At 41.0% G+C, this 57671-nt stretch carries 41 protein-coding genes and 4 tRNA genes; 30 read left to right on the top strand and 15 right to left on the bottom strand.

What is annotated here, in order from left to right; genetic code table 11:
• A complete protein-coding gene (locus B4Z47_RS13790; protein WP_286727417.1) occupies positions 1–1272 on the bottom strand; it encodes a hypothetical protein in 1272 nt (423 codons plus the stop codon).
• A 186-nt stretch (positions 1273–1458) separates the two neighbouring features.
• Here B4Z47_RS13790 and B4Z47_RS13785 point away from each other — a divergent pair, with 186 nt between their 5' ends.
• From B4Z47_RS13785 to B4Z47_RS13775, 3 genes are all read left to right on the top strand, one after another.
• Positions 1459–1875 carry a hypothetical protein gene (locus B4Z47_RS13785; RefSeq protein WP_070561335.1) on the top strand — a complete coding sequence of 139 codons (417 nt, stop codon included), beginning with the start codon at positions 1459–1461 and terminating at the stop codon, positions 1873–1875.
• 26 nt (positions 1876–1901) lie between these two features.
• On the top strand, positions 1902–2282 hold the full coding sequence (locus B4Z47_RS13780; protein WP_070561333.1) for a hypothetical protein: 381 nt from the start codon (positions 1902–1904) through the stop codon (positions 2280–2282).
• Between the two features lie 218 nt (positions 2283–2500).
• Positions 2501–3721 carry a hypothetical protein gene (locus B4Z47_RS13775; protein WP_070561331.1) on the top strand — a complete coding sequence of 407 codons (1221 nt, stop codon included), beginning with the start codon at positions 2501–2503 and terminating at the stop codon, positions 3719–3721.
• 183 nt (positions 3722–3904) lie between these two features.
• On the opposite strand, the gene lipB is transcribed toward B4Z47_RS13775, so the two are convergent.
• The 9 genes from lipB to B4Z47_RS24575 form a co-directional block, all read right to left on the bottom strand.
• Entirely contained in the window at positions 3905–4600 is a 696-nt protein-coding gene (lipB, locus tag B4Z47_RS13770; RefSeq protein ID WP_070561330.1) for a lipoyl(octanoyl) transferase LipB, read from the bottom strand.
• A 60-nt stretch (positions 4601–4660) separates the two neighbouring features.
• On the bottom strand, positions 4661–5851 hold the full coding sequence (hflX, locus tag B4Z47_RS13765) for a GTPase HflX (protein ID WP_046672676.1): 1191 nt from the start codon (positions 5849–5851) through the stop codon (positions 4661–4663).
• Between the two features lie 510 nt (positions 5852–6361).
• Positions 6362–8467 (bottom strand): ATP-dependent DNA helicase RecG, encoded by a 2106-nt coding sequence (recG, locus tag B4Z47_RS13760; RefSeq protein WP_070561328.1) that lies wholly within the window; start codon positions 8465–8467, stop codon positions 6362–6364.
• A gap of 65 nt (positions 8468–8532) precedes the next feature.
• Entirely contained in the window at positions 8533–8958 is a 426-nt protein-coding gene (locus B4Z47_RS13755; protein WP_070561326.1) for a hypothetical protein, read from the bottom strand.
• Between the two features lie 272 nt (positions 8959–9230).
• Positions 9231–10901, bottom strand: coding sequence for a RagB/SusD family nutrient uptake outer membrane protein (locus B4Z47_RS13750; RefSeq protein ID WP_159333463.1), 1671 nt, complete (start codon positions 10899–10901; stop codon positions 9231–9233).
• Between the two features lie 96 nt (positions 10902–10997).
• A complete protein-coding gene (locus B4Z47_RS13745; protein ID WP_201640026.1) occupies positions 10998–14057 on the bottom strand; it encodes a SusC/RagA family TonB-linked outer membrane protein in 3060 nt (1019 codons plus the stop codon).
• Positions 14058–14490: 433 nt separating this feature from the next.
• Positions 14491–15423 carry an EamA family transporter gene (locus B4Z47_RS13740; RefSeq protein WP_070561320.1) on the bottom strand — a complete coding sequence of 311 codons (933 nt, stop codon included), beginning with the start codon at positions 15421–15423 and terminating at the stop codon, positions 14491–14493.
• Positions 15424–15426: 3 nt separating this feature from the next.
• Positions 15427–15813 carry a RidA family protein gene (locus B4Z47_RS13735; protein ID WP_070561318.1) on the bottom strand — a complete coding sequence of 129 codons (387 nt, stop codon included), beginning with the start codon at positions 15811–15813 and terminating at the stop codon, positions 15427–15429.
• Positions 15814–15825: 12 nt separating this feature from the next.
• A complete protein-coding gene (locus B4Z47_RS24575) occupies positions 15826–15957 on the bottom strand; it encodes a DUF6728 family protein (protein WP_313372293.1) in 132 nt (43 codons plus the stop codon).
• Positions 15958–16105: 148 nt separating this feature from the next.
• On the opposite strand from B4Z47_RS24575, the gene nagA reads away from it, so the two are divergent.
• From nagA to B4Z47_RS13720, 3 genes are all read left to right on the top strand, one after another.
• Positions 16106–17212 carry an N-acetylglucosamine-6-phosphate deacetylase gene (nagA, locus tag B4Z47_RS13730; protein ID WP_070561317.1) on the top strand — a complete coding sequence of 369 codons (1107 nt, stop codon included), beginning with the start codon at positions 16106–16108 and terminating at the stop codon, positions 17210–17212.
• Positions 17213–17307: 95 nt separating this feature from the next.
• Positions 17308–18933 (top strand): glycoside hydrolase family 10 protein, encoded by a 1626-nt coding sequence (locus B4Z47_RS13725; protein ID WP_286727416.1) that lies wholly within the window; start codon positions 17308–17310, stop codon positions 18931–18933.
• A gap of 184 nt (positions 18934–19117) precedes the next feature.
• The gene (locus B4Z47_RS13720) at positions 19118–19672 is read left to right on the top strand and encodes an acyl-CoA thioesterase (protein WP_070561313.1); all 555 of its coding nucleotides are present in this window, start codon (positions 19118–19120) and stop codon (positions 19670–19672) included.
• A gap of 18 nt (positions 19673–19690) precedes the next feature.
• On the opposite strand, the gene B4Z47_RS13715 is transcribed toward B4Z47_RS13720, so the two are convergent.
• On the bottom strand, positions 19691–20323 hold the full coding sequence (locus B4Z47_RS13715) for a DUF6266 family protein (protein WP_286727415.1): 633 nt from the start codon (positions 20321–20323) through the stop codon (positions 19691–19693).
• Positions 20324–20920: 597 nt separating this feature from the next.
• On the opposite strand from B4Z47_RS13715, the gene B4Z47_RS13710 reads away from it, so the two are divergent.
• The 17 genes from B4Z47_RS13710 (at position 20921) to B4Z47_RS13630 (ending at position 44387) form a co-directional block, all read left to right on the top strand.
• Positions 20921–24094 (top strand): SusC/RagA family TonB-linked outer membrane protein, encoded by a 3174-nt coding sequence (locus tag B4Z47_RS13710; protein WP_070561310.1) that lies wholly within the window; start codon positions 20921–20923, stop codon positions 24092–24094.
• Between the two features lie 10 nt (positions 24095–24104).
• Complete coding sequence (locus tag B4Z47_RS13705) at positions 24105–25994, top strand: SusD/RagB family nutrient-binding outer membrane lipoprotein (protein ID WP_070561308.1); 1890 nt, start codon at positions 24105–24107, stop codon at positions 25992–25994.
• Positions 25995–26112: 118 nt separating this feature from the next.
• A complete protein-coding gene (locus tag B4Z47_RS13700) occupies positions 26113–26763 on the top strand; it encodes an N-acetylmuramoyl-L-alanine amidase (RefSeq protein WP_115046431.1) in 651 nt (216 codons plus the stop codon).
• Between the two features lie 444 nt (positions 26764–27207).
• Positions 27208–28452, top strand: a complete 1245-nt coding sequence (locus B4Z47_RS13695; RefSeq protein WP_236590821.1) for an exo-beta-N-acetylmuramidase NamZ family protein — start codon at positions 27208–27210, stop codon at positions 28450–28452.
• A 51-nt stretch (positions 28453–28503) separates the two neighbouring features.
• Positions 28504–31995, top strand: a complete 3492-nt coding sequence (locus tag B4Z47_RS13690) for a SusC/RagA family TonB-linked outer membrane protein (RefSeq protein ID WP_286727414.1) — start codon at positions 28504–28506, stop codon at positions 31993–31995.
• 13 nt (positions 31996–32008) lie between these two features.
• Entirely contained in the window at positions 32009–33850 is a 1842-nt protein-coding gene (locus B4Z47_RS13685) for a RagB/SusD family nutrient uptake outer membrane protein (protein ID WP_070561302.1), read from the top strand.
• Positions 33851–33993: 143 nt separating this feature from the next.
• On the top strand, positions 33994–35853 hold the full coding sequence (locus B4Z47_RS13680) for a PQQ-binding-like beta-propeller repeat protein (protein WP_286727413.1): 1860 nt from the start codon (positions 33994–33996) through the stop codon (positions 35851–35853).
• Positions 35854–35895: 42 nt separating this feature from the next.
• Positions 35896–37722 (top strand): glycoside hydrolase family 9 protein, encoded by a 1827-nt coding sequence (locus B4Z47_RS13675; protein ID WP_286727412.1) that lies wholly within the window; start codon positions 35896–35898, stop codon positions 37720–37722.
• Positions 37723–37772: 50 nt separating this feature from the next.
• Entirely contained in the window at positions 37773–38417 is a 645-nt protein-coding gene (locus B4Z47_RS13670; protein WP_236590819.1) for a polysaccharide deacetylase family protein, read from the top strand.
• A 22-nt stretch (positions 38418–38439) separates the two neighbouring features.
• Complete coding sequence (gene murQ, locus B4Z47_RS13665) at positions 38440–39252, top strand: N-acetylmuramic acid 6-phosphate etherase (protein WP_046672659.1); 813 nt, start codon at positions 38440–38442, stop codon at positions 39250–39252.
• Between the two features lie 37 nt (positions 39253–39289).
• Positions 39290–40780, top strand: a complete 1491-nt coding sequence (locus B4Z47_RS13660) for a sodium:solute symporter (protein ID WP_115046435.1) — start codon at positions 39290–39292, stop codon at positions 40778–40780.
• Positions 40781–40899: 119 nt separating this feature from the next.
• The gene (locus tag B4Z47_RS13655; protein ID WP_115046437.1) at positions 40900–41715 is read left to right on the top strand and encodes a purine-nucleoside phosphorylase; all 816 of its coding nucleotides are present in this window, start codon (positions 40900–40902) and stop codon (positions 41713–41715) included.
• A gap of 113 nt (positions 41716–41828) precedes the next feature.
• Entirely contained in the window at positions 41829–43898 is a 2070-nt protein-coding gene (locus tag B4Z47_RS13650; protein ID WP_112375043.1) for a putative porin, read from the top strand.
• A gap of 130 nt (positions 43899–44028) precedes the next feature.
• A tRNA-Val gene (locus tag B4Z47_RS13645) sits at positions 44029–44106 on the top strand.
• Between the two features lie 9 nt (positions 44107–44115).
• Positions 44116–44193, top strand: a tRNA-Val gene (locus B4Z47_RS13640).
• Between the two features lie 9 nt (positions 44194–44202).
• Positions 44203–44277, top strand: a tRNA-Val gene (locus B4Z47_RS13635).
• 35 nt (positions 44278–44312) lie between these two features.
• Positions 44313–44387, top strand: a tRNA-Val gene (locus B4Z47_RS13630).
• Positions 44388–44504: 117 nt separating this feature from the next.
• Here B4Z47_RS13630 and B4Z47_RS13625 read toward each other — a convergent pair.
• Positions 44505–45686 carry an acyloxyacyl hydrolase gene (locus B4Z47_RS13625; RefSeq protein ID WP_083295768.1) on the bottom strand — a complete coding sequence of 394 codons (1182 nt, stop codon included), beginning with the start codon at positions 45684–45686 and terminating at the stop codon, positions 44505–44507.
• A gap of 260 nt (positions 45687–45946) precedes the next feature.
• Here B4Z47_RS13625 and B4Z47_RS13620 point away from each other — a divergent pair, with 260 nt between their 5' ends.
• The gene (locus B4Z47_RS13620) at positions 45947–48892 is read left to right on the top strand and encodes a M16 family metallopeptidase (protein ID WP_115046438.1); all 2946 of its coding nucleotides are present in this window, start codon (positions 45947–45949) and stop codon (positions 48890–48892) included.
• 205 nt (positions 48893–49097) lie between these two features.
• Here the strand turns inward: B4Z47_RS13620 and B4Z47_RS13615 are convergent, their stop codons facing one another.
• Complete coding sequence (locus tag B4Z47_RS13615) at positions 49098–49619, bottom strand: NADPH-dependent FMN reductase (protein ID WP_112375441.1); 522 nt, start codon at positions 49617–49619, stop codon at positions 49098–49100.
• 227 nt (positions 49620–49846) lie between these two features.
• Here B4Z47_RS13615 and B4Z47_RS13610 point away from each other — a divergent pair, with 227 nt between their 5' ends.
• The 5 genes from B4Z47_RS13610 (at position 49847) to lepB (ending at position 54838) form a co-directional block, all read left to right on the top strand.
• Complete coding sequence (locus B4Z47_RS13610) at positions 49847–50644, top strand: ParA family protein (RefSeq protein ID WP_070561294.1); 798 nt, start codon at positions 49847–49849, stop codon at positions 50642–50644.
• Between the two features lies 1 nt (position 50645).
• Entirely contained in the window at positions 50646–51581 is a 936-nt protein-coding gene (locus tag B4Z47_RS13605) for a ParB/RepB/Spo0J family partition protein (RefSeq protein WP_112375041.1), read from the top strand.
• Position 51582: 1 nt separating this feature from the next.
• On the top strand, positions 51583–52305 hold the full coding sequence (locus B4Z47_RS13600) for a DUF5683 domain-containing protein (protein ID WP_112375040.1): 723 nt from the start codon (positions 51583–51585) through the stop codon (positions 52303–52305).
• A 204-nt stretch (positions 52306–52509) separates the two neighbouring features.
• Positions 52510–53253, top strand: coding sequence for a 4-hydroxy-tetrahydrodipicolinate reductase (dapB, locus tag B4Z47_RS13595; protein WP_070561291.1), 744 nt, complete (start codon positions 52510–52512; stop codon positions 53251–53253).
• Positions 53254–53269: 16 nt separating this feature from the next.
• The gene (lepB, locus tag B4Z47_RS13590) at positions 53270–54838 is read left to right on the top strand and encodes a signal peptidase I (RefSeq protein WP_115046440.1); all 1569 of its coding nucleotides are present in this window, start codon (positions 53270–53272) and stop codon (positions 54836–54838) included.
• Between the two features lie 228 nt (positions 54839–55066).
• Here lepB and B4Z47_RS13585 read toward each other — a convergent pair whose 3' ends face one another.
• Positions 55067–55783 (bottom strand): pyridoxine 5'-phosphate synthase, encoded by a 717-nt coding sequence (locus tag B4Z47_RS13585; RefSeq protein ID WP_046672649.1) that lies wholly within the window; start codon positions 55781–55783, stop codon positions 55067–55069.
• 60 nt (positions 55784–55843) lie between these two features.
• Between B4Z47_RS13585 and cdaA the strand changes: the two genes are divergently transcribed.
• Complete coding sequence (cdaA, locus tag B4Z47_RS13580) at positions 55844–56638, top strand: diadenylate cyclase CdaA (protein WP_046672648.1); 795 nt, start codon at positions 55844–55846, stop codon at positions 56636–56638.
• Between the two features lie 89 nt (positions 56639–56727).
• Here cdaA and B4Z47_RS13575 read toward each other — a convergent pair whose 3' ends face one another.
• Complete coding sequence (locus B4Z47_RS13575; protein WP_070561502.1) at positions 56728–57573, bottom strand: DUF2911 domain-containing protein; 846 nt, start codon at positions 57571–57573, stop codon at positions 56728–56730.
• Positions 57574–57671: the final 98 nt, after the last annotated feature.

Genomic DNA, 57671 nt, shown 5'->3' with positions numbered 1-57671 from the left:
TTATATTTTTGTTTCTATTGGAGCTATTTGTTCTTGATTGGGGAATTCTATCTCTTCAGAAAAAGCTGTTAAATAGGCCAGTTCTAATATTTTGATCATAGTCTGGTAAATTCGTGTACTGTAGTCTGAATAGGCACCGGTATATCGGTTTTTGGCGAGGCCATAGTTGATCCATTCATACAAGATTTCATTCCATTCTTGCTGATCGTATGTTTTAACTGTTGCCAATAGTGCTGACAAAGGATTGTCTAATTCTTCATTCGATACATAATAAAGTATAATCTCCTCTTTTGCATGCCTAATCAAAATTGATTGGCATTCGGGCAATATCGAAAATGAATTGTCCATACAGACTGGAAGAATAGGGGATTCCTCAGATTTATTGGATAACATTTCTAATAAGGAGTAAAGACAGGCGTAGTTAAAGAGTAGATGTGCCCCCGAAAATTTACTGTTTTCATGATCAGCAGACCAGAATTTTTTTTCGTCGATGACCGTTTTGTACCAATATCGGATATCTTCTCGCCAGCCATTTAGATCGTCTCTATCAAAGAAATCTTTTAATGCTGAGACGGAGTAAGATTGGGAAGCAAGCCAGTCGGGCAATATAATGCGTTTTTTTGGATGAAGTATTTCGTCTTCTGTTTCGTCCAAAGATTGCTGGGTTTGGCGCTGCGCATCTGTAATGTCTTCTTGATTTTCTATAACATTGTTTGGAAGTATTTGATCTTCATAGATCTTTCCGAGAGCAGCAGCTAGGCGCAGTAGGAATTCTTTTATAGCAAGAATTTCATGGCCGTTGTCGCCTAAAAAGCCATTATCTCTGTCTCCTAAACTTATCCATAAATCATCAAGAATGTTGTACCATTGTTGTAAAGACTCATAAGAAAAAAAACGGCTAATGCTGTCTGCTGCAGTATCAATATTGCTTGCCGATGAGTCTATTGCTAATAGCTGATTCCAGTAGTCTGAAACGCCTTTGTTGAACTTCAGCGGTTGTTCTATTGTTTTTAGTTTACATTTCCTAAAAATAACATAGGCCAATTCCACCTGTTCAATTAATTTTCTAGTGAGATATCCGGTAGAGGAACGTGGTGGGTTCATCTTTGCGTTTGAAGCCGCGTTAATTAGCGTATTTAGGTCCGCTAACCAGTCACGTATGGATGTTTCGCTTTCAAAGAACCCAATGAGATATTTCATCGGATCGTCGATATGTTCTTGGGTTAAATAGCGAAAATGTTTCGCTTTTAGTTTCTTTTGCGTATTTTTCATCAGATTATATGTTTTAAAGTTGATGAAACTGCTGCTTGGGCTCATAATGATCTGTGCACTGATCTATAGCCCTGTTGGTTTCATTTGTTAGTTTTTGGTGAATGATGTGTTTATAATTATCAATAGTTAAACTAATTTAAACACTAATTTTCAATTAATCAAATTTTATATTGATAATTATTGATTATGAGTTCTTTTTTAACGAGAATTAAAGTTATTGCAGATCGAGAAGGACTGAGCGTGACAGCCTTTGAAACTGCCGTTGGAGCTAGTAGAGGCGTATTTACACGTGCCTTAACCAACAATACAGATGTACAGGCGAAATGGTTAGTTAGTATTGTTGAAAAATATCCTGCATATTCTTCCGAATGGTTGTTAAAAGGCGAAGGTGAGATGCTAAAGCCCGTTCTTGCTCAGGAAGAAGAAAAGGAGGGTTATGTGACAAATGAAATTGAGGGCGTTACTAATGCCGTTGTCAACTCCTTAAGACAGGTTATATCGTCACAAAATATCACAATTAAATCTCAGGAGAAGACAATTATTTCGTTGGAGCGATTATTGTCGATTCAAGAGCAAGAAATAAAATCGTTAAGAAATAAATAAACAGCCAACATTTAAAAAAGCTATAAGTGAATGTAAAGGAACGTGTGCTGCTGATCGCTGAAACCAAAGGCATCAGTAAGACCGAATTTTTCAAAGATGTGCAACTTTCCTATGCAAACTTTAAGGGAGGGCAGAAAAATACTGCACTCAGTTCAGATGCTATGGTGGCTATACTGTCCAAACATCCTGACATTAGCCCAGCCTGGTTGCTCATGGGTGAAGGGACTATGATGCGAAAGGATGAGAAGGGGGCACTCAGTGCTCTACCTGCCGAAACAGCTCATGTCACTGCCGAAGGTCTTGGTATTTATAAACAGCTGGTTAATGCCTTAGAGCAAACGGTCAAGGCACAGGAAAAAACAATCCTCTCATTGGAAGGTCAGGTAAGTTTATTACAGCGCAAATAGCCACATTGCGTAGTTTAGAAACCAAACAATCTCCTGCCCAAAAAAATACCTGATTCCGGTGATTTCATTGGCCTCCTTTTTGTATTAATTTCGTTATTGCAACTGTGCGTGTTTGACCGGTAGCCAGGAAAAGTTTCTGTTGCATTTATTGATGTCTCGTTCCCTGCTGTTGATCGCAATGGAGCGACCACTGGTCATGTATTCAAAGAATTAATTTTATGCCAAAAAAAGGATTACTCATACTCTGCTTTTTTGTTAGTTGGTTTGTGCATCACGCAGTAGGACAGCCAGCGGGTCAACGGCCACTTTATACCTCAACATGGGGGCACCTTTTCAGTGAAGCAGGAAATAATAAAGACCTCTTGGGAGTTTTTCCAACAGAGGCACCTGTGTATCTGTTGGATTCCACCAACACGCAGTACAAAGTGCAGGTGAATAATGGGGATATCGGTTTTATAGACCGTCAGCCTCTGAAAAGTGCCATGGATGGAAAAAGGTCTGCCGGAGAACCACAACAATATTTCTATCGCGGAACCGAAGGCGCTCAATGCCCACATTTCTATGTACAGGTCTCGCAATTGCGCGTGCGTAAGGCACCCAATACCACAAGTACCGCTGTGCGTAGGGCGGGGCTCAATGAAATGGTATGTATCGATTATGTGCCGCTCTACACAGATGGATGGGTCTACATCGGAGACCACTTCCATGAAAATCCGGAGTACATTCAGATGAAATTTTTGGGTGCTGAGTTAAGCTATGACAAGGTCCTTAAAGAATATTTGGCTGTCAAAGGGAAGGACCAGGAGGAAGAACTGATACAGGCAGGCCGTCTACGTGAAATCGGCTGGACGAAGTATTCCAAGTTAAAACAGGCGCTTACCTATTGGAAGGAATCTTACGACAAAGCGGGAAAAGTGGACCCCAAGGTTGATATCGATTTTGAACTGTTAATGGCCGATAAATTTCAACATGAGTTCCAGTCCGAAGTGTACGCAAAGAAACTGAAGGCCTTAAACTTCCATTTCGAATGGAAAGGAGTGTCTTTATTTGATGGTAAAATCACAGATGGACAAATGAAGCAACTGGCGCTGCAGCGGGTTACCGAAATCCCCGATATGCCCGAATGTGGCTGGGAGCCGCGGTATTATTATAAAACACCGAATATGATCGTTGCCTTTGAAGAAAATTATAAAGGCAAAGTGGTCGGAACCTTGTATAAGCTATTTTTTAGTGCGGGTGAAGCTATTGTGTTGGGGGACCAGCGGATGGATGCCAATTATGCGGAAAGAGACTTTGTAAACCACTTTGGTGAACTGCTTTCGGCAGACTGGATTTCAACGCCACATACTTTCTATATTCAAAATGGCGATGCAGGATTATTTATTTTCAGATTTGTTGATGGGAAACTCGCCAGCTATGAGTGTATGTATTATTGTTGATATTCGGAAATAGCGTCGGGGTCACGTAAAGACCTCCAAGTGTCTGAAAATGTCCCTCGTTTGTGTCTTTAGTAGGGGTTTTATTAACCATGAGGAACAGGGATGCTCAAAAAAGTAAGGCCCTTTGAAAGGAGATTAAAATTCCGCTTTCAAAGGGCCTTTGTATGTTATTGAAAACTTAAATTACACTATTTGCATTTCAAAGAGTTGGGCAATATGGCCTTTAAGTTTCCCTTTCACGTCTTCCATATCAACTTCTTTGCCAAGCTCCCGTTTTAAAGACGTTACATCCTTATCGTCGATGCCGCAAGGAATGATGTTGCCGAAATAATCAAGATCTGTATTGACATTGAATGCGAAGCCATGCATGGTCACCCAGCGTGAAGCACGCACGCCCATTGCACAGATCTTGCGTGCAGTTGGTTTATCCGGTTCTATCCATACTCCCGTAAACCCGGGATATCTCCCTGCTTCGATACCATAATCCGCACAGGTCAATATGATAGCTTCTTCCAGTGTACGCAGATACAGATGGATATCCGTAAAGAAGTTGTCGAGATCCAGTATCGGATAACCGACAATCTGTCCAGGACCATGATAGGTAATGTCGCCACCACGGTTGATCTTGTAGAATTTGGCCTCTTTCTCTTCCAGTCCTTTCTCATCTAGGAGCAGGTATTCCTCGTGCCCGCTTTTCCCTAAGGTGTAAACATGGGGATGTGCTGTAAAGATCAAGTAATTTGGGGTATTTGCTGCTGTTGCATTGACTCTATTGTCATGTTTGATGTCCAATACGCCCTTAAAGATGGATTCTTGTCTGTCCCAGGCTTCCTGATAATCGACAAGGCCCCAATCTTGAAACTGCACCTCTTTGTTCATTTCGTATTTTATTAAGCTGTGAACAGGTATAAGGCCCGTTCACAGCATTGTTTGTCAAAATTAATACAATAAGTTATTGTAAGGGTAGCGTTCATTGTGCATTTTCACAATAATATCGTAAAGTTTTTGTTTGAACTCTTCGATATTCGTTTTATTCGTTGCTGATAGAAAGATTGCTGGATCAGAATTTTTTGCCATCCAGGAATTACGAAAATCATCCAACGTGACCTCGATTTCCTCACCATCGTGTCCTTCTTCGACGGCCGGTTTATAAAGGTCAATTTTGTTGAACACTGTAATCACCGGTTTGTCAAGTGCTTTAAGATCCTTCAATGTTTCGTTTACCGCCTGGATATGATCTTCAAAATTCGGATGCGAGATGTCGACCACATGGATCAGGACATCGGCTTCCCGAACTTCATCCAATGTGGATTTGAAACATTCCACCAAATGGTGCGGTAGTTTGCGGATAAAACCAACGGTATCTGAAAGCAAAAAAGGAAGGTTGTCGATCACAACTTTACGTACCGTCGTATCCAATGTTGCGAAAAGTTTATTCTCGATCAGTACATCAGACTTGGAGATCATATTCATGATCGTTGATTTTCCGACATTGGTGTAACCTACCAAAGCTACACGGATCATCTCGCCACGGTTTTTTCGTTGTGTCTCGTTTTGCTTGTCGATTGCTTTTAGGCGTTCTTTGAACAGGGAAATCTTGTCCAGGATGATCCGTCTATCGGTCTCGATCTGTGACTCACCCGGACCACGCATACCAATACCCCCGCGCTGACGTTCCAAGTGGGTCCACATACGGGTCAGACGCGGTAATAGATATTGCAGCTGTGCCAATTCGACCTGTGTCTTTGCCTGTGCAGTTTTGGCATGTCGGGCAAAGATGTCCAGGATAAGGTTGGAGCGGTCCAATATCTTGCGTTTCAATTCTTTCTCAATATTACGCAGCTGCGAAGGTGAAAGCTCATCGTCGAAAACAACGATGTCAATTTCCTCCGCTTCAACGTATGCTTTTATTTCTTCCAGCTTTCCACTGCCGACAAATGTAGCGCGATCTGGGAAGCCCAGTTTCTGTGTAAACATGCCTTTGGTCTCGCCACCGGCAGTCTGTACCAAAAATTCAAGTTCCTCCAAATATTCCTTTGCTTTTGTCTCCGTCACACTTGGCGTGATCACACTCACCAAGACGGCTGTTTCGGGTTTTATTGCTGTATCGTGTATTTTAATTCTGGCCATTTTGTACTATTAAGTCTTTCAAGTGAAGTAGGGAGGTCATTAAGCTTTGCAATGTATGCTATTGCCTACCTCTTGTTATACGTTCACTTTTTAAATTATTTTCAATGAGCTTGTAAGCCCGGTTTTTGTTTGAAAAGGTAAATTTAAGAATTTATGCGTTTGTACACCACACAAGACTGATGCCGATTATGACATAATTCTCCATTAACCAATAAATTTCCTGTGATTTGCTTACCAGGGCAACTCAAAATATGTAAGCGTTCGGTCGCCATCTTTTGCCTAGTAAAAGAAGGGATATTTTTCTATATCATGTTCATAATGATGCAAAAGTAAATAAATTTGGTTTTATATACAAAAAAGATAAATTGTCTTCAAGAACTAATAAAAACAATTCGTATCCTATTTATGTTGACGAGTGGCCTTTAGATCCCAATGCGCTCTATTTATTCACTTAAACACGTTATCGATTTATTTGTTGGCCCCGCTTTTTATTTCGAAAATGACATGCGATTAAGAAATCTTGTCCCAGGCAATGCCATCTGATTTTCTGGCGAGGAAGCTTCGCAGCAACTGATTCTTTTCGCTTTGTAGCGTTGGGTCTTCTTTGAAGATAGCAATGACCGTGTTGCGGCATTCTGTAAGCAATGCCTGATCTGTCGCCAGATTCGCCATCTTGAGGTCAAGTACACCCGATTGTTGCGTGCCGGAGATGTCGCCCGGGCCACGTAACTGTAGATCGACTTCTGCAATTTCAAATCCGTCATTGGTACGCACCATGGTATCCAGCCTTAATCGTCCTTCTTTGCTCAGCTTATTGCCCGACATCAGAATACAGAAAGACTGTTCAGCACCACGGCCTACACGGCCACGTAATTGATGCAGCTGGGATAGTCCAAATCGTTCGGAATTTTCAATGACCATCACCGATGCATTGGGAACATTAACGCCCACCTCGATAACGGTAGTGGCAACCATAATCTGTGTTTCGTGTTTGACAAAGCGCTGCATCTCAAAGTCCTTGTCCTTTACAGGCATCTTGCCATGAACAATACTGATCTTGTATTGTGGTAATGGAAATTCACGTTGTAAGTTCTCCAAACCTGCTTCAAGGTAGATCAGGTCCAGTTTTTCGCTTTCCTTGATGAGGGGATATACCACATAGACCTGTCTTCCCTTGGCGATCTCCTCACGCATAAAACCAAACATCCGTAAACGGGAGCTTTCAAAAAAGTGAACAGTCTTAATCGGTTTACGCCCAGCAGGTAATTCGTCAATTACAGAGATGTCCAAGTCGCCATACATGGTCATGGCCAATGTGCGTGGAATTGGTGTCGCTGTCATGACCAACATATGCGGTGGAATGACATTCTTGCGCCAGAGTTTGGCCCGTTGTTCCACGCCAAAGCGGTGTTGTTCGTCAATAACAACGAAGCCCAGGTTCTTGAACTGTACCTTATCCTCGATCAGGGCGTGGGTGCCAATTAAAATATCTAAGCTGCCATCTTCCAGTGCCTGGTGGATCAAACGGCGTTCCTTTGTGCTTGTGGATCCTGTAAGTAGCTTGATATTGACGATGTCATCGCCCACGAGCTGCTTTAGTCCATGATAATGCTGTGTCGCCAGGATTTCTGTAGGAGCCATCATACAGGCCTGAAATCCATTGTCGACAGCAAGCAGCATGCTCATGAGGGCAACAACTGTTTTCCCGGAACCTACATCGCCCTGTACTAGGCGGTTCATCTGCGCACCTGTATTGGTATCCATGCGGATTTCCTTCACAACGCGCTTTTGCGCTCCTGTCAAAGGAAATGGAAGGCGCTCGTTAAAGAACGTGTTGAATTTTTCACCGACTTTATTGAACCGCTGGCCTCTGAATTTCTGTGTGTTGAGCTGCTTGTTGTTGAGCAGCTTCAGCTGAATAAAAAATAGCTCTTCAAATTTGATGCGTTTGATGGCCTGGTTCAGCTCCTTTTGATCGCTTGGAAAGTGAATGGATGCAAAAGCCTGTTGCCTGGAAATAAGGCGATGTTTAGTGAGCACATCCTCGGGAAGCGATTCGTCAATACTGCGGAATACGGTTTCCAAAGCAGTCTCTTGTAAGCGTTGGATTCCCTTGGTATCCAGATTGAACTTTTTGAGTTTTTCTGTCGATGAATAAACCGGCTGTAAACTCATATTGCCGATCTGTTTTACCTGCGGGTTATACAGATCCATTTCGGGATGGGTAATGGATAGCTGGCCATTGAATTCGCTCGGCTTGCCATAAATAATATAGGCGGATCCGACTTTCAATGATTTTTGAAGCCAGGGGATGGACTGAAACCAGACCAGTTCCATGGAGCCGGTCTCATCTTTGAATGAGCCAACAAGACGTTTCGTTCTCTTTTCGCCTACGAGCTGTAAAGAAACCAGACGGCCCAGCACCTGTGCAGCCATCATATCGGGATGAAGTTTCCGGATTTTATGAAACTCCGTACGGTCGATATAACGGAAAGGATACTGTGTCAATAGATCACCAATCGTAAATACCTGTAGCTCTTTTTTGAGTACATCTGCTTTTTGTGGACCTACACCTTTGAGGTATTCTATCGGGGTAATTAAACGTAATTCAGCCATTCTTCTTGATGGCTAAATTACGAAAAATTTATGCGTTTATGGAGCTGTTTCTTAGGCTCGAGTAACTATTTTGAAGCGGATTCTTCATATTTAATGTCCGCTTTTCCTTCTTTACAGATCACGCCCAATGGTTTGCGATAAGATATACAATTTATTTTGGGCGCCATCATTGGTTGGTATATTTCCATTAGTCGGTTGTTGTCATTGATCATGTTTTGCAAGGTTGTTTTGTCTACCGATTTATGATAGGGGAGGTAACTTGTTCCACATACTGTCCGTATTTCTATCATTTCCCATTCTGTGGCATCAGAACATGCTTTAGGGCTCGCAAAGGCAATGATTTTACTGTATTTTTCATCGGATAGGGATTCGAGTTCCTTTTCTGTTTTGTCCTTGTAGGGATTTTCTAAATGTGATTCTGATTTACAAACAACAAATAGCATGCAACATGCCAGGAGGGTGATAAAACCCAGGATTGAGAGATTTTTCATAATATTCTTCTTGGTTTTTTTAATCAAACGGGTAATTCTTTATCTCTGCTACAGGAACTTTCTATTAAGTTTTTGTTAAGAGAAATTTGATTTTGAAATCTTTTGTGGATGATTTCTGTTGTATTGTAGGTTTAAAACAACATTATTTAGTTGACTTTGTAATATAGTTACAACAATCTGGAAATTTTGATTAACTTTCAAGACATCATAAAAAAGGGGCAATCCAGTTATGGATTGCCCCTTTTTGAGATTTATCTCGGCTAATCTCTTGATTAGAAATTACCCTTATTTACATCCCACCAAAGTCTGGTACCGCCGTTGTCAGGTCCGCCCAACAAGGAGATTGCAGATTGTACTTCAGGTGCATTTGTATTGTATTCATTTTGTGGGAACGGTAAACGACGGATCTGTATTTTAGTATCGATCAGTCCACCGCTATTGTTGACCACAACAGGGAATAGACGCGGATATCCTGTACGGCGGAATTCACTCCAGGCCTCTTGTCCTTCAGGGAAGATCGCCAACCATTTTTGCGTAATGATACGTTCCAATTTTTCTTCGTTGGTAGCGCCCTCATTCCATTTGATGGTCAGTGCGCTAGGTGAAGCTGCGTTATTCTTCGCGTTGAAAGGATCCTCGTAAGCCGCTGCCTTACTTGTATTATCATTGAGATAAGTGCTTAACCCAGCTGATACACCCCATTGTGTAAAGGACGTTTCCACTCCTTTTTCATAAAGTGATTGCGCTGTTCCCCCAGCATTGTTCCAACCTCTCAATGCTGCTTCGGCACGGAGGAAGTAAACCTCAGCAGCAGTCATTAATATCGGTGCTGTAGTCGCTACGAAAGTTGGCGTTGTACCTTCAGTATTCAATGCGGATAGCTTTTGGTATTTATCCTTTTCGATGCCGTCTGCTCCTGCACGGATTCCGATATATTTTCCCGCGAAAGCTGTTGTTGTTGCGTCTTTAATAACGGGAGACATATACTTAGAGATACGAGGGTCGTTCAATCCGGTCATATAAGACGAAAGTGTCGCATTGATACGCGTGTCAGCCCAGTTTTTGGAAATAAACCAAAGTGGGTTGCTGTAGGTTCCGTCTGCTGGTACAGTGATCTTGAAGTTTTCGCTATTACTTTCCAATACACCGCCATTTGCTGGATCCAATGCTTTTTCAGCTTGTGTTTTTGCTAAAGTTGCATCGATTTTAACCAAACGCATCGCTAAACGAAGACGTAACGAATTGGCGATTTTTAGCCAATTTTTAAATCTGACCTGATTATCGGTATTCGGAAATACCAAATCGATCTGGTCTATTTTAGCAGCCATTGGGCTATCCGCTTTGAATGATTTTAATGCTGTTACAGCCTCATCGAGCTCTTTGAAGAAAGCAGCATATACATCGGATTGTTTGTCGTATGGAACAGTATTGGAGGTGCCTACTTTACTATAGGGGATAGGACCATAGATATCTGTCACTCGGCTGGCAGCTTCTACTTTGATCACCAAAGCCGAACCCCATAATGCAGGGTAAGTCTCTGCAAGTCCATTGCTTTTTAGCTTTTCAATAGATTTGATAACATTCAAATAGAGTACTTTAAATGGTTCTCCATTCCATCCATTTACCATGGCGTAATTCAGGTTGTTCTGCCCGCTATTAAACGGAGTAGGAGACATGAAGAAACCTGAAAATACATCCGCATTTAGATTCTGTTGTACCTGATAGGAATTGGGATCGCCCGCGCCCGAGAAATTGTAAATAGACATCTGTGCATTTCGCAAGAAAATGACAAGATCTTGGCCATCACCTTTTAAATCCTCATCCGTAACGCCAATGTTATTTTTGTTATAGTCCTCAAAATTCTTGGTACAACTACTTAAGGTGCCGCCAAGCATTAAAAAAGCGAGTGAGAACTTGGATATGTTTTTTATGTTAAATTTCATCTTTTAATCGTTTGTATTTTAAGACTATATAAAATATCCTCGTCATTTTTACCGATATATGTGTTTTTTAACGAGGGATATTTCATTGTTGGTCGTTTAGAAAGTCGCATTTAGTGTAAGACCATAATTACGTGTTGCCGGCATCATAAAGATATCCACCCCACTTAAGGAATTACCTGTAGACATCGTTACTTCAGGATCGAATGGAGCCTTTTTCGAAATATAGAATAGGTTTCTTCCTACAGCATTTACGCGAAGTTTTTTGAAGAAACTGTCTTTAATATTGAAGTCATAACCGAAAGTCAATTCACGCAACCGCACAACCGTTCCGTCGTAAATATATTGGCTGCTAACCGGACCCATACCAGCCGTGGAAGTGTACCATTTTTCGGCGTCCACTGTTGTTACGGCTTTACCGCTTGGTGTAACCCCATTGATGCTAACACCGCCATTGGCACGGGCGTCGCCACTCGCTTTCGAGACACCGTAACCGTCAAGCAACGCTTGCGTCACGGACATCACTTCGTAGTCAAATTTACCATCGATCAGGAAGCTTAAGTTGAAATTTTTATAATTGAAACTGTTGTTCCAGCCCATTTGCCAAATTGGGTTTGAATTCCCGAGTTTGGTATAGGTGTTGTTTTTCTGCGGAATACCGTCCTCGGAAATAAGAATCCTTCCTTGGTCGTCACGTATAAAATCTTGCCCATAGATGTCTCCGAAAGAACCACCAACTTGCAATTTAGATGCAAAATTATTACGTCCCTCACCTGTTAGGGTAAATTCAGAAATACCGTCTGCAAGTTTTACAATTTTGTTTTTATTATACGTAAAGTTGAGGCTGGTTGTCCATTTAAAATTGTCATTTCTGATCGCATCCAATGATACCAATGCTTCTACCCCTTGATTTTGAATGTCGCCGGCATTAACTGCATACATGTTGTTGAGGGATGCATTTCCAGCTGCAATTTTGAAAAACTGATTGGTAGTGTTTGTTTTGTAATAAGTAACATCCACATTCAAACGGTTATTCCACATGCGCCATTCCGTACCGATCTCCAAGGAAGCCGTTTTTTCTGGTTTTAATTCCTTCAAAAAGGCAATATCATTCACGGTTAGTACCGCATATGGGTCTACCCGGTTGGTAAGCAAGGTAGTGTAAGGAGGAAGATCATTTCCGACTTTTGCGTATGAACCCCGAATTTTGGCCATATTCACAAATTCAGGTAGATTAAGCTTGTCGTTCAAGACGATGCCCAAACCGACCGATGGATAAGCGTATGGGTTTTGTGGTGTATAGGCCAATGTGCTCGACCAATCCCAACGTGAAGTCAGATCCAAATAAATCCAGTTGTCATAGGCTAAGTTAGCCGATGCAAATACCGATTGCAATTGTCTTCGGTTTGCAGACAATGTCGAAGTGACCGGAGTTGTCGTATTTTGGATAAAGAACTGATTGGGAACTTTGAGTCCATCTTTGCCGCTGGTAAAATCTGTACCTTCTGTTTTCCAGTCGGTGATACTCGTTCCAACCAATCCTGTAATTTGTAATTTATCGCCAATATTAAAGTTCATGTTGGCCGTTAAATCACCGTATTGTTGGGTGATCGTGGTATTGGTATAGCTATAAGCTCCATTTTCACGCGCTAAAATGTGCTGTGTGCCGGCATAAGCTTTCCGGTCCCATACTTCGCTGGTACGGTCTACACTACCGCGGGCCTGCACGCTGATCCAAGGTGCAATTTTGTATTTCGCACTACCATTCAAGAGCAAACGATTACGTGTTGAACGTGTTGAATTACGGTTCATAATCCACCAAGGATTTTGTTGGGTGGTTTCGTCGTCCGAAAGTGTAAACCAGTTTTGATCATAAAGATTACGGCCTGTGTTGAACGTTTCGAAATTTTTATAATCCGCAATATTTAAGCTGCGAGGTAATAGGTAGGTTCCCACTAATGGATTATAATAGAAACCTGAAGTAGGTGCATTATCTAATTTTTGCGTAATGTAATTGGCACTTCCTTCAACGGTCAGCTTATTATCAAAGAATGAAGCACTTTCCTTGAGATTGAAGTTGTGACGCATCAGGTCATTTTCTGGAAGAATACCTTTTGCAAGGGTATTGGCATAAGAAAAATACGTTTGGTTTTTCTCGTTACCACCTGACAAAGTCAATGAATTGGTGAAGTTGCTACCCGTACGGAAAAATTCACCTAAGTTATCATAGTCGGCACCATTGGTTTTGTCGCCCCAGCTAAATACACTGGTGTTACTGTTTTTGCCACCTGAACCTTGACCATATTGGCTTTGGAATTTCGGTGTCGATACAGCCTGTTCGATCTGTGCACTTGAGGAGAAGTTGATCGTTGTGCGGCCTTGTTTACCTGATTTCGTTGTTACCAAGATAACGCCGTTGGCCGCTTGGCTACCATATAATGCCGCCGCGGATGCTCCTTTTAATACGGAGATATTTTCGATGTCTTCTGGGTTGATCAATGAAATAGGGTCGCCACCATCACGTTGTCCGCCGAAAACGTTGTCTGGCTGGCTTGCTAATGTCTGATTGTTGATCGGAACACCATCGACAACATAAAGTACTTGATTGTTCCCAGAAGCCGATTTGTTACCACGCAAAATAACTTTTGCTGAACCACCTGGTCCAGAAGAGCTGGAAGCAATGTTAACACCTGCAACTTTACCGTTTAAATTATTCGCCAAGTTGGTGCTTTTAACTTTGTTTAATTCGTCACCACTGACCTGTTGTGTAGAGTATGTTAATGATTTTTGTGCACGGCTAATACCCAAAGCAGTAACGACCACGCTTTCCAGTTGCTGTGTCTGTTCGTCCAGACTTACCGTCACTGTCGTTTCGCCAGGACCAAGAGTTACCGTTTTGTTTTCATAGCCGACCGTACTGATGTTTAATATGCGGTTTTTGTCATCGACATTGATCTGGAATGCACCTTTAACGTCCGTAGAACTTGCGTTGGAAGTGCCCAATACTTTGATCGTGGCACCTGGAATAGGAGCTTTGGTTTTAGCGTCTACAACCGTTCCCTTAATCTGGTTGGTTTGCGCGTGCAATAAAGATGCTGAAAAAAGCATTGTTGGAACAATACCTAACACCCTTAATGTAGAGTATAATTTGTCATTCATATAGTATATGTGTTATATTCAGTTTTTTATATACATATTTTCATAACGGTGAAATTTCTAATGAAATGGGCTAATTCCATTTAGCATTTTTGGTTAGAAGAGGGGGATATTGAATAATCGGGGGGCGAAATAAGTGATTATTTATAATAGTATAAGCTATTCAATACCTAGTTATAGGAAGAAAGAGCGGTGTGATTTCCCTTAATAAAAATCTAATTTACTATAGTTGAGCAAAAATCAAAAATTTTATGAAACAAAAATGATACATGTCGGAAGGTTTTTTGGTGTAATTTGCTTGTAGTCACTGAAATGTGCGGTTTGTCATTTTTTTGAACAGCGATAGTGATTTTGTCTTTCACGATAAGAAAGATGTGCCCTATGTGATTTCAGACCATGTACTTGACTAAAAAGCTATTGCCGGATATGCGTTGATCTATCGTTTAGCATGTACCCTTGATATGGAAAAAGCCTCTTTGATGTTTTTGATATTAAATAAGATAATTGCGAGGAGTATAATTCCATATGCAACATACTTAATTGGTGAAACAGGTTCTTGAAAATAAGTTACTGCTAAAGTAAATGCGATCAGTGGGTTAATATAGAGGAGAACACCGGTTGTTGTCGATGAAATACCAATGAGTGCATACATGCTCAGGAAAAGGGGGATGATCGTGAATAAAGACGCGATAAGAAATATTGTGCCCCAAAACAGAGGTTCAGCAGGGATTGCATGATGATTATAGATCAGTTTAGGGATTACAAACAAGGCACATATACTGAGCTGGACGACCAATTGGTGGAGTTTGTCAAACCCGGTGGAAACCCATTGCACAATTAGATAGAAAGCGTAACAGGTGGCAATGGTAGCCGCCCAGAGGACATCGTTTAACGAGCCATTAGCCAGCAGGCAGACGCTGCCGAAAGCAATAAAAAGCGCTATTTTTTGCCAAAGGGTCAATTGTTCCCTGAGTATGATATAGGCTCCAGCTGCGGTGATGAGTGGGCAGGTCAGGTAAGCCAATGCGGCAGACTGGATGCTGATATGGTTGACGGCATAGATATAGGTAAACCAATTTCCAAAGATTAATCCCGAGGCCAGCAGGGTAAGGCAGATCTGACGAAGCTTGCCCGTCCGAGGTAGGAGCCGGAACTTATGGATATCAGCAGTCATGGTTTTTCTGCGGAAAAGCAAAAGATAAATCCAGAGTACCAGGAGCGCAGTGATTATTCTAAAATACAGAATATCTTCGGCAGGATAATCCCTTATCCACCGTACGGGGATAGACATAAATCCCCAGATGAAAGGGGCCAAAAAAGCCGCGAAAAGATATTTTCCGCGGCTTGCTGTTTCGTTGCTGTTTTCCACGGACTAATCTTTCCAGGCAATGACCGAAATCTCGACATTTACATTCTTGGGAAGGGTTTTTACCGCAACACACTCACGTGCTGGTTGCGCTTCTTTAAAATATTCTGCATAGACTTCATTGACTAAGACAAAATTACCCATATCGCTCAGAAAAATGGAGGCCTTGACAACATCCTCAAAAGTATAGCCAGCATTTGTCAGAATAGCTTCTATATTTTTCAGTACCTGATGTGTTTCGTCTTTTACACCTGATGAAATTAACTCCATTGATTCTGGGATCAGAGGAATTTGTCCAGAGACGTATAATGTATTACCGGCTTTGATTGCCTGGTTATAGGGGCCAATTGCTGCAGGAGCGTTGTCGGTATTTAAGATTTCTTTTTTTGACATGGATTACAGTGTTTAGGAGGTAAAACATATTTTGTAGATCAGGCCCAATAAAAAGACAATAATGGCCGTTGCATTAATGATATGCATCGCTTTTATGCTTCCATTTGTCGGGCGATCTGCGTTACGCTTTCTAAAAAAGTACATGGAACTAAGTTACAACAGTAAATTAGAAAGTTAAAATGAAAAGATTAAAAACTTTGAAAGGTTTTCTGTTGAGCTGTGAAACAAAATCTTGTACAAATGGCTGAGATTTTTTGAATATTAGTAAATTGGTGAACGAAATTGAAATTTTATGAATAAGGTAGCATTAATTGGGGGTAAAATATATTCAGGTGACGCGATTTTTGAGCAAAAGGCATTACTGACCAGCGAAGGTAAGATTGATGGGATCGTCCATGATCATGAAATACCTTCAGATTATGAGAGTTATCCAGTGAATGGAGCCAATATCTGCGCTGGGCTGATCGATCTTCAATTGTATGGTGACGGCTCGGACCTTTATTCGGCAGAGCGAAGTGTAGCCTCTCTGGAGCGTATCACCGAAGGTTTGGTCCGTAAAGGGACAACCTCCTTTATGATGACTTTAGCGACCAATACTATCTCTGTATTTAAGGATGCCATTCGGGTAGCAGAAGGTTTCCAGCACGATGCATTTTTAGGTCTGCACCTGGAAGGTCCTTTCCTGAATCCGAAAAAAAGAGGGGCTCATCCGGCGGATTTAATTGTTAGGCCCACGAAGGAAAAAATTGACGATCTTTTGGCAGGGAATCAGGTTGTCAAGATGATGACGATAGCACCCGAATGTATAGCGGACGATGTGCTACAGCACTTACAGGGCTACAATTTGCTGCTCAGTGCTGGGCATAGTGATGCAACTTTCGAAGAGGGTACCCGTGGTTACGATCTGGGAATCCCCACGAGTACGCACCTGTTTAATGCAATGTCGCCTTTACACCATCGCGAGGTAGGACTTGTTGGCGCAATTTTTAATCATCCGACAGCGCAGGCGAGTATTATTGTCGATGGGCATCATGTAAGCTTTGAAGCCGTGAAAATTGCAAAACGTCAGATGGGAGACCGCCTGTTTATGATTACAGATGCTGTGGCCGCTTGTGATAAAGATATTTATCATCATGTTTTGAACGACGGTTATTATGCGCTGCCTGACGGTACCATTTCAGGGGCCGCAATCTCGTTGCTTGAGGGGGTAAAAAATGCTGTTCAAAAGGTTGGCATACCACTCGATGAAGCGATCCGAATGGCTACGCTGTATCCGGCAAACCTTTTAAAGAGAGTGGATATTGGAAACCTTAATAAGGGAAGCATGGCGAATGTCATAGTCTTTAACGACGACTTTAAGTTGGAGCAGGTAATCTTCAAAGGTGAGTTAAAGTTCTGATCCTATTTCCGACAAGATCGGTCGTTTGACCCAGATTGACTAATATTATATGTATCTTCGTTAGTTATTTTGAAAAAACACTATTCTATAGATTGATGAAACGTTCCCTATTATTTTTAGCGACGGCTCTTTTTGTTTTGTCTTCTTGTTCATCCAAGAAAAATAAAAAGCAGGAGCCTGTCAATACCACAACTACAAATGTCGAAATTGTAAAAAAAGATCCGCCCTCGATACCCAAGCGAGAACGGGTAAAGAATACAGTTGAAACGAAAGCGCAGCCTGTTGCTGAAAAAAAGAAGGAAATTGTCGTCGATCTTCCCAAGTTACCACGTGAATTTCGGGCGGCCTGGGTTGCTTCTGTTGCCAATATCAATTGGCCTAGCAAGAACAATCTGAGTACAGCTGAACAGCAACAGGAAGCAATTGGTATTTTGGATTTTTTGAAAAACAATAATTTTAATGCGGTGATTTTCCAGGTGCGTCCCTCGGCGGATGCATTTTATAAAAGTGATCTTGAGCCTTGGTCGTACTTTTTGACCGGTACAGAAGGGCAAGCTCCTTCTCCTTACTACGATCCACTCGATTTTTGGGTCGAACAGGCGCATAAAAGAGGAATCGAGCTGCATGTTTGGTTGAACCCTTATCGTGCGCATCATACCGCTGGCGGTGCTGTTACATCAGCTTCCATGGCGCGCAAAATGCCCGAATCGGTTGTCAAATTGAAACAAGGGTATTATTGGTTTGATCCATCCAAACAATCGACACAGGATCATGCCGCACGTGTGGTTATGGATATTGTCAAACGTTACGATATCGATGGCGTACATTTTGATGATTATTTCTACCCTTATGCTGAATATAATGGCGGACAGGATTTTCCAGACTCGGATAGTTACAATGAATACAAACGCAATGGAGGGGATCTATCACGCGGAGACTTCCGTAGAAATAGCGTAAATACCTTTATCGAACGTATTTATAAGGATATTAAGAAAGAGAAGAATTTTGTAAAATTCGGTATTAGTCCATTTGGTATCTGGAAACCGGGTTATCCGTCAGGTATCCAAGGCTCCAGCCAGTATGATATGCTTTATGCGGATGCTAAATTATGGTTGAATAAAGGCTGGATTGATTATTTTGCCCCACAGCTATATTGGCCTATACAGCCAGCTAAACAGAGTTATACGGCGCTGTTAAAATGGTGGGAAAGTGAAAACACCTTGGGACGCCACCTTTGGCCGGGCATCAATACGGTAGGCAGACGTGGTCCGGAGTATGTTCAGGAAATTGTCAATCAAGTTGAGGCAGCAAGGACACTATTGCCGGATAACCGGGAAGGTGTTATCCACTGGAGCCTGGCTGGGTTGACTAAAAATCCGGCTATGACACAAGCTTTGGTTAATGGCCCTTATCAGGTTAAAGCATTGGTGCCTACTAGCCCATGGTTGAGTGCTAATCCCTTATTGAAACCGACTTTGCTGGTCACTCCACAAGGCGGTCATGTCTTTGCGAAATGGCAACATCAGCAAATTGATCAGGTCGCAAAATGGGTATTGTATCTCAATTACGGTGGTGTATGGCAATATGAGATTTTGGAGCCTGGAGTCACAAGTAAGGATATTCCAACGACATTGAACAACAAAAAATTGGAGTATGTTGCCGTTAAAGCTGTTGACCGTTTGAGTAACGAGGGGCCTTATGCTTCTGAAAAGATAAAATAGTTGGCGATTGCCTAGGCACCGCAAGAGAAAGGGATATCTGTATGTTGGATATCCCTTTTTTTAAGAATGTATTTGTCTTTATTGGTTGGAAAGAATTTTTAAGCAGCCTTTATAACTATTGTTGTTTGCTATTTCATGAAGGATTTGTTTTGAATTGTAATCTATCCAAGGTAAATTTATAGGTATGGAAGAAATCTATAAAACGGTAAGCGAATCGGTGATTCGGATGTCACAGCTGATGTTGCCATCCAATGCAAATTTTGGAGGCAAAATACACGGAGGTTATATTTTATCTTTGATGGATCAGATTGCATTTGCTGTAGCATCCAAATTCTCTGCACATTATTGTGTGACTGCTTCAGTAGGTAAGGTGGATTTTTTGAAACCTGTTGAGGTGGGGGAGTTAGTTACATTAATTGCTTCTGTGAATTATGTAGGCAACTCTTCCATGGAAGTCGGTATTCGGGTAGAAGCCATGAATATTCAGACGGGCGAAACCAAGCATTGCAATTCCTCCTATTTTACGATGGTGGCCAAAGATGAAACTGGCAGGCCTACCCGTGTGCCCCGCCTGATTTTGGAGACCGAAAAAGATGTGTTTCGTTTCTACCGCTGTGTGGTGAAGATGGAAGTTGACAAAGAAAGAGATCGTGCTATTCATGATCTGGAGACAGATTCTGCTGAACAGCAGGCTTATATCACGCAGCATTTTGATGTAAAGATCAATCTGGCTCCGTAACGGAGTGAAAGCTGTTTGCTACCATTCGAAAGTTCCCAGATATTTGCTATCTGTGCATTCGTCACTTCCGTCTGTTTTATGGAAGAACACATAGATGTGGTAGCTGCCGATGTGCTGTTGTCGTTGAAGTTTCACTGTCTGCGTTCGTTGGGAAAGTGTATTCATGCTTTCATTGGCAAATGCAACTTCTTCTGGGCAATAGAGAAGCAGTCTACAGCTGCCTGCGTTAAGATTTAGATTGTCATAATCCCAGGAGAGCGTGAATGTTTCTGTCTCTTTATCTACCTCAAATGTACAGGACGTAATCGGGTTAGGGGCTCCTTTACTAACGCGGAAGTTTTCATAATTGATGGCATAGCCAGTTGCAGTTTTTTCTATAGCATTGTTGAGGTTGTAGGACATGGCGTTGCTATAAGCCTTTTTATTAGGGTTATAGTTTTTAAATCCAACCCGTAATAAGGCTTTCATTGGGGAGATGAATTTTTGGATGAGGGAAAAACGCGAACGTGACTGGATTTGATCCGCAGAAGGTTTTTTTCTGCTTTTCCTAGGTAAGCCCCTTGCATAGGTTGTATTTCCATCGGTAACGAAAACCACAGATCCTGCTTTACCCGAGAGTGCACCATTTGCACCGTTTTTAATGACTGCCATACTATAAGTTAACTGGGATAAATTATGTATTTAAATTACAAAATAAATAATAATTTGTCAACACCAAATCCAATATTCTGTCGGACTTTTCACATTACTAAGTCGGTACTTATTCGGTATTTCTTCGCTTTCAACCGAAGAAGCACCGAACAAGTACCGAAGAAGCACCGAATAAGAACCGAGGGATCTTAGGAAATAATCTCTATCAAATAATGTAAACACCGGGCGTTTTTTTGCATAAAAGTGCTGTTGTCTGTTTGCTGTTGCCTGCTATTGGTAGTTTTATTGCGTTTGTATTAGAATTTGATGTAAAATGTGGTGAAATTGTCTAGCTAAATGCTTTTATAGGGTGTTTTTATGTGCGTTTTGTGCCGTTCTGTTGATGTTTAATGATTTTTTTTGATGTCGAATTATGCGTTTTTGCTTTAAAAGTGCATGAGTTTTAGTTTTTTTAGGAGGTTTGTGCATTTTTTTGTAAGATTTTGCTTGCGGTATGTTGCATCTGTTGAAAAATAGTTATACATTTAACGTGAATTAACTTAAGCTTAAAGTGGAGGATTCACTTTAAGTCAATTATACAAACCAAACATACCTAACATGAAAAGAAAGTTACTATTAATTCTTTCAGGTGTGATGCTTTCATCGAGTCTTTGGGCACAAACGAAAACTATTTCGGGAAAAGTGACCAATGCATCCGATGGAACTTCAATGTCTAACGTTACCGTTGCAATCAAAGGAAAATCTATTTCTACGCAAACTAATTCAGATGGTACGTTCACTATTAGCGCAGAGCCAGGAGATATCCTTGTCTTCCGTGCATTGGGTTCTTCAGAGAGCCAGAAGTTGGTGGGGAATGGAAATGTAATCAATGTGGCGCTTGTGAGACGCGAAGAAACTCTGGATGAAGTTGTGGTCACTGCGATGGGGATCAAAAAGGAGAAAAAAGCGCTGGGTTATTCTGTTCAGGAAATTGGCAGTAACGAATTGATGAAGAATAAGTCTACCAATATGATTAATTCTTTGGCGGGAAAGATTGCTGGGGTAAATGTGACGCAGACAAGTGGAGGTGCAGGTGCGGGGGCAAGTATAATTTTACGCGGCGGGACCTCTTTGCAGCGAGACAACCAGCCGCTTTTCGTTGTAGATGGGGTTATTTATGACAATTCAACTAATGTCAATGGCGATAGTGGCTTTGATGGTGCTCAGTCAACAAATTCCGTTTATAGTAATCGTGTAATGGATATAAATCCTGAGGATATCGAAAATGTTTCTGTATTAAAAGGGCCCGCAGCAGCAGCACTTTATGGGTCTAGAGCAGCAGCGGGGGTAATTTTGATTACGACCAAAAAAGGTAAAGAAGGAACTGCTTCTGTTAGTATCAGTTCGCGGTTCATTTCTAATTGGGCAAATCGTTTGCCTGAGCAACAGAACAGATACAAACGTGGTGAATATCAAATCGATGGTAAGTTGTTGGATGGAGATGCAACCACTACAATGGGGTCCTGGGGAGCACGAGCTGGCCAAGATGAACCCATGTATAATAACATAAAGGATTTTTTTAAATCTTCTAGTACTTGGGATAATTCGGCAAGTATTTCGGGGGGATCAAAAAATGGGAGCTTTTACTTTTCTGCTTCTGATTTCAGGCAAAACGGGATTATTCCAAATTCTAAATTTGATAAGTCTACTTTTCGCTTTAATGGAGAGCAGCGTTATGGAATTTTAAAAGTAGCGGGTAACGTGTCCTATTCCATTGCGGATCAATTGAGTTCTTTGACTTCTGGAGGCTTATATGGTGCCAGTGGTGAAGGTGCTGTCCAGGGGGCTTATATATGGCCGCGTAATTTAGATATGAAACATTGGCTAAATGATGATGGCTCTAAATATCGACTTTTCGATTTTCAGCTTGTTCAAAATGATTTCGATAATCCTTATTGGATCTTAAATAAAATGCCAAGAACAGATAAAACGAAACGTTTTACAGGAAGTTTTAATGCCAATCTAGATATTACCAAATGGTGGAGTATCAATTATACAGTAGGTATTGATCGGTATACCACCAATACAAATAGGTTGACGACTGCAGGTTCGGGTGTTGATATTCTTTATAAAAATGGTATGTTGTCAGAAAACGACCGTACTTATGAGTACGTTAGTTCAAACTTCATGACCAATTTTAAAAAGAAAATAAACGATTTTGATTTTAACTTAATGCTCGGTACGATGCTGGAAAATACCGGAGTTGAGTATAATGGTAGAAAAGCATGGAACTTTATTATTCCGGGCTTCTACGTGCCGACCAATGCTAAAAATACAGATATAGCCATTGCTCAGTCCAAAGTTAAGAAAAGATTGATCGGTGGATTTGGTGAATTTAGAGCTGGGTATAAAGACATTGCTTATGTAACGGTCACAGGAAGAAATGACTGGACTTCCACATTGCCGGTAGAAAATCGCTCTTATTTTTACCCGTCCGTTTCAGGTAGCTTGATTTTCACTGAGCTGTTGCCTAAAAATGATAATCTTACTTTTGGTAAGTTGCGGGCATCTTGGGCCAGAGTCGGAAAGGATGCCGATCCTTATGTGACCAACACCTATGTGGCGGGTGCAGAGTATACATTATATAATCAAGGTCAAGGGGTTGGAGTACGTAACGATTGGTTGAGAGGTAACACACAATTGGTTCCGGAAATTACTGAGGCGCAGGAGTATGGTGCTGATTTGAAGTTCTTTAAAAATAGATTAGGGCTTGAGTTTACATACTATAAAAATAGTAGCATTAACCAATTGCTTCAACCAAGGACCAGTCAGACTACTGGCTATATTTTAATGTGGACGAATGCTGGTAAGATTACAAATCGGGGATTGGAGCTTTCTATAACAGGCTCTCCAATTAAACGTGAGAATTTTAAATGGGATATCACGTTGAATACTTCACGTAATAAAGGTAAAGTTGAAGATTTGTTACCTGGTATGGATATTTTATATGTGACTGATGTCCAGGTTGGAAATGCAAAAGCTGCTTCTTTTAACCAAGGTAATTTTATGGCAATTTCAGGCTCTCAGTGGTTGAGAAATTCAGAGGGGCATTTGGTACTAAATGCGGAATCGGGCATGCCGACATCTGATGGTTTGGTTACACATGAAATCGGAAATAGAGAACCTAAATTATTTGGTGGATTAAATAATAATTTTCAATATAAAAACTGGAATCTTTCCTTTCTTTTAGATTATAGAATAGGTGGTGATATTTATAATGGTACTGATTATTATATGACCAATATGGGTATGAGTGCCCGATCTCAAGACCGTGAGAAATTGACAATCACAGGGGTCGTGAAAACAGGGGAAAATCCAGATAAAACACCTATTTATTCGGATCTGAAAACGTTTGAATACGAGGCTGGTAAGATGTATAAAATTGGGAATAAGGATGTGAGTGGTGAAAATATTATCAATAATTATTATTGGCAGGGAGCATATAACCTTGAGTCTGCCAATTATATGACGAAAACGAACTGGTTGAGATTGCGCTCCGTTACATTGTCATATTCGTTGCCAAATGAAACTTTAAAACGTCTGAAAGGGATAAAAGGAGTGACAGCAACACTTACAGGTACGAACTTGTGGTTATGGACCAATTATAAAGGAATGGATCCGGAAACTTCTGCAGCCGGTTCTGGTGCAATAGGTTCTAGTTCTGTTGGTATTGATTATAATGGAATACCAGCATTGTCCGGAGTATCGTTTGGTTTAAATGTTACTTTCTAAATTTTGTAGTATGAAAAGAGTAGTATTCGCACTTAGTGCATTGGCAATATTGAATTTAACTTCATGTAAAAAATGGTTGGACGTAAATGAAAATCCAACCCAGGCAAATGAGAAGGTTCCTACACCTGATTTACGCTTACGTTCTATCCAGATGCAATTTGTAGATGCTTATGAATCATCTGGGACAAGAGCGTCGTGGATAACGCAAAATGTTACTAAAACTTCTGGAACGGCGTCGAATGATGGTATTATTCGTTGGGATGTCCCATTGGCTTCGACAACTTGGCCGTATCAGGCTTGGTTTGTGTATACAGCATCCAATTTGGAACCGCTGATAGAAAAAGCGACTGCGGAGCAGGCATGGAACTACGTTGGCGCAGCGCAATTAATCCACGCCTGGGGGTTTATGCTGATGGAGGATATGTATGGGGAGATGCCATATACAGAAGCGTTGACACCTAATGTTTCTCCAAAATACGACGATGGAAAGACAATTTTTTACGGCTGTCTGGATATGCTAGATAAAGCAATAGAAAACTTGTCGAAAACACAAGCGGTTACAGCAACGCCATTATCAAATGGCGATATCTGGAATGGGGGAGATACAAAGAAATGGTTGAAATTAGCTTATGGTTTAAAGGCTAGATGGTTAAACAATTTGTCTAAAAAATCTTTCTATAATCCTGACGAGGTTTTGAAAGCTTTGGAAAAAGCCCAGCAGTCAAATGCTGATAATACAGTGATGGAAGCCATAAATACGAGTGAAACTGATAAGGCTGGAGTTGTGTGTTCGATGCAGTTCTCCAATTTGGGAGCCACGGGTAATAGGATGACCAAATGGTATACAGATTTATTGTTTAATACATTTACAGGTGGATCTGCTGTCCAAGATCCGAGAGCAATCCGAATGATTCCAAGCGGTGAATTTTATGATGCACAGGGTAAGAAGGTGTGGCGGATTTCGAAAGGAGTTGATATAATAGGTACAGATATTCGAACAAAAGGAGGTCCTGTAGCTTATGAGATTATGGCAACAAAAAAAGGGACGACAACGCACCCTTCTGGCTATGTTCGTGCTACGACTGCTGATCTGAAAGCTGATCCAAGTTATACAAACCGTTGGTTTACGACAAATACATCAACGGTTAGGCAAGGAGATTCTGTTTTTGTGTCTGTATATTCAGACCGTTTGGACTGGATAAAAGACTTTACCGATAATACAAATGATTATTATATCGCAAGCAGATATAATGGTATGTCCGAAAAAAATCCTAATTTCAATAGCGGTGTACCCAATATCAATTCGACAGGAAGTTTCTATATTCGAGCCGATGCGCCGGCTCATCTAGTGTGCTATCATGAAATGTGTTTTATTAAAGCGGAAGTTTTGTTTAGAAAAGGGGATCGCGCAGGCGCTCTTCAGGCTTATAGAGACGGGATTAGAGCGCATATGGAAGCGATGAATGTTAAGCTGAAAACTTATCCTCAGGTAAGGGGTAAGGAGGTCATTTCTGAAACTGAAATAGCTGCATTTTTAAGCAGTAAAGCGGTTGCTCAAAGTGCAGGAGAGCTGACAATGGCGAAAATTATGCAGCAGAAACAAATAGCGATGTCTTATACTGTTCAAAATTGGAATGATATGCGGAGATTTAATTACTCTGCTCCAGATCCTCAATTTGGAGTAGTTTATCCAGATTTTGGACGTCCATTTGAATTTGATGCCGCAGCACAAGAGTGTTATCCGTCTAGCGACCCTAATAATGTGCGTTACTGGCCAAGAAGAATTCAGCAATGTAGTCACGAAAGAAATTACAATGCAAATAATTGGATGGCCTCCAATCCAGAAGCTGCAAGCAGAACGATTCTTTCCTATCCTGTTTGGTGGGATACGAAAGAGTAGACTGTATAAAATCTAAGAATGAATTGCCTGGCTCCGCTAGATAGAGTCAGGCTTTTTTATGTCATGATTTTCGGTGAGCGGCATTTGGTTGGTTTTTATAAAGTTCATACCTTCGAATATGAAAAAGTTTCTTTTATTGCTCTTGTATTCTATTGGAATAGTGGTTTTATATGCACAATCGCCCAAGATTATTCAAAAACCCATTATCTGGGATAAAGACCGTATTCAGCTTTCGCTGGATTATCTTAAAAATCGGCACGGTCTATCGCAGTCGACTCCGGTTATCCATCCCAAAATGGTGGTAGTGCATTGGACCGCGAATAACAGCGTGAAAGCGACCTTTAATACATTCAATCCTACGCGGCTTCCGGGGCGTCCGGAACTGACCAAGGCCAGTGCCTTGAATGTATCTTCGCAATTTGTCATCGATCGTGACGGTACGATTTATCAGTTTTTACCAGATTCTATTTTTGCACGGCATACCATAGGTCTCAATTATTGTGCAATAGGGATAGAAAATATAGGTAGTCGCCAGAACCCACTGACTGATGCACAATTGAAAGCGAACGAAGAGCTTATCCGTTACCTCAGTAAAAAATATCCCATCGAATTTGTTTTAGGTCACCATGAGTACCAACGATTTAAGAAAACAAGCTGGTGGAAAGAAACTAATCCCAATTACATCACGGGTAAAGATGATCCGGGAGATAAATTTATGCATGAGCTAAGAAAGCATCTTGTCGATCTGAAATTGAACCCCCTGCCTTAAATCATGCCTAATCGAAGAATTTCGTTCTGCAGGTAAATTGCGTTTTCCTACAGGAATAAGTAATAAGTGTGCAATTGGTGATCGTTTTGCAATATATTTTGCTGGTTTGCTGTATTTTGCTGCATTGTTAATAAAATGTTAATTGTATTTGATTTGTTACATGAGCGTGTGCTCTGCACACTTACTTATTTTTCTTTTTAATCGTCTGAATTATTGTAATCGACTGTATTTCATTTTATTGTAATGTATTTTTGCTTTCAGTCTCAACTAGTATATTGCGGTTTAATTCCTGTTACAGAAGTAATTTGTAAGTGAATACTTACTTTCTTTTGCGTTTTTATGTTGCTTTAAGTTTTAAAAACGAAAAGTTCTACTTACTTTTATTCTGATTTTCAATTATTCGTGCATAAAACTGCAATTTGTGCATGATCTAAGAGTCTATTTATGATGAAAAATGCCTTATTAAAGTTATCCTTTTTAATTTCTGTTGTTGCTTGGGTTTCCTGTGGGAATTCGTTGAAGTCTACGCAAGCGAGCAAAACCGCAGTAAACAGCATGACCGGCCGGGTAACGAGCCAAGTTGTTATTCCGGGTGCAGATCAACTTACGCTGTATTTACCACAACTAAAAGGTAAGAAAGTGGGAATAATGGGAAATCAAACTTCCATTGTAGGGGCTGATAAAAAACATCTTGTCGATGTCTTGATCGATAATAAGGTTGATTTGAAGTTTGCCTTTGCGCCTGAACATGGTTTCCGCGGGAACGTTGAACGTGGTGAGAAGTTTGGGAATGATGTTGATCAAAAGACTGGTTTGCCGCTGTTTACATTGTATGGAGGTAATAAGAAACAAGATTCTATCGTCAATTCCATTGATGTGATGATCTTCGACCTGCAGGACGTTGGGGCACGCTTTTATACATACATCACTTCTTTGCACCGTGTAATGGAATTATGTGCAAAGCATAATAAAAAATTAATTGTACTGGATCGTCCAAATCCAAATGGCGACCAGGTGGATGGACCTGTAAGGCATGATGATAAGTTTAAATCAGATGTTTCCTGGCATAAAATAGCCATGATCCATGGTTTAACAATCGGCGAGCTGGCGCAGATGATCAATGGAGAGCGGTGGCTTGAGAATGGCCGCCAGGCCGATGTAACGATTGTACAGGTCAAAAATTGGAATCATAACAGTAGGTATGAGCTGCCGGTCATCCCATCGCCAAGTCTGCCAAATTATCTTTCTGTTCGGTTGTACCTTTCATTATGTCTTTTTGAAGGTACGGATATTTCGGTAGGTCGGGGTACGGATTGGCCGTTCCAGGTATTAGGTTATACAAATCCGGTCTATGGCTCCTTTACTTTTACACCGGGCGAACGTCACGGTATGTCCAAACATGTGGAGGGCAAAGGAACAGTCAATTATGGTGTTGATTTGCGCGGTCTGGATGCTGATCATCAAAAATTTACCTTAAAATATCTGTTGGACTTTTATCAAAAGACACCTGATAAATCCACTTTCTTCGCGCGGCCTGAATTTTTTGATAAGCTTGCGGGGACAAATCAATTACGTAAGCAAATCCTTGCCGGACAATCTGAAGCTCAGATTCGTGCTTCTTGGTCCGATGACCTGAAAGCCTATAAGCAAATGCGTAAAAAGTACCTGCTTTATACTGATTTCGAATAGCAATAACTAACAATATTAACTAGAATCATTTATTTTAAAACTCTATAATCAATGCGAAAATTTGTACTATTTTCTGTTGCTCTTGGATTGAGTTTTCCTTCTGAATCCTATTCTTTTGCAAAAAAAGAAGGTGCTTTGAATCGCGACAATTTAACAAGCGCCTTTCTGAGTTCTTCTGCAAAAAATGCGTTTCAAAATACGGTGCAAGGTACTGTAAAGGATGGAAAAGGTCCAGTCTCTGGGGTAAGCGTGTCTGTGATTGGCGGTACTGCGTCAACTAAGACTGATGCTCAGGGGCATTTTAAAATTACAGCTGCCGTGGGGAGCAAGTTGCGTTTTTCGTCTGTAGGATACGTGACGAAGGAGGTTGCCATTACTTCAGCTACGCTTGATGTAACATTAGCGGACGATAATCAAGCGTTGGACGAAGTGGTCGTTGTCGGTTACGGTACGCAGAAAAAAGGTAACCTTACTGGTGCGGTTTCATCGATCAATGTGAAGGAGAATCTACAGAGTCGTCCGATCGCCGATGTCGGCCGGGCAATTCAAGGAACGACACCAGGATTTAGTGTTACTGTACCGAGTGGTGAGGTTGGATCTGATCCTACCATGCGTATTCGTGGTGCAATATCTTCCATTCAAGGGAATAGTAGTCCATTGATCTTGGTGGATAATGTGGAAATCCCGAGTATCCAATATGTAAATCCGGATGATGTTGAGTCGATCACCGTATTAAAAGATGCTGCCTCTTCGTCCATCTATGGTGCGAAAGCTGCTTTTGGTGTCGTATTGATTAAGACGAAAACAGGTGGAAGTGCGGAAAAGGTTACCGTAAATTATTCTAATAACTTCTCATTCCAAAATCCATATAAAAAGTTGGAAATGGGACGTGTTAATGCCTTGAAATATACCATTGACGCATTAGAAAGAGTTGGCGGAACCGAAACTGGTGCTTTCTATAAAGTAAATAGAGAAAGTTATGAACGCGCAGTGGAGTGGGATAAAAAATATGGATCTTCAATCGGGAAAGATGATCCAACGGTATATGGCAGAGACTGGTATGTAGATCCGGGGTCGCCGACGAAAAAGTACGGTGTTAGAACGTATGATCCATATGATTATATGGTGCGCGAGTGGGCTCCCACACAAACACATAACTTGTCTTTAAATGGTACAATTAAGAAGACACAATATACAGCTTCATTTGGTTCGTTGAACCAAAGCGGTATGTTAAAGGCCGGCGATTCGGATAAGTTTAAACGGTATAATGCTGCATTAAGACTAAATACCGAACTGAATAAATATGTGACTATTAGGGGTGGAGTGATGTTTGCACAACGGAACAAGATCTATCCTTATGCGACAAACTCAACAACGGCCGATCCATGGTTGTACATGTATCGCTGGAGTTCCCTTTATCCAATGGGCTATGACGAAAATAACAACCCAATAAGGAGTCCATGGAGTGAAAATGAGGCGGCAAACCAAGCTTCCATGCTTCGCAATTATGTTAATTTAAGCGCTGGTGCTACAGTTAATATAATGAAGAATTGGAAAGTAGATGTAGACTATACATTTACCAATGAGGATTATAGCTGGCGTAAAAACGGGACGAGATATACAGCAGCCAATTCTTGGGTAGCAGCCAAACAACGGTTTGATGCACAAGGAAATCCAGTTTATGTCAATAAAGAAGGAGCTGTTGTCAATAAGGGAGATGCTGATGCAACTTTAGCTTATGATCTTTCCAATGATATGTATACAGCGAATGGTTCTGCGCAAGATCATATCTATATGCGTTCACAAAATGAACATAAGCATACTGTCAATGCATTTACAACGTATGAGCTCGACTTGAATGATGATCATAACTTTAAATTTATCCTTGGTTTAAATAGAGTAACAAACGATGGTTCTTTCCATTGGACACAGCGTGCTGATTTATTGGATATCACAAATCCTCAGTTTGATTTGGCTGTGGGCCAAATTACGGGTAGCGGTGGTGAGTATTGGGAATCACAATTAGGGTATTTTGGCCGTGTGAACTATGCGTATAAGAATAAGTATCTATTTGAAGGTAATATCCGTTATGATGGTTCCTCCAAGTTTCCAACAGATTTGAAATGGCGATGGTTTCCATCCTTTTCAGCAGGCTGGGTAGTTTCAGAAGAAAAATTCATGGACTGGTCAAGGGCTACATTAAATCAGTTGAAGTTTAGAGGTTCATGGGGTGTTATCGGAAATCAAACGGTACCTTCTGATCTTTATGTTTCAAACATGGATGCGGGTCAGATTAATTACATCGTCAATGGCGCATTGTTGAATTCTGTGGGCACGCCAAAACTGAATTGGCCAAACGTTACGTGGGAAGATCTGGAGACCCTGGATTTCGGTGCGGATGCCAGATTCTTCAAGAATAAATTAGGTTTGACGTTTGACTGGTATCAGAAGAAGACCAAAAATATGTTTGCTCCTTTGGAAGGAACAACACTGACCTTGGGTTCTGCGGCGCCTTGGGGTAACTTCGGTACCTTGACGACCAAAGGCTTTGAATTGGCCATCGATTTTAATCACCGATTTGAGAATGGATTGGGTATTAATTTTAGGGCTAATTTGGATGACTCTAAATCTGTTTTTAGTGGCTATACGTCATTACGCACTACCGGTGTGAATTATAATGGTCGGGTATATGGTGATATTTGGGGGTATGAGACAGACCGTCTGTACCAATACAATGATTTTGTATTGGATGGAAATAACAATCCGCAGTTGGTAAAACCAAATGCAGATATGACCAAATACTATGGAAGTACAGATAATGTCTATCTCTTGAAAGAGGGGCCGAATGGTGAAAAGCCTGTCTATCAGCCACGATTCCAAAATTCAACTAATTTCTATTTTGGTCCTGGGGATGTTAAATTCAAAGATTTGAATGGTGACGGCGAGATCGATAACGGTGACGGTACGATCGATAATCCTGGCGATATGAAGATCATTGGTAATTCGACGCCTCGTTATCAGTATGGCTTTAGATTTGGTGCCGATTGGAAAGGCTTCGATGTTTCAGCATTTTTCCAAGGTGTGGGGCAACGTAAAGTTTGGGGAGCAGGATTCTTGGCGATTCCAGGATTTAACACTTCAGATGGAGCAATGCCTGCAAGCTTTGTAAACGATTACTGGACGAAAGATAATCAAGGAGCATTCTATCCGGCTGCATTCAACAACGGCGGTAGTGCGAATGTCAATAATATGCAAGTTCAGTCCCGCTATCTGTTGGATATGTCGTATTTGAGAATTAAGAACCTAACTGTGGGGTATACAATTCCTCAGCATATCGTGCAACGAGCTAAGATAAATAACTTACGTGTTTATGTTTCGTTGGAGAATTTCTTCACTTGGGATAAGCTTCGTGGCTTACCGATTGATCCGGAAGAGGTGGGAGGCTTCTCGATTTTTAATGAAACGAATTACAACGGTGGACGTACAGGTGTTGGAACACCAACATTTAAGAGTGCCTCATTTGGTGTTCAGTTAAACTTTTAAACGAATTTGACAGATGAAATTAAATAGAATAAAAATTGGATCTATCATGCTTTCCGCCATGTTATTGGGGGTAGGCTGTAGTAAGGATGTGCTGGATAGGCCTGATCAAACTAAAGTAATCGATGAAAACTTTTGGAGAAATGAAGCTGATGTTCGTTTGTATGCAAATGATTTTTATTTAAATTATTTTGTTGGCTATAATACTTTTTATGGTACGGCCTATGCTCCCTTAGTGGGATATAACTATGCAGATGACTTTACGTCTGAAGGAACGCAAGGTGGCTTTGAGTCAGTTGTTCCGACGAGTAGAGGTGCGAGTACGGTGACACCTGATATGTTGACGACCTACTCAGGGCCGACCTGGAATTTTTACTGGGTTAGAAAGGCTAATGTGATGTTGACCAGGATTGAAACAAAGGCCAAGTCAAAATTGTCAGAGGCTGAGTATAAGCACTGGACTGCAGTAGCTCGTTTTTTTAGAGGCTACGAATATAGTAGGTTAGTTTCTGTGTTTGGTGATGTGCCTTATTTTGATGTTGAAGTTGATCCGATGGATCAGGCTACAATGTATAAGGAACGTACCAAGCGCGGGGAGGTTATGGATAAAGTCTATACAGATTTTGAGTATGTGCTTGATAATATGCGTGCTGATGACGGAAAAGGTTATGTAAATAAATATGCAGCAGCGGCACTTATTTCTAACCTCATGTTGTTTGAAGGTTCCTGGGAAAAATACCATGGCTTAGATCAAGATCGTGCGAAAAAGTATCTCGCGCTTGCGGTTAAAGCGTCCGAAGTTGTCATGAATAGTGGAAAGTGGTCTTTTGGAAGTGATTTTAAAAGCCTGTTCGCATCTGAAGATCTTTCAAGCAATCCAGAGGTAATTTTCTTCAGAACTTATAATGATGCCTTGAAAGTAACGCACGCCGTAGGTTCTTACAGTAATGGTACTGAAGGGCAGAAGGGCGTTAACTTGGATTTGTTGAAATCTTTTATCTGTAACGATGGAAAGGTTTGGCAAAACTCAGCGCTCACAAATGCTTCGGACTTTTCGATGAAATCTTTGGCGAGAACGAGAGACCCACGGTTTGAAGCTTCGTTGATGGATACCGTTAATACAGCTTCATCAACATTTGCTTACGGTCATAAATTTGCTGCTAGAGAAGCCTTGACGTATATTGGAAAAACTTATCCAGCAAAATGGAGTAGTAATACAAATACAAATGATGCTCCGATTGTGCGTCTTGGTGAGGTTGTGTTGAATTGGATTGAGGCAAGGCAGATTCTTGCGGAGTTTTTTGGTGGAGCAGCTGTTACCCAAGGTGATTTGGATAAATCAATCAATGCGGTACGGAATAGGCCGCTAGACGCAGATGCCATAGCTAAAGGGGTAAAGAAAACGGCACCTTTGACATTAAATTCCCTGCCGAACGATCCAAGCCGCGATGCGGATGTATCGCCGTTGATGTGGGAAATCAGACGTGAACGAAGAATGGAATTTGTATATGAGTATGCGCGATTGAATGATATCCGTCGCTGGAAAAAATTGGATTATATGAACTTTTCACGCAATGTCGATTATTCATTGGGTCCCTGGGTAAATATCAAAAAGGACCTTCCAAATCGTTTGACAAAAGCTTACGAAGGTGTTTTGAAAGTCCGTGACGCAGCAGGAAATACAATCACGTACAATGGTAAAAACGCCGATGCTATGGTGGGATATTACGTTGTTCCGAAATTTGCAAACAGGGTAAGTTTTACCGATCGGTCGTACTTGGCTCCTGTTGGACTGAATCAGATTCAACAATATGCAAATTTGGGCTATATCTTAACACAGACGCCAGGCTGGCAATAGATAGCATTGTATTAAAAGGCCTTTCTGAATTTCAGAAAGGCTTTTTAATACATAACGAATTTTGATTTACATGAAGATGCATAAAAATGCAATATCATTTCTCTTTTATGCATAAAAACGCTATTTTTAAGAAAACATTACGCATGAGGTTTCCAATTATCACCTTTTTTATTGCATTATCCTGCGTTTTTAACGTTGCGATAGCACAGCAGTCCTTCAAATTTGCCCACGTAACAGACACGCATGTCGGTGGTGCAACAGGTGAGGAGGATTTGCGACGTACTGTAAAGGATCTGAATACATTGAAAGATATTGATTTTGTTATAGTCTCCGGAGATATCACCGAGTTTGGTGCTGATCATGAGTTAAAGCTTGCGAAGCGAATCTTAGATAGTTTGCAGCTGCCTTGGTATGTGATTCCGGGAAATCACGATGGCAATTGGTCAGAAAATGGAGCCAACACGTTTCGCACCGTTTTTGGTGGCGAAACCTTTTTCTTTAAGCATAAAGGCTACGCATTCATTGGAACCAATTCAGGGCCCAATATGCGCATGAGTCCTGGTCAGATTCCTCGGGAAAACCTGGTTTGGATGGATTCCATTTTTGCAGCGAATCCGGATAAACAGCTACCATTGATCTATATTAATCATTATCCACAGGATTCATCGTTAAATAACTGGTTTGACGCACTGAAAAGAGTTAAAACGCGGAATGTTCAGTTGGCGCTTTGTGGGCATGGTCATGCCAATAAATTATACGATTGGGAAGGAATTCCGGGGGTGATGGGGCGGTCTAATCTGCGTGCGAATAAAGCGGTTGGGGGTTATAATATTGTGACCATCGCCGATGGCAAAGCCAGTTATCAGGAGCGTAATCCCGGTATAGGGATGCAGGAGAAATCTTGGGTTGTTGTTCCAATGTTCGACCATCATTATGAAAATGAAACGATAAGCTACCCGAGACCAAGTTATGCTGTGAATGCAAAATATGCGGACCAGGTTAAAGTCAATTGGACGTTTGAAGACGCCAGCGATATTGGGGCGGGACTAGCTGTTTACAAAAATAGCGTGATTACATCAAATACCGCAGGCGATATCTTTGCGCTTGACTTAAAAACGGGTAAAAAGCTATGGGCATACCGTACCGGAGGTAAAGTTTATTCTACGCCAGCTGTGTGGAAAGGAATTGTCGTGGCGGGGTCATCGGATCATACAATTTATGCTGTGGATGCCCGTAATGGTAAGTTGCTGTGGAAGGTACAGACTGAAAAGGCGGTTTTGGGTTCACCCCTGCTGCATGATGGCGTAGCTTTTATCGGTGGTTCAGATGGTAAGTTTAGAGCGCTGGACATCAAGACGGGAACTGTAAAATGGAGCTTTGACCAGGTCAAAGGATTTGTATCAACCCTGCCAACGTATTATTTGGGGAATGTAATTTTTGGCTCCTGGAGCAATGGATTCTACGCGTTGGATGCCAAAACGGGTAAGCTTTCGTGGGAATGGAATAATGGACAGGCTAATCGGATGTTTTCGGCTGCGGCATGTAATCCGGTGGGGGCAAATAATCGTGTCTTTGTGGTTGCACCGGATCGTTTTATGACAGCACTGGATGCGAAGAACGGTGCGGTCATCTGGCGGGAAAAGAAAGATACCATTCGGGTGCGCGAGTCTATGGGGCTGGCAGCGGATCATAAACTAGTTTATGTGAAGACGATGGATGGGGACCTTTTAGGTATTTCGGTTGCTGGTGATCGTATGGATGTTGCCTGGAAGTCCATGCTTAAATTGCCCTACGAATTGACACCTTCGGCAATTACAACCAATGGTAAATTGGTATTTGTGCCGAGTCATTCGGGTTTGCTGTCTGGAGTTGACGCAAAAACAGGCGCTGTCGTATGGCAATATAAAATATCCAATGGAATGGTTAATCCTGTCGTGTTAGATGGAAGAAACACAGTGATAGCGAGTACGATGGATGGTAAAATAGTTTCATTACAGTTTTAAACAATCGATTGAATTGATCTTTTTGAAAATAAATGCCTTGATATGATAAAAAAATGTCTAAACTTCTTAAATTTACGTCAAGCTTTTTTGCTTGTTTTTGCATGTTTTGTTTGTAACTTTGCGGAAGCACAGCAAAATGCTTGGATTAGAATAAACCAATTGGGCTATACTCCAGCGGGCAAGAAGGTCGCGGTATGGGGCGGGAAATCAATCAGGCAGCTTCGTTCTTTTGAAATTAAAAACGCACAAACGGGTAAAACGGTCTATGTGCATCCTGTTGGAAAAGATTATGGGGCTTATGGTCCTTTTGTTCAGAGTTTTCGTTTTGATTTCTCTTCCGTGCAGGATACGGGGCGTTTTTTTGTTCAAGCTGGAGATGTAAAGTCTCCAACATTCCGAATTGCTCGGGACGTCTACAAAGGGGCGGCAGATTTTGTGTTGCGTTATATGCGGCAACAACGGACATTGTTTAACCCTTTTCTGAAAGACAGCTGCCATACGCACGATGGCTTTGCGCTGTATGCAGGAAAGGTTGGCATTCCCGATAGCTCCCGTATCGATGCGGGTGGCGGTTGGCATGATGCTTCTGATTATTTGCAATATGCGACAACTTCGGCAAATGCGACATTTCATCTGTTAGCGGCTTACCGCGATTTTCCAAAGGTATTTGGTGATCTAAAACAGGCGAATGGTCTTGATGGGAAAAATGGCCGGGCCGATGTGCTCGATGAGGCAAAATGGGGGCTGGATTGGCTGTTGAAAATGCATCCCAAGGCCAACCAAATGTACAATCAGATTGGTGATGACCGGGATCATGCCAGCATGCGGATGCCAAAGGAAGATCCTTACTATGGTCGTGGATTTGAGAGACCGGTGTATTTTATCGATGGAGAGCCACAGCAGCGTGGCAAGTTTATGAACAATACAACGGGGACAAGCTCTACTGCGGGTAAATTTAGTAGTGCTTTTCGCCTGGGGGCGATGTTGTTTGACAAAGAGGATCGGAAATATGCAACGCTGCTTTCGAAGAAATCGGAAACAGCCTATGCTTATGCCAATATAAAACCAGGCGTTACACAGACAGTTTCTGTGAAATCGCCCTATATTTATGCCGAAGATAATTGGGTAGACGATATGCAGTTGGCCGCTGCAATGGGTTTTTCGATGACAAAAAAAGAAAAGTTTGCACGAGAAGCCTTACGCTACGCCCGGCAAGAAAAGATTACACCTTGGATGGTTAGCGATACTGCTGCACATTATCAGTGGTATCCTTTTATCAATCTTGGGCATTATGAGTTGGCAAAAGGATTAAAAGGACAAGATCGCGAGGAGATTGTTTCGTATTATAAACAGGGGATTGAGCAAGTCAATCGGAGAGCTGAGAAAAACGCTTTTTTTCGCGGAGTTCCCTTTATTTGGTGTAGCAACAACTTAACGGTATCCTTTGCGATCCAATGTCTCTGGTATAAAGAATTGACGGGAGATGCACATTTTGATGAGCTAGCCCAAGCTAATTTTGACTGGTTATTCGGGGCGAACCCTTGGGGCACGAGTATGGTATATGGTCTTCCGGCTGGGGGCGATACACCTGTCGATCCGCATTCGGCGTTTACCTTTCTTGGAAAGCATCCGATCGATGGCGGATTGGTTGATGGGCCCATTATGGCATCCACGTACCGCAATCTGATCGGAATCAAGTTGAATAATCCGGATAGCTATGCGGAGTTTCAAAGTGATCTGGCGGTCTATCATGACGACTACGGAGATTATAGTACGAATGAGCCGACAATGGATGGTACCGCTTCGTTGATTTATCTGTTGGCTTCAAAGGAGGGTAAGGCCATGGAGGAGCCGACCGGAAAAAAGTAACAAGGGATATCTATGGAGCTATTGTCCGGGGCGACTCGACAAAACGGCAGGTGGCTCTGGTGTTTACCGGTCATGATTTATCTGAGGGTACTGCTGAGGTATTAGCAAGTCTAAAACATAATGGCGTTAAAGGCTCTTTTTTCCTGACAGGCGATTATCTCAGAACTCCAGGTTTTGAACCATATGTCCGTCAGATGTTAAGCGATGGCCATTGGATTTCGGGGCATTCGGATAAACACCTTCTGGTGAGTGACTGGGGGAGCAGGGATGTGCTTTTGGTGAAGCGTGACTCTTTTGTCGCTGATCTAAAGGCAAATCTGAAAGCACTGGAACGAGTGGGCGTCAAAAGGGAGCTGCTGTCCTATTATATTCCTTCTTATGAATGGTATAATAGTGAAACAGTCGATTTGGCAAAAGCAGTTGGTCTAAATTCGGTTAATTATACACCAGGAATACGGACTGCGGCAGATTATACCTATCCTGAAATGGGGGCTCGTTATTTATCGTCGACAGCGATTCTCGACAATCTCTGGTCTTACGAAGCTCGATATGGGCTCAATGGATTTTTGATATTGATTCACATGGGAACCGATGATCGGCGGAAAGATAAACTGTATCATCATTTGGATGATATCATTAGCATATTAAAAGGGAAAGGGTATCAACTTGTGGATGTGCCCGATTTATTGAAATAAAGAAATACAATATATACTAATAATGGTAAATACAACGGAGAAAGATTCGAATTATCAGGATTTGGACAAGATGTCTGTGCATGAGTTATTGACAAATATCAATAATGAGGATAAATCTGTGCCACTTGCTGTAGAGCAGGCTATCCCTCAGATTGAAGCATTGGTCAAAGTCACTGTGGAGAAAATGAAGGCTGGTGGTCGAACTTTTTATATCGGCGCTGGTACAAGTGGCCGTTTGGGCGTGCTGGATGCGTCTGAATTACCTCCGACTTACGGCGTTCCATTTGAATGGATCATTGGCTTGATTGCTGGTGGTGATACTGCAATTAGAAAAGCAGTTGAATTTGCAGAAGATGATCTGGAGCAAGCATGGAAAGATATGGAAGCGTATGATATTGATGAGAACGATGTTGTTATCGGTATTGCGGCTTCTGGAACCACACCTTATGTTATTGGCGGATTGAAAACGGCAAACGAGAAAGGGCTTGTGACGGGCTGTATTGTCTGTAACGGAGGGTCTCCGATTGCGGAAATAGCGCAGTATCCGGTTGAAGTTATTGTTGGGCCAGAATTCGTTACCGGGTCTACGCGCATGAAATCGGGTACAGCACAAAAACTTGTGTTAAATATGTTCAGTACCGCAGTGATGATCCAATTGGGTCGGGTAAAGGGGAACAAGATGGTCGATATGCAATTGTCAAACCATAAGCTGGTCGGTCGTGGTGTACGTATCATTATGGATCAGACCGGGGCGCTTGAAGAAGAAGCTGCGGCTTTGCTTGAGCAATTTGGTAATGTAAGACAGGCAATCGAAGCTTATCAGGATACCCATTGAGCATAACCTATTAAAATCACCTATTTAAAAACAAACTATGTCACCAGTAATATTATTATCTTTTATAATAATCTATTTTGCAGTTCTGCTTGCTGTAGCTCACTTCACCTCGAAGGGAGCTTCCGATAACTCGACTTTTTTTGTCGCAAACCGGAACTCTAAATGGTATATGGTCGCCTTTGGGATGATCGGTACCGCGCTCTCCGGCGTAACTTTTATCTCGGTTCCCGGCGCAGTCGGTGCGTCTGAATTTAGCTATTTTCAATTTGTTCTTGGGAACGCCGTTGGTTTTGTCATTATTGCCTATGTATTGCTTCCGCTCTATTATAGAATGAACTTGACTTCCATTTATACGTATTTGGAAGAACGTTTTGGGCACACCACGTACAAGACCGGTGCTGCTATTTTTTTGGTTTCCCGTACGATCGGTTCGGCGTTTCGTCTTTATCTGGTCGCAATCGTATTGCAGCATTTTATTTTTGATGCCTGGAATGTGCCTTTCGCGATTACGGTCGTTATATGTTTGGTGTTAATCTGGATGTATACAAACAAGGGTGGCTTAAAGACGATTATTGTGACAGATACCCTACAGACTACCTTTTTAGTGACCGCAGTAATTCTCTCTATCTATTTTATGGCCAAAGGATTAGATTTTGGTATCGTCGATACTTTCGAGGCTGTAAAAGAAAGTAGTTATTCCAAGATCTTTTTCTGGGATGATTTTGTCGGCAGTAAAGCAAATTTTTGGAAACAATTCTTGGGAGGAATTTTTGTGACCATTGCGATGACTGGGCTTGATCAGGATCTAATGCAAAAGAACTTATCGATGGGGACCATTAAAGAAGCCCAAAAGAACATGATCACTTTTACAAGTGTTTTTGTGGTCATTAATATTTTCTTTTTAGCTGTCGGTGCTTTGCTGTATATCTATGCGGCTAAAAACGGAATTGATGTGACTCAATTAGCAACACGCGATTATTTGTACCCAGAAATTGCATTAAACCACTTGGCTATTGTTCCTGCAATCATCTTTATGATGGGGTTAACGGCTGCTACTTTTGCAACGACAGATAGTGCGCTAACGGCATTGACAACATCTTTCTGTGTGGACTTTCTAAATTTCAATAAAAAAGAAAATCCCAATGATCCAGCGCTGATCAAGCAGCGTAATTATGTGCATTTTGGTTTTTCCATTGTGATGCTGTTGGTTATTCTGGTCTTTAAGCTGATCAATGATGACTCGGTCGTCAATGCAATCTTTACTGCGGCGAGTTATACCTATGGACCTTTATTGGGTTTATTCGTTTTCGGAATATTCACAAAATATGCCGTGCGGGATAACGCTGTACCTTATATCTGTGTACTTTCGCCTACCGTCTTATTTTTGCTTAAAACCTATGTTATTGAAGTGTATACACCTTATGTTATCGGATTGGATTTGATCATTATTAATGGTTTTATCACGTTTGTGATGCTTTTGATCAGTTCTCCAGGTAAAGCAAGTGAAAAAGCATTGTCCCATAATTAATGCATTCCAGTGATAAAAAGTTTCTCCATTGGTGAGAAGATGTAAATACAAGTATTGATTTTGATTTGTACGTACAGAAAAATTAAGTTAAGTTTGATATACTAAGTTTTTCTGTACGTATGTATCATAGCATAAATGAGACTACGGAGTTTATCCGTAGAAAAATTGGAGATTTTACTCCAGAGTTCGGTATCATCCTAGGTACTGGTTTAGGTAAGTTGGTGGATGAAATTGAAGTCGAGTATCAGCTGATGTATTCCAATATACCAAATTTCCCCATTTCGACTGTTGAATTTCATTCTGGTAAGCTCATTTTTGGAAAATTGAGTGGCCGCAATGTGGTTGCTATGCAGGGGAGGTTGCATTATTATGAAGGTTACGATATGCAACAAATTACCTTTCCGATCCGTATCATGAAAGTTTTGGGGGTACAAAAATTGTTTGTTTCCAACGCTGCGGGCTCCCTGAATCCTGATGTGAAAAAAGGTGACCTTGGAATTATTGAAGATCATATCAATTTGTTGCCGGATAATCCGCTACGCGGACAGAATTTGGCCGAGTTTGGTCCACGATTTCCCGATATGAGTGAGGCTTATAACCGAGAAATGATCGTACAGGCTCTTGAGATCGCAGCAAAGCATGATATTAATGCACGAAAAGTTGTTTATGTTTCCTCTGCAGGTCCAAATCTGGAAACAAAAGCGGAATATCGCTATATGCGTCTGATCGGTGGCGATGTGGTCGGTATGAGTACCGTTCCAGAAGTAATTGTCGCTAATCATATGGCGCTTCCGGTATTTGCGATTTCTGTTGTTACGGATGAAGGTTTTTACGAGGATCTTAAACCCGTTTCCTTGCAGGAAATTGTCAGTGTTGCGGAGAAAGCGGAACCTAAAATGACATTAATTTTGAAAGAATTAATAGCTTTGCAATAAATTGTCTTTTCATGTATCATCTTTGATGGCCAAAGTTGATGGATTGGTGGATATTTGAGAGTAATTTGTTCATTCAGGTGAATTTAGCTTTTTTGGTTTTTATATAATTTTAGATGAAGTTGATCGTACGCATACTTGCCGCATGGTGTGTTTTATTTGTTTATTCCATGGATGTTATTGCCCAGAGCAAGGAAGAGTGGAGTAGTGCATTGGATTCGGCTAGGGCAAAGGAAGATGGGAAGAAAGATTCTGTCATCCTTTCTGCGAAGTATATCCGATATGCCACACTGGATATGTTAAAAAAAGGAACTTATACACGGCAGATCGATACATCACATCATAATTATCAATATTATAATCCGCAGAATTTACCCTGGAATCCCAGCGTGAACCTTGGGGCTTATGGTCTTGCTACACGGGATCTATTGTTCCAACCTAAAAAGACCATTGGCTTTCAGTCTGGTTTTACAGCATTGGAACGTTATTTATTGAACCCCGATTCGATCCAATATTTTAGGGCCCGGGCGAGGTACTCCGAACTGTCGGCTGTGGGATTCTTTTTTAATGACCAAGTCTTTAGGGCACGGGTAGCACAGAATATCAATTCTCAGTGGAATATGAATGTCGATTTCCATTCGACCAAAACGGATGGATTTTATCTTGGGCAGAATTATTCGGATTTAAAGGCTTCAGTTGCGTCTTGGTATGAATCGAAAAATAACCGGTATAATTTGTTGATCAATGCAGTATTTAATCGTTTGGATGCCATGGAGAATGGTTCTATTACGGAGGATCTTCCATTTGCACCCGGAAACAGGCAGTCTCCGGACCGGTTTATACCGAAATTCAATGATCCGAGTAAAACAAATGTACCGCGATCCAAATGGTGGGATAACTCATTGTTTCTACGTCAATCGCTTTATTTAGGGCGATTGGATACAATCGATAAAGGAAAGCCGACCATGCAGATCCATCCGACCAATAGCATGGCGCATAATACGCGCATAAGAAGACAGACCTATAATTTCTTCAAGAACATGGATGACCAAAATGCGGCATTGCCTTACAATAATAAGGCATTGGCGCTGAACAGTGATAAGACGCTGATCACGAATGTTTCCAATGAATTTGAATATAACTTTTTTCTCAGAGGAAAGTCGGTCTTTAAGAATGAGGCGAAACTAAATTTGGCTTTTCAGCACGACATGAACTGGGTGGAGCAGCATCAGTTGGACTCCATGCGCTATTATAACAATACTTCAGCCTATCCACAGCCGCTGAAGAAATTGCCGGATAGCACCACATTTGATCGCTTTTATCAAAATGGAATCGTGAAAGGTGAATTAGGGTATAAGTTTTCAGATCGTCTTGATTTTAGTTTAAAAGCGAATCAGATTGTATTTGGTCACAACTTTGGGGATTTCTTGTATGAAGCTAAAGCGGATATCTCCATGGGGGATAAAATTGGAAAGGTGACCCTGTCGGCTTATTCACAGAATAAATCGCCAGAGATGGTTTTCGAGAATTTAAATTATACCTACGGAAAATGGAATGATTTAGATCTTAAAAAGACGAAAATTCAGAATCTGGGTTTTCAATATGCCAATCCGATGCTTGGTTTCCATGGTAAGGTGGAGTATTTTTTGATGAACAATTATACCTATTTCGAAGAGTTGTCCAATCCACAGAACGATCCTAAAAAGGATAAATGGATTGTTCCGGCACAATTGGACAAAGCGAATTTGTTGAAGGTAAGTGTTGGACAAAAATTTAAATTAAACCATTTTACCCTCGATAATCTCGTGGTCTATCAAAAGACAGATCAACAGAACACACTGGCTGTTCCGGAGCTGTATACTTGGCATAGTTTGTATTACAGTAACCTGTTTTATAAAGTTATTGATTATAGTATCGGTCTGGACGCAAAGTTCAATACACCTTATGCCAATCCGAATTATTCAATTGGGACGGGACAGTTTTACAATGCTTACAAACAGATTGAGTTTTCGACATATCCAATCATGGATCTATGGATTACAGCGAATATACAACGGGTGAATATGTTTTTGAGTTATAATTTTTTAAATCAGAACTTCTATCCGCATGGTTACTATACGGTCAGACGTTATCCGATGAATAGTGCTAATTTTAGATTTGGTATTTCTTGGAAGTTCTATGATTAAAAATTATTTCGGTGTTTCTTAGCTTGTTGTGATATTAAAGGCATAAAATCTTATAAAATAATTTTGAGAATAGAATTTTTAAGCTATATTTGCACACGCAATTAGGGAACGGCGTTCTTTAAAAAAGTATGGAGGCTTAGCTCAGCTGGTTCAGAGCATCTGCCTTACAAGCAGAGGGTCACAGGTTCGAATCCTGTAGCCTCCACCATACAAAGTCGGAGAATTAGCTCAGCTGGTTCAGAGCATCTGCCTTACAAGCAGAGGGTCACTGGTTCGAATCCAGTATTCTCCACCAATCCAAAACGGAGGCTTAGCTCAGCTGGTTCAGAGCATCTGCCTTACAAGCAGAGGGTCACAGGTTCGAATCCTGTAGCCTCCACAAAAGCATCATCAATTGGTGCTTTTTTTTCGTTAGGGGGTTTAGCTCAGCTGGTTTAGAGCACTACCTCGACAAGGTAGGGGTCACTGGTTCGAACCCAGTAATCCCCACGATAAAAAAAGCGTTCTTCATGAACGCTTTTTTTATGGGCTGAATTCGCTGTAAATTTGAAAGTCCCCGATCCGGTATTCAATCTATCTCGGGAATCTTTCGCATTTATTTTCTAACTATTTCCGTTTCTTCCCTAGTTTAATTCCGTAACCTGTTGTCCATTCAATAAAATCAGCTTTACCGCCATGGGCTTTAATGGAAACACCGGCAAAGAAATCTTTGTAAACTTTATAACGTACTCCTGCTCTTAAATACACGGGCATGCTCTCGCCATTGAATTCGTTGCGATGAAGATAGACTCCTACATTTCCGTTGATATAAAGGCGTGAATTTAACACATGATCAATGTAGAATGCGGGGCCGTAAGAAAATAAGGCGGAGAATTTTCCGGCTTTGTCGCCGGCAACCTTCTCGTCGTTTCCACTGGCTGAATAAAATGCATCAAACCCAGCGCCAAGCCGCCATTTGTAGCCGAAATGCTTGCTGTAGTATGCACCTAGCATAGATTTAAAATATTGGCTATCGTGTTCGCGATCAATCTGTTTGAAGCCAAAGGCATAGTTGAAATGGAGTTCCTCTGTTTTCTCCATTTGTGGAATACTACTTTTTCTATAATCAAAAGGCTTGTTTGTTGGTGTATACGAAACCGATAGGCTCAAGGGGACGAGGTTTATCCCTGTGTTCGGTAATGCCAGGGCGCCATTGCTGAAGTGGTGGAAGGCTGCACCAGCCCCTACCTGAAAGTTTTTATTTAGGCGGTAGTTGACCTGAAGTCCAAGATCAATAAATACATTGTTTTTGCTGCCAATAAGTAGGTTGAACGGATTGTCCTCCTCATTGTAGGGGTTGAATCTCCCGGAAAGACCGAGCGCAATGCGGTAGTTGAAATTCCATCTTGAATTTACTTTTGGCCGAATAGGAATGGCAACAAAGCCATAGGCGGCGAAAGGTCGTCCGAGGTGCTCCTGACCAAAAGTACTGCTGTAGATGCCTATGCCGTATATTGGATAGTTGTATATTTCATTGTAAATACTCTTTAATGAGTCTTGAAACTGGGTCTGAAAACCGACTCTAAAATTTAACCCACTATAGTATGAGTCAGCAAGGGTTTCTTTGGAGCGCTCATTGAATTTGAGTTCGCCCCCGCTTTCATGTTCAAGTTGGAATATAAGTCTCGTCTTAGCTGGGGTACGGCTTTGTAAAGTGTCATTCGGATTTTCTATTCGGGGTGTGACCTGTGCTGTGGCACGAAAGGAGAGCAGTGTCAGGGCCACAAAAGCAAGTATTCTTGATCTCATGAAATAAAACGTTAGCGTTTTTTAAAATTTTTGCAAAAATAAGAATGATATATCATTGTAACAACAGTATTTAAACAGTAGCGAAATCAAGTTATAAAAAATGCCATTTTTCAGCCACACCATGTCGGTTAGTGGTGAGAGAAATTAGGCAGCTTAACTATCAGGCTGTCAAATGGGTAAATAATTATTGTTTATGTCTTTAATTATATTGCATATAAAAAGCAATTTATCTAAGTTTGAGGTGAAAAGAAAAAGGAAATATGATTAAAAACCTATTTAGAATTACTGCTGTTACGTTTGCACTAACAACAGCAGGGTGTGCTTTGTTTGCTCAAAACGCCAAATTTGATTGGAAAGAAGCATCTGAGGGGGGTTACACCTACAAGTACGTCACGAATGACCCTACACATTCACGGTTTTACAAGTTAAAAAATGGCTTAACGGTGATTTTGAGCCCGACCAAAAAAGAACCACGTATCCAAACTTACATTGCGACAAAAGCGGGGAGCAAAACAGACCCGAAAGATCACACCGGTTTGGCCCATTATCTGGAGCATATGCTGTTTAAAGGAACCGATAAATTTGGTTCTAAAGACTGGGCAAAGGAAAAACCTTTGTTAGATCAGATTGATGCGCTCTATGAGAAATACAATGGTACAACAGATGAAACCGAACGGAAAGCAATCTATAAGGAAATCGATAAAGTATCTGGAGAGGCTGCGAAATATGCTATTGCGAATGAGTACGATAAATTGATGGCATCAATGGGGGCGGAAGGTACTAATGCATTCACCTCATTTGAGCAGACAGTCTATCAGGAGCAAATTCCTAGTAATGTAATGGATAAGTATCTCGCTGTACAGGCAGAACGGTTTAGATATCCGGTATTGCGTCTGTTCCATACTGAGCTGGAAGCTGTGTATGAAGAGAAAAATATCAGTCTGGATAAAGATAATCGTAAGGCTGTAGAATCGATGTTTTCAGCTGCTTTTCCTAATAATAATTATGGAAAGCAGACGACAATTGGTACTGTAGAGCACCTTAAAAACCCATCTTTGAAAGCGATTCGTGAATATTTTCACACCTACTATGTCCCTAACAATATGGGGGTTATTATGTCGGGTGATTTTGATCCTACAGAGGTGGTGAAAAAGGTGGATAAGGCCTTTGCTTTTATGCAGGCGAAAGAAATTCCGGCCTACACGTTTGATGCAGAGAAACCAATTTTAACTCCTGTTGTCCGCGAGGTTAAAGGTCCGGATGCTGAATTTATGTTAATGGGATTCCGTTTTCCTGGCGCTGCAACAAAGGATGCCCGTATGCTCAATCTGATGAGTCAGATCTTGACAAATGGTTCTGCCGGTCTGATTGATCTGGATTTGGTGAAGAATCAAAAATTATTAGGTGCAGGTGCTTTTCCGTATGTGTTAAAAGACTATTCTCTGCTTCTGTTGCAGGGTAATCCTGGTCAGGGACAGAGCTTGGAACAGGTGCAACAGCTGCTGTTACAAGAATTGGCAAAATTGAGAAAAGGAGAGTTTTCGCATGAGCTGATCACGGCGATTGTGAACAACGCTAAGAAAGACGAAATCAAGCAAAATGAAAGTTATGGTGATCGTGCTGAATCATTGATGGATGCCTTTACTTCGGGTCAGGATTGGGCGTCTGTCGTGGGCTATTCGGATGAGTTGAATAAAATCACCAAGCAAGATGTGGTTGATTTTGCTAACAAATATTTGAATGACAATAATTATGTTGTTGTTTATAAGCGTAAGGGAGTTGATAATAATGTCGTTAAAGTTGTTAAACCTGAGATTACTCCCGTAACGGTCAATCGTGATGACCAGTCTGATTTCTTGAAGAAAGTAGAAGCATTGCCAGAGGATAAAATTCAGCCGGTATGGGTAGATTATAACAAAGATATTCAGAAGGCTACTGCAAACGGTTTGCCAGTACTTGCTGTAAAGAACTCAGATAATGAACTGTTTTCGCTGTCTTATCGTTTTGATGGTGGAAAATGGAGCAATAAATTGCTTTCATTGGCTGCGGGTTATCTAGAATTTTTAGGTACAAAAGATAAATCCAGTGAGCAGTTTAGCAAGGATTTTTATCAATTGGCGTCTGATTTTTCAGTGTCTGCAGGAAATGAAGAAACTATGGTGTCGATTTCAGGCTTGAATTCAAACTTTATAGCTACACAGAACTTGATTCAGGATTTATTGCGTAATTGTGTTGCTGACCAGGAGGCTTTCAAAATGTATATTGCCCGTCTTAAAAAAGCGAGAGCAAATGCGAAAGAAAACAAGGGAGCGATCATGGAGGGCCTAAAATCTTATGCTAAATACGGCGCTAAAAATCCATTTAATAATGTGTTTACAGACGCGGAATTGGATGCTTTAAAAGCGGAGGATTTGGTGAAGGCATTGCACGATTTGGCTAATATGAAACATACGATGCTTTATTTTGGCCCGTTAACTGCCGCGGAATTTGTAGCGAAAGCGAAGCCTTTGAAACAAGGGGCTGGAGAGTATATTCCGGCGAAAAAGGCGGTCGTGTTCGCAGAATTGCCAACAAGCAAGAACCAGGTCCTTTTTGCTAATTTCGAAATGAAGCAGGCTGAAGTATTTTGGTATAGAAGCTCAGGAGTATACAGTAGTGCCTTGACACCGACTGTTTCTCTGTTTAATAATTACTTTGGTGGCGGCATGGGAAGTATTGTCTTCCAGACTATCCGTGAATCGAAAGCATTGGCTTATTCAACTTATGCCTATTATGGACAGCCTTATAAAAAAGAAAACCATTACACCGTTGGGGCCTATGTTGGGACGCAGGCTGATAAGTTTAACGATGCGATTAAAGGCATGAATGAGCTGCTGGATGTGTTGCCTGAAAGCGCTAAAGGGTTGGATATTGCGAAAGTAAGTCTGGAAAAATCAATTGCCAGTGAACGTGTGTTGAATGCGTCTATATTAGGTAGTTATCTAGCTGCACAACGTTTGGGAAATGCAACTGATATTCGTAAAGTTGTCTATGAGCAAGCGCCAAAATTAACTTATGGTGACCTAAGCACTTTCCATAAGAAAGAGATGAGTCAAAAGCCGTACGTTTATTGTATTGTAGCGAAGGAAGAAAGTCTTAAGCCAGAGGATCTTGCGAAACTGGGCGAGGTTAAAAAGCTGGATCTTAAAGAGATCTTCGGCTATTAGATCCCGGATTGCTTGTCTTAAGAATTAGATTAGCGTATGATACGAAAGAAGCCTCCGGTGTTTGCCGGAGGCTTCTTTCGTATCAGGTTTTGTGATGCCCTTTGTTTTTTATTCTTGTTTCACGCTACGGAATCCTTGTTTCACTGTTCGCGAGTAGGATTAGTTTTAAGGTGAATTCGCTATCATGGCTACTAAAACTAGCGTATTAAAACCGGATAATCTCCTCAATCTGTTCGTTGATAAATTGCAGCGTATCTTCTTTGAATAACTGCCCTTCATCATTCAGTTCGTTCTGAACATTGGGTAGAAAGATCTTAAGGGGAAGCACGTGCATTCTTAAGTAGTGGCATATGCCCGTCAGGTGATCTATGCCGCGGAGGTTGCCATAGCGACCTGAGGATAACCCAACCAATGCAGCTTTCTTGTGATAAAAACTAATCGGAAATGTACAGCAGTCAATGAACAGTTTCAGTGCTCCTGGAATACTTCCATTGTATTCGGGAGCGATGAAAATAAATAGCTCAGCTTTACTTACCATTTCTTGGATGGGTTCAAATGCGGTGCTTCTTTTTCCGTAAAGATCTGTTTCTAAAATGTTTGCTGGTAGATCTTCCAACGAAAAGATGTTACTTTCAATTGACTTACGATCAAGTAATTGCTGGTAGCATTTTGCTATTTTTAACGTCTTACTATTGGGACGGTTTGTTCCGGATATTATTAAAATCATTGTGTTGTTGATACTTATAAAAAGCGCATTTTCAAAGTGGATACATATCTTGATTTTTTGTATCTTAGCATCCTGAGGATATGTGCTTTCGATCAATCAAAAGTACGAAATATGCTGAATTAGTTTTGTTAATTTGAATCGCAGATTAAAATTTGGGCAAATTGATCTTCAGAGACGTGAAATGTAGTATAAAATGACATTTTAATTAAGAAAGGTTTTCATTCAAGATGGGAAAAGTAATTGCAATCGCAAATCAAAAGGGTGGGGTCGGAAAAACCACAACGTCAATTAATTTGGCGGCTAGTTTGGCGGTTTTAGAATATAAAACATTGTTGGTCGATGCAGATCCCCAAGCAAACTCTACTTCTGGGATTGGCTTTGACCCTCGTACAATCAGCGCAAGTGTATACGAATGTTTAGTGAATGATTTGGATCCTCGTGAGGCTATTCAATCAACAGAAACGCCAAATTTGGATCTTTTACCGGCTCATATTGATTTGGTTGGGGCAGAAATTGAGATGATCAATATGCACGAAAGGGAGTACAAGATGAAAAAAATCTTGGATCAGGTGAAACAGGATTATGATTTTATTATCATCGATTGTTCACCTTCCTTAGGCTTAATTACAATCAATGCACTATCTGCTTCGGACTCAGTTATCATTCCGGTACAGTGCGAATACTTTGCCCTAGAAGGACTTGGTAAGTTGTTGAACACAATTAAAATTGTTCAAAACCGTTTAAATACAAGTTTGGAGATCGAAGGAATTTTGTTGACCATGTATGATGTTCGTTTAAGATTGTCAAATCAGGTGGTCGAGGAAGTGAAAACACATTTCACAGATTTAGTTTTTGATACGATTATTCAGCGAAATACCCGTTTGAGCGAAGCTCCAAGCTTTGGAATTTCTGTTATCATGCATGATGCGTCCTGCAAAGGGGCAATAAATTATTTGAATTTGGCACGCGAGATTTTACAGAAAAATGGGCATCTTAATGAAATGAATAAAACAGTAACCGCATAATATGGCAGCACATCAGCGTAAAACAGGACTGGGAAGAGGCTTAGGTGCGCTATTAAACGATAGTGTAGAAGTTCCTGCTAAAGGTAATCAGCAAGTGGAAGAAGCTCCTCTAGTTACACCAACTGCAGTAAAAACAACAAAAGAGAATGGCAGTATCAGCCATGTCCGTGTAGAAGAAATATCTGTCAACCCTTTTCAGCCGCGTACAGAATTTGATCCGGTTGCCTTACAGGAGTTATCGGAATCGATTATTTTACAGGGTTTAATTCAGCCGATTACCGTACGTAAAATTTCGGACGGAAATTATCAGTTGATTTCCGGAGAGCGGCGTCTCCGCGCTTCGCGCTTGGCCGGTATCACCGAAATTCCAGCGTATATCCGTACCGCCAACGACCAGCAGATGCTGGAGATGGCCCTGATTGAGAATATTCAACGGGAGAACTTAAATGCTATTGAAGTAGCCTTAAGCTTTCAGCGCATGATTGAGGAGTGTAATTTAAAACAGGAAGAATTGGGTGAACGTGTTAGTAAAAACCGTTCTACTGTTACAAATTATCTCCGTTTATTAAAACTTCCACCTGTCATTCAAGCGGCAATACGCGATGGAGCCTTGACTATGGGACATGCTCGTGCCCTGATTAATATTCCAGAGGTTGATAAGCAGCTTTATATCTTTAAGTTGATTATTGATCAAGGTTTATCCGTCCGTAAGGCGGAGGAGTTGGTTCGTGAGTTACAAAAAGGCGGTAAGAAAAAAGCTGGAAAAGATAAAGCTCCGATGTCTTTTCAATTGCAGAAAATTGAAGATGATCTGGCGTCGAAATTTTCTTCTCGTGTCAAATTGAATCTGAAGAGCACCAAAGGAAAGGGTGCTATTGAGATACCTTTTGAATCGGAAGATGATTTAAGTCGCATTCTTGAATTGTTAGATTGGTAATATGACCAAGTTAATAAGCTTGATATTTGCGGTATTTGCACTGTCGGTAGTACATGGACAGACTGTGGATACAATTCCTAAGAAACAGTTGGCACCCGTCAAAATAGATAGCATAAAGCAAAAATCGGTACAGGATACCGTAAAGAAGGAATCTCGGAAGGAACGTAAAAAACGGGAGAAGGAGGAGGCGAAGGCGAAAGAGAAGGTTGTGTTTAAAGATTCAACCCGTTTGGCTATCGAAGCAAAAAATAAACAAGCTTGGAAGCGCTCTTTAGTACTTCCAGGCTGGGGACAATATACAAATGGCGGCGTTTGGTGGATAAAAGTACCTGCAATCTATGGTGGCTTAATAACAACCGTACTTGTTTTCGATTTTAATAACCGTTATTATAAGGAATTACTGGGGGTATTACAAGACAAAGCTCTTGGTAAGCCGATTGATCCTTATTACATCGGAATCTCCGACCAATCTATCATCCGGGCAAAAGATAATGCGCGGCGAAATCGAGATCTCATGGTGCTACTTACGTTAGGTGTTTATGGCCTGAATGTCGCAGAAGCTTATATCGACTCGATGCTTAAATATCGCTGGAGTATCGGTGATGATAAACCCAAAAAAACGGCTTTCTTAATAGGACCTACTTTAATGGATGCTAGTCTCGCGTCGGGAACTTATTCGTTTAAACCTACGGTCGGACTTAAATTGACCATGAAATTCAATTAAAATCTCCTGTTTTAAAGGTTATATTTTGATTCCTTTTGTTTATTCATGAGTTTATTTCTTTATTAAGGGATTCATATAGCCCAAGCAAATTTAAGACAATAAGGACTGAACAGTTTTATTTTCATACGGGTTTATGGTTTTAAACATGGGTATTTCATTGAAATTTTTTAATTTTAAAAATAAACTATACTTTTTTCTAAATATATGAACATCATTCTCTTGGGATATGGCAAAATGGGGCAGATTATCGAAAGATACGCGCTGAAAAGAGGCCATCAAATTTTTTTAGTTGTCGATGAACATAATCGTCCTAACCTGACTGCTGATGATATTAAAGGTGCTGATGTCGCAATAGACTTTAGTGTACCTTCTGCAGCATTGGATAATATGAATCTTTGTCTTGAGGCAGGTGTACCTATTGTCGTCGGAACAACCGGTTGGTATGATCAACTGGAGGATGTTAAGGCGAAGTGTTTGGATGCTGATGGTTCTATTTTGTATGGCTCCAACTTCTCTATCGGAGTGAATGTATTCTTCCATATCAATAGAATGTTGGCGAAGGCATTGCAGCCTTATAAACAATATGATGTTCAGGTAGAGGAAATACACCACATTCACAAATTGGATGCACCAAGTGGTACAGCAATTACGATTGCAGAGGGGATATTGGATAATAGCGATGTGAAAACCAATTGGGTAAATACTGTTGTTGGTGAACAGGATGAGCTTATTCCAAAACCACAGGAACTTTTAATAGAAAGTCATCGAATTGAAGAGGTTCCGGGAACACATACGGTACTTTATAGTTCTGAGGTTGACCAAATAGAATTTAAACATACCGCACATAGCCGTGATGGATTTGCTTTAGGAGCTGTAGTTGCTGCTGAATGGTTGAATGGCAAAAAAGGTTTCTATCAGGTTACTGAAATTTTTGATTTTAATAAATAGTACTAATTAGTAGATTATGGGATTAATTATATTTGCGGTTTTAACAGCAATATCGGGATATGGTTTGTGGCAATTGTTTGTTAAAGCTGGCAGAAATGGCTGGGAAGCGATCGTGCCTTTTTATAGCCAGTATATTCAGGCAAAATTGACGGGAAGACCTACATGGTGGGTAATTTTATTGCTCGTGCCAATTGTCAATGTCTTTGTTTTCTATAATCTTTACCTTGATTTTATCCATTGTTTTGGAAAACGCCGGTTTTGGGAGAATGCTGCTGCTGTTTTAGTGCCTTTTATCGTTCTGCCCATGTGGGCAAAGGACAACAATGTGCGTTTTTTGAATGGTTTATATGCAAAGAATTTAAAGGCAGCTGCTCAGGAAGGTATTGAACTGACCGAGGAGAAACGTGCCGAAATTGCACTTGAATCTTACAAAGATTATAAAATTAAATATCCGTACAAGAAATCCATGGTACGTGAATGGGCAGATGCCATTGTATTTGCAACTGTAGCAGCGTCACTTATTCGTGGTTTTCTGATCGAGGCTTATATGATTCCTACAGGATCGATGGAGCGTACCTTGTTGATCGGGGATTTCTTATTTGTAAGCAAGTTAAATTATGGACCACGGGTTCCTAACACACCGATTGCCTTTCCTTTTGCGCATCATACGATGCCCATCACTGGTGGGAAAGCATATTCTGAATTGATTGAACTACCTTATAAGCGTTTGCCAGGATTTCAAAAGATTGAGCGTAATGATGTTGTTGTTTTCAATTTTCCTGCAGGTGACACTGTCGCGCTCGAGAACCAAAATGCAAGTTATTACGATCTTGTTCGGGCTTATGGCTGGCAGACTGTCAATTCCCAATTTACGATCCAGGCAAGACCTATTGATAAAAGGGAGAACTATATTAAACGCTGTGTCGGATTGCCGGGCGATAAAATTTTCATGAAGGATGCTAAACTCTTTGTGAACGATCAACCGGGTTTTGATCCTCCAGAAAGCCAATTGGACTATCTCGTCTTAACGGATGGTACCCCATTAAATATGGATAGATTACGGGAGTTGAGAATAGAAGCGGCTGGTGGAGATCAGCAGCCTGGTGTTTATCAGTTGTTCATGACAAAAGATGAATTAGCTATAGTAAAATCGTGGTCGAATGTCAAAGAAATCAGAAGAAATCCTGGTGGTGAAGGTGCTTATCCGTACGATCCACAATACAAATGGAATTTTGACAATTTTGGGCCGATTTTAATCCCGAAGAAAGGATGGACGGTGGCATTAAATGCACAGACTCTGCCCATTTATGAAAGAGCGATCCGCGTTTACGAAAACAATAAGTTAGAAAAACGTTCGGATGGGATCTATATCAATGATGTGAAAGTAGACCATTATACGTTTAAAATGGATTATTTTTGGATGATGGGTGATAATCGCCATAATTCCTTGGATTCAAGAGGTTGGGGATTTGTTCCCGAAGATCATGTTGTCGGAAAGGCTTTATTTACTTGGATGAGCTGGGATGAGATTGGTACAGGACTTTCGAAAATTCGCTGGAACCGTATCTTTAAAGGAATTCATTAGCAACTGCCATTTGAGCAATAACACCGCTATTTGGGGTGCAATAAAAAAGGGCTTTCGTTGTGAAAGCCCTTTTTTATGAATCTGTGTTTTCTCTCAGCAAGAGAAAACCTTTGTGATCTCGTTTGGAGCTACTGGTGACAGCGAAATTACGAAGGTTTTAATGAATATTTTTGCAGTTTCTCAACCACAAGGGTGCTGCCTGATGAACGCTATTCCCTGAATGTTGCACTACTTCAAACAAGCGAGGTAACGTTTGATCGTTTCCTCTAACCCTAAGTATAGTGCATCGGATATAAGCGCATGGCCTATGCTTACTTCCAGCAGCTCAGGAATGTGCTGGTTGAAATATTGCAGGTTGTTGAGGTCCAGGTCATGGCCTGCATTTAGACCTAATCCAACTTCACGTGCTTTTAATGCAGCTTTGAAATAGGGTTTTATCGCAAGTTCTTTATCGAAGCCATACTCTGTAGCAAATCCTTCTGTATAGAGCTCAATGCGATCTGTTCCTGTTTCGGCCGCGGCCTCTACCATTTCTTCGACGGGATCAACAAAGATAGAAACACGTATACCTGCATCTTTGAACAATTTACACATATCTTGTAGATAGGCTTTGTTTTTAATGGTATCCCAGCCATGGTTAGAGGTTAATTGTCCTTCGGTATCGGGCACTAAGGTTACCTGTGCTGGTTTATTGGCCAATACAAGGTCAATAAACTTCTGTTCTTGGCAATTCCCTTCAATATTGAGTTCGGTCTGGATTTCTGCTTTTAGATCAAAAACATCCTGATATCGAATATGTCTTTCATCAGGTCGTGGATGCACAGTGATACCTTGAGCGCCAAAACGTTCACAGGCTAGTGCCGCAGATACTAGATTGGGGTTATTGCCACCTCTAGAATTTCTGAGCGTTGCGATTTTATTGATATTTACTGAAAGTCTAGTCATTTTCCTGTATGTTATGATGTAAAAATACAAATAATATCTATTTTTTTTTAACTTGCATATATGGATGGAATCGACTATAGCCTGTTTAGCGGCTTTCGCCTATTGGACGTTATTGATATCATATTGGTAGCGATTATTATCTACTATATCTATAGTTTGATTAGGGGGACCATTGCCGTTAATATCCTGATTGGCGTAGCACTGTTTTATGGCGTTTATATTGTCGTCAAACAGATGCATATGCGCTTGCTGACTGAGATATTTGGCGGTTTTATATCCGTAGGATCAATTGCTTTGATTGTTGTATTCCAGCAGGAAATCAGGCGGTTCTTACTACACGTGGGAAAGAATATATCCATGAAACGAAAAAAAGTTTTTTGGTCGTTTATCGGGAATAAAAAGGCAATACAAAAAGATTTGACGGAGGATCTAAAACCCGTTATTGAAGCCTGTAGAAGCATGTCGCGTACACGGACGGGAGCTCTATTAGTTTTCTCAAAGTATTTTGACGAGGAATATTATCAAAGCAGCGGTGAGTATATTGATGCCCATATCTCCAAGCGCTTGATTGAAAGTATCTTTCATAAAAATAGCCCATTACATGATGGTGCGGTGGTTATTGTTGATTTTAAGATTATGACAGCATCTTGTGTGCTACCATTGTCGGATAGTGAGGATTTACCGCTGCAATTCGGACTACGGCATCGCGCTGCAATTGGAGTGACGGAAATCTCGGATGCGATTGCCGTTATCGTCTCTGAAGAGACTGGTGAGATATCTTTTGCGAAGGATGGAAACGTCAATATGAACGTTTCACCAGAAGAACTTGAGCAATTGCTAAAAGACGAGTTATAAAATAAAAAGCTGAGCTATAAAAAAGGTTTTAAATGCCAATGCCCCCAAAAAGTTAGACACTTTCTGGGGGCATTTTTAGATAGAGATACCTATTTCTTTGCAGCGTTGATCACTTGTGTATTTAATTTGATGTATTCACCATTTTTATCTGCTGTGGCAACTTCAAGACCTTTGGTTGCTGTTTCTATCGCACCTTTTTTATCTCCAGCTTTTAATTGCGCTTTTGCTTTCCAATATAGGACGTGAGCGGCTTTGGGTTGAGCTTTAGCAGCTTCGTCAAACCAGCTTAGTGCTTTATTTAGATCTAAATTATTACTGAAGTAATATTGGGCTGCAGCAAAATAAGGTTTTTTCTCACCCTTCATAGCCTCGTCAATAGAAGCTAATATTTTAGCCTGTTGATTGACTTTGAGATCAACCTTTACAGACGTTTTTTCCCAAGCGAGACTCAATACAGCGCCTGTAGGTGTAACATTGTCAAAAGAAATGGTAAATGTCTCCACTGGATTTGCTAAGGTCTGTGGTTTAACATTGAAGCGTAAGGCATCTTCAGTTTGTTTATAGGTATAGGCACCCCATTGTTTTGTGTTTTTACTGATGATGATGGTCCACTCTGATTTGTTCGGGATTGTGAAAAGAGCGTAGGTTCCAGCAGAAAGCTTATGGCCATTCAACTCAACATCACCTTCAAAGGTTAATGTGGTATTGGTATTTGCTCCTGTACGCCATACTTCATTATAAGGAACAAGATCGCCAAAGATCTTACGACCGTTCATGCTAGGTCTGCTGTAATTAAGGGTTACGTTTTCAATACCCAATCCTTGTGTAACTGTCTGTGAGCTACTTGCTGCAGGTAGCTTTAGCTGAGCAAAAGATTCGTTGGCCGTAAACATCATTGTTGCGGCAATGGCAATTGCAAAAAGATTCTTTTTCATCTGTATCATTGTTTGTTTTGTTGTATGCTTAATATTTAATGGCTCTTACAGCATCTATCTCCTAAAAGTAGGAAGAATTTTAAGAAAAAAAGGCATCT

The organism is Sphingobacterium sp. UBA2610 (genome assembly GCF_002339225.1).
Lineage (GTDB): Bacteria > Bacteroidota > Bacteroidia > Sphingobacteriales > Sphingobacteriaceae > Sphingobacterium > Sphingobacterium multivorum.
This window is presented reverse-complemented; position numbering and strand designations above follow the sequence as displayed.

What these genes read in the sequence shown, in the direction of transcription:
- B4Z47_RS13790 (WP_286727417.1), bottom strand. Translation starts at nt 1,272, where the DNA reads ATGAAAAATACGCAAAAGAAACTAAAAGCGAAACATTTTCGCTATTTA.
- B4Z47_RS13785 (WP_070561335.1), top strand. Translation starts at nt 1,459, where the DNA reads ATGAGTTCTTTTTTAACGAGAATTAAAGTTATTGCAGATCGAGAAGGA.
- B4Z47_RS13775 (WP_070561331.1), top strand. Translation starts at nt 2,501, where the DNA reads ATGCCAAAAAAAGGATTACTCATACTCTGCTTTTTTGTTAGTTGGTTT.
- lipB (WP_070561330.1), bottom strand. Translation starts at nt 4,600, where the DNA reads ATGAACAAAGAGGTGCAGTTTCAAGATTGGGGCCTTGTCGATTATCAG.
- hflX (WP_046672676.1), bottom strand. Translation starts at nt 5,851, where the DNA reads ATGGCCAGAATTAAAATACACGATACAGCAATAAAACCCGAAACAGCC.
- recG (WP_070561328.1), bottom strand. Translation starts at nt 8,467, where the DNA reads ATGGCTGAATTACGTTTAATTACCCCGATAGAATACCTCAAAGGTGTA.
- B4Z47_RS13755 (WP_070561326.1), bottom strand. Translation starts at nt 8,958, where the DNA reads ATGAAAAATCTCTCAATCCTGGGTTTTATCACCCTCCTGGCATGTTGC.
- B4Z47_RS13750 (WP_159333463.1), bottom strand. Translation starts at nt 10,901, where the DNA reads ATGAAATTTAACATAAAAAACATATCCAAGTTCTCACTCGCTTTTTTA.
- B4Z47_RS13745 (WP_201640026.1), bottom strand. Translation starts at nt 14,057, where the DNA reads ATGAATGACAAATTATACTCTACATTAAGGGTGTTAGGTATTGTTCCA.
- B4Z47_RS13735 (WP_070561318.1), bottom strand. Translation starts at nt 15,813, where the DNA reads ATGTCAAAAAAAGAAATCTTAAATACCGACAACGCTCCTGCAGCAATT.
- B4Z47_RS24575 (WP_313372293.1), bottom strand. Translation starts at nt 15,957, where the DNA reads ATGTACTTTTTTAGAAAGCGTAACGCAGATCGCCCGACAAATGGAAGC.
- nagA (WP_070561317.1), top strand. Translation starts at nt 16,106, where the DNA reads ATGAATAAGGTAGCATTAATTGGGGGTAAAATATATTCAGGTGACGCG.
- B4Z47_RS13725 (WP_286727416.1), top strand. Translation starts at nt 17,308, where the DNA reads ATGAAACGTTCCCTATTATTTTTAGCGACGGCTCTTTTTGTTTTGTCT.
- B4Z47_RS13720 (WP_070561313.1), top strand. Translation starts at nt 19,118, where the DNA reads ATGGAAGAAATCTATAAAACGGTAAGCGAATCGGTGATTCGGATGTCA.
- B4Z47_RS13715 (WP_286727415.1), bottom strand. Translation starts at nt 20,323, where the DNA reads ATGGCAGTCATTAAAAACGGTGCAAATGGTGCACTCTCGGGTAAAGCA.
- B4Z47_RS13710 (WP_070561310.1), top strand. Translation starts at nt 20,921, where the DNA reads ATGAAAAGAAAGTTACTATTAATTCTTTCAGGTGTGATGCTTTCATCG.
- B4Z47_RS13705 (WP_070561308.1), top strand. Translation starts at nt 24,105, where the DNA reads ATGAAAAGAGTAGTATTCGCACTTAGTGCATTGGCAATATTGAATTTA.
- B4Z47_RS13700 (WP_115046431.1), top strand. Translation starts at nt 26,113, where the DNA reads ATGAAAAAGTTTCTTTTATTGCTCTTGTATTCTATTGGAATAGTGGTT.
- B4Z47_RS13695 (WP_236590821.1), top strand. Translation starts at nt 27,208, where the DNA reads ATGATGAAAAATGCCTTATTAAAGTTATCCTTTTTAATTTCTGTTGTT.
- B4Z47_RS13690 (WP_286727414.1), top strand. Translation starts at nt 28,504, where the DNA reads ATGCGAAAATTTGTACTATTTTCTGTTGCTCTTGGATTGAGTTTTCCT.
- B4Z47_RS13685 (WP_070561302.1), top strand. Translation starts at nt 32,009, where the DNA reads ATGAAATTAAATAGAATAAAAATTGGATCTATCATGCTTTCCGCCATG.
- B4Z47_RS13680 (WP_286727413.1), top strand. Translation starts at nt 33,994, where the DNA reads ATGAGGTTTCCAATTATCACCTTTTTTATTGCATTATCCTGCGTTTTT.
- B4Z47_RS13675 (WP_286727412.1), top strand. Translation starts at nt 35,896, where the DNA reads ATGATAAAAAAATGTCTAAACTTCTTAAATTTACGTCAAGCTTTTTTG.
- murQ (WP_046672659.1), top strand. Translation starts at nt 38,440, where the DNA reads ATGGTAAATACAACGGAGAAAGATTCGAATTATCAGGATTTGGACAAG.
- B4Z47_RS13660 (WP_115046435.1), top strand. Translation starts at nt 39,290, where the DNA reads ATGTCACCAGTAATATTATTATCTTTTATAATAATCTATTTTGCAGTT.
- B4Z47_RS13655 (WP_115046437.1), top strand. Translation starts at nt 40,900, where the DNA reads ATGTATCATAGCATAAATGAGACTACGGAGTTTATCCGTAGAAAAATT.
- B4Z47_RS13650 (WP_112375043.1), top strand. Translation starts at nt 41,829, where the DNA reads ATGAAGTTGATCGTACGCATACTTGCCGCATGGTGTGTTTTATTTGTT.
- B4Z47_RS13625 (WP_083295768.1), bottom strand. Translation starts at nt 45,686, where the DNA reads ATGAGATCAAGAATACTTGCTTTTGTGGCCCTGACACTGCTCTCCTTT.
- B4Z47_RS13620 (WP_115046438.1), top strand. Translation starts at nt 45,947, where the DNA reads ATGATTAAAAACCTATTTAGAATTACTGCTGTTACGTTTGCACTAACA.
- B4Z47_RS13615 (WP_112375441.1), bottom strand. Translation starts at nt 49,619, where the DNA reads ATGATTTTAATAATATCCGGAACAAACCGTCCCAATAGTAAGACGTTA.
- B4Z47_RS13610 (WP_070561294.1), top strand. Translation starts at nt 49,847, where the DNA reads ATGGGAAAAGTAATTGCAATCGCAAATCAAAAGGGTGGGGTCGGAAAA.
- B4Z47_RS13605 (WP_112375041.1), top strand. Translation starts at nt 50,646, where the DNA reads ATGGCAGCACATCAGCGTAAAACAGGACTGGGAAGAGGCTTAGGTGCG.
- B4Z47_RS13600 (WP_112375040.1), top strand. Translation starts at nt 51,583, where the DNA reads ATGACCAAGTTAATAAGCTTGATATTTGCGGTATTTGCACTGTCGGTA.
- dapB (WP_070561291.1), top strand. Translation starts at nt 52,510, where the DNA reads ATGAACATCATTCTCTTGGGATATGGCAAAATGGGGCAGATTATCGAA.
- lepB (WP_115046440.1), top strand. Translation starts at nt 53,270, where the DNA reads ATGGGATTAATTATATTTGCGGTTTTAACAGCAATATCGGGATATGGT.
- B4Z47_RS13585 (WP_046672649.1), bottom strand. Translation starts at nt 55,783, where the DNA reads ATGACTAGACTTTCAGTAAATATCAATAAAATCGCAACGCTCAGAAAT.
- cdaA (WP_046672648.1), top strand. Translation starts at nt 55,844, where the DNA reads ATGGATGGAATCGACTATAGCCTGTTTAGCGGCTTTCGCCTATTGGAC.
- B4Z47_RS13575 (WP_070561502.1), bottom strand. Translation starts at nt 57,573, where the DNA reads ATGAAAAAGAATCTTTTTGCAATTGCCATTGCCGCAACAATGATGTTT.